Origin of the sequence: Streptomyces sp. B21-105 (genome assembly GCF_036898465.1) — a bacterium.
Lineage (GTDB): Bacteria > Actinomycetota > Actinomycetes > Streptomycetales > Streptomycetaceae > Streptomyces.
Window position 1 is genome coordinate 3,496,260 of the sequence record NZ_JARUMJ010000001.1, and the last position, 57,671, is coordinate 3,553,930.

The 57,671-nt window shown below is 70.2% G+C and carries 47 protein-coding genes and 3 pseudogenes (2 of these 50 cut by a window edge); 19 read left to right on the top strand and 31 right to left on the bottom strand.

The features are described 5' to 3' along the window. Positions 1-1,318 carry the 3' portion of a sensor histidine kinase gene (locus tag QA802_RS15705; RefSeq protein ID WP_334522667.1) on the top strand. 95 nt of this gene lie to the left of the window's left edge, so the window shows 1,318 of its 1,413 coding nt (coding positions 96-1,413); its start codon lies beyond the left edge, outside the window; it ends in the stop codon at positions 1,316-1,318. Continuing rightward, positions 1,315-2,001, top strand: a complete 687-nt coding sequence (locus QA802_RS15710) for a response regulator (RefSeq protein ID WP_319172006.1) — start codon at positions 1,315-1,317, stop codon at positions 1,999-2,001. The genes QA802_RS15705 and QA802_RS15710 overlap by 4 nt, the downstream gene beginning before the upstream one ends. 299 nt (positions 2,002-2,300) lie before the next feature. Here QA802_RS15710 and QA802_RS15715 read toward each other — a convergent pair whose 3' ends face one another. From QA802_RS15715 to QA802_RS15725, 3 genes are all read right to left on the bottom strand, one after another. After that, positions 2,301-3,590, bottom strand: coding sequence for a citrate synthase (locus tag QA802_RS15715; protein WP_319172005.1), 1,290 nt, complete (start codon positions 3,588-3,590; stop codon positions 2,301-2,303). Positions 3,591-3,853: 263 nt separating this feature from the next. Continuing rightward, on the bottom strand, positions 3,854-6,118 hold the full coding sequence (gene recD2 / locus QA802_RS15720) for an SF1B family DNA helicase RecD2 (RefSeq protein ID WP_319172004.1): 2,265 nt from the start codon (positions 6,116-6,118) through the stop codon (positions 3,854-3,856). Between the two features lie 98 nt (positions 6,119-6,216). Next, positions 6,217-6,540 (bottom strand): hypothetical protein, encoded by a 324-nt coding sequence (locus tag QA802_RS15725; RefSeq protein ID WP_319172003.1) that lies wholly within the window; start codon positions 6,538-6,540, stop codon positions 6,217-6,219. 135 nt (positions 6,541-6,675) lie between these two features. Here QA802_RS15725 and QA802_RS15730 point away from each other — a divergent pair, with 135 nt between their 5' ends. The 4 genes from QA802_RS15730 (at position 6,676) to QA802_RS15745 (ending at position 11,611) form a co-directional block, all read left to right on the top strand. Next, positions 6,676-8,613 (top strand): ABC transporter permease/substrate-binding protein, encoded by a 1,938-nt coding sequence (locus QA802_RS15730; RefSeq protein ID WP_334522673.1) that lies wholly within the window; start codon positions 6,676-6,678, stop codon positions 8,611-8,613. A 74-nt stretch (positions 8,614-8,687) separates the two neighbouring features. Further along, entirely contained in the window at positions 8,688-9,614 is a 927-nt protein-coding gene (gene rbsK, locus QA802_RS15735; protein WP_334522675.1) for a ribokinase, read from the top strand. Continuing rightward, positions 9,611-10,000 (top strand): D-ribose pyranase, encoded by a 390-nt coding sequence (gene rbsD / locus QA802_RS15740; protein WP_334522677.1) that lies wholly within the window; start codon positions 9,611-9,613, stop codon positions 9,998-10,000. Before rbsK ends, rbsD begins: the two co-directional genes overlap by 4 nt. Before the next feature lie 399 nt (positions 10,001-10,399). Beyond that, complete coding sequence (locus QA802_RS15745; RefSeq protein WP_319172000.1) at positions 10,400-11,611, top strand: esterase/lipase family protein; 1,212 nt, start codon at positions 10,400-10,402, stop codon at positions 11,609-11,611. Positions 11,612-11,655: 44 nt separating this feature from the next. Here QA802_RS15745 and QA802_RS15750 read toward each other — a convergent pair whose 3' ends face one another. Further along, complete coding sequence (locus QA802_RS15750) at positions 11,656-11,949, bottom strand: GntR family transcriptional regulator (protein ID WP_334522680.1); 294 nt, start codon at positions 11,947-11,949, stop codon at positions 11,656-11,658. Positions 11,950-12,111: 162 nt separating this feature from the next. Between QA802_RS15750 and QA802_RS15755 the strand changes: the two genes are divergently transcribed. Together QA802_RS15755 and QA802_RS15760 are read left to right on the top strand one after the other, a co-directional pair. Then, positions 12,112-12,414 (top strand): hypothetical protein, encoded by a 303-nt coding sequence (locus QA802_RS15755; RefSeq protein ID WP_334522682.1) that lies wholly within the window; start codon positions 12,112-12,114, stop codon positions 12,412-12,414. Next, entirely contained in the window at positions 12,411-12,677 is a 267-nt protein-coding gene (locus tag QA802_RS15760) for a hypothetical protein (RefSeq protein WP_334522684.1), read from the top strand. Before QA802_RS15755 ends, QA802_RS15760 begins: the two co-directional genes overlap by 4 nt. A gap of 19 nt (positions 12,678-12,696) precedes the next feature. Here QA802_RS15760 and QA802_RS15765 read toward each other — a convergent pair whose 3' ends face one another. The 5 genes from QA802_RS15765 to QA802_RS15785 all read right to left on the bottom strand — a co-directional run bounded on the left by QA802_RS15765 (position 12,697) and on the right by QA802_RS15785 (position 18,135). After that, positions 12,697-13,458: an HNH endonuclease gene (locus QA802_RS15765; protein WP_319171997.1), complete on the bottom strand. Its 762-nt coding sequence runs from the start codon at positions 13,456-13,458 to the stop codon at positions 12,697-12,699. Then, entirely contained in the window at positions 13,455-14,885 is a 1,431-nt protein-coding gene (locus tag QA802_RS15770) for an AAA family ATPase (RefSeq protein WP_334522686.1), read from the bottom strand. The genes QA802_RS15765 and QA802_RS15770 overlap by 4 nt, the downstream gene beginning before the upstream one ends. Positions 14,886-14,990: 105 nt before the next feature. After that, positions 14,991-15,791, bottom strand: a complete 801-nt coding sequence (locus QA802_RS15775) for a sugar phosphate isomerase/epimerase family protein (RefSeq protein ID WP_416071002.1) — start codon at positions 15,789-15,791, stop codon at positions 14,991-14,993. Positions 15,792-15,826: 35 nt separating this feature from the next. Next, the gene (locus QA802_RS15780) at positions 15,827-16,981 is read right to left on the bottom strand and encodes a dihydrodipicolinate synthase family protein (RefSeq protein WP_334522690.1); all 1,155 of its coding nucleotides are present in this window, start codon (positions 16,979-16,981) and stop codon (positions 15,827-15,829) included. Next, positions 16,978-18,135 (bottom strand): Gfo/Idh/MocA family protein, encoded by a 1,158-nt coding sequence (locus QA802_RS15785; RefSeq protein WP_306952183.1) that lies wholly within the window; start codon positions 18,133-18,135, stop codon positions 16,978-16,980. The genes QA802_RS15780 and QA802_RS15785 overlap by 4 nt, the downstream gene beginning before the upstream one ends. Before the next feature lie 157 nt (positions 18,136-18,292). Between QA802_RS15785 and QA802_RS15790 the strand changes: the two genes are divergently transcribed. Then, entirely contained in the window at positions 18,293-19,489 is a 1,197-nt protein-coding gene (locus QA802_RS15790) for a LacI family DNA-binding transcriptional regulator (RefSeq protein WP_443042280.1), read from the top strand. A gap of 307 nt (positions 19,490-19,796) precedes the next feature. Here the strand turns inward: QA802_RS15790 and QA802_RS15795 are convergent, their stop codons facing one another. Further along, positions 19,797-20,180 carry a hypothetical protein gene (locus QA802_RS15795; protein WP_334522695.1) on the bottom strand — a complete coding sequence of 128 codons (384 nt, stop codon included), beginning with the start codon at positions 20,178-20,180 and terminating at the stop codon, positions 19,797-19,799. A gap of 269 nt (positions 20,181-20,449) precedes the next feature. Between QA802_RS15795 and QA802_RS15800 the strand changes: the two genes are divergently transcribed. Further along, positions 20,450-21,250: a sugar phosphate isomerase/epimerase family protein gene (locus QA802_RS15800; RefSeq protein ID WP_334522697.1), complete on the top strand. Its 801-nt coding sequence runs from the start codon at positions 20,450-20,452 to the stop codon at positions 21,248-21,250. 73 nt (positions 21,251-21,323) lie between these two features. On the opposite strand, the gene QA802_RS15805 is transcribed toward QA802_RS15800, so the two are convergent. Together QA802_RS15805 and aroA are read right to left on the bottom strand one after the other, a co-directional pair. Continuing rightward, positions 21,324-21,956 carry a GNAT family N-acetyltransferase gene (locus tag QA802_RS15805; protein WP_319172109.1) on the bottom strand — a complete coding sequence of 211 codons (633 nt, stop codon included), beginning with the start codon at positions 21,954-21,956 and terminating at the stop codon, positions 21,324-21,326. Beyond that, entirely contained in the window at positions 21,953-23,224 is a 1,272-nt protein-coding gene (aroA, locus tag QA802_RS15810) for a 3-phosphoshikimate 1-carboxyvinyltransferase (RefSeq protein WP_334522701.1), read from the bottom strand. The genes QA802_RS15805 and aroA overlap by 4 nt, the downstream gene beginning before the upstream one ends. A 395-nt stretch (positions 23,225-23,619) precedes the next feature. On the opposite strand from aroA, the gene QA802_RS15815 reads away from it, so the two are divergent. After that, the gene (locus tag QA802_RS15815; protein ID WP_334522703.1) at positions 23,620-25,428 is read left to right on the top strand and encodes a glycoside hydrolase family 3 protein; all 1,809 of its coding nucleotides are present in this window, start codon (positions 23,620-23,622) and stop codon (positions 25,426-25,428) included. A gap of 14 nt (positions 25,429-25,442) precedes the next feature. Here the strand turns inward: QA802_RS15815 and QA802_RS15820 are convergent. The 5 genes and pseudogenes from QA802_RS15820 to QA802_RS15840 form a co-directional block, all read right to left on the bottom strand. Beyond that, positions 25,443-25,712: pseudogene (locus QA802_RS15820) on the bottom strand (zinc ribbon domain-containing protein); the annotation flags it as partial. 82 nt (positions 25,713-25,794) lie between these two features. Then, positions 25,795-27,210, bottom strand: a complete 1,416-nt coding sequence (locus tag QA802_RS15825; RefSeq protein WP_334522705.1) for a S28 family serine protease — start codon at positions 27,208-27,210, stop codon at positions 25,795-25,797. Between the two features lie 160 nt (positions 27,211-27,370). Next, the gene (locus QA802_RS15830; RefSeq protein WP_334522707.1) at positions 27,371-27,739 is read right to left on the bottom strand and encodes a hypothetical protein; all 369 of its coding nucleotides are present in this window, start codon (positions 27,737-27,739) and stop codon (positions 27,371-27,373) included. A gap of 269 nt (positions 27,740-28,008) precedes the next feature. Further along, positions 28,009-31,728, bottom strand: coding sequence for an ABC transporter ATP-binding protein (locus tag QA802_RS15835; RefSeq protein ID WP_334522709.1), 3,720 nt, complete (start codon positions 31,726-31,728; stop codon positions 28,009-28,011). A 253-nt stretch (positions 31,729-31,981) separates the two neighbouring features. Next, positions 31,982-32,836 carry a serine hydrolase gene (locus QA802_RS15840; protein WP_334522711.1) on the bottom strand — a complete coding sequence of 285 codons (855 nt, stop codon included), beginning with the start codon at positions 32,834-32,836 and terminating at the stop codon, positions 31,982-31,984. Between the two features lie 247 nt (positions 32,837-33,083). Between QA802_RS15840 and QA802_RS15845 the strand changes: the two genes are divergently transcribed. Both QA802_RS15845 and QA802_RS15850 read left to right on the top strand, forming a co-directional pair. Beyond that, positions 33,084-35,357, top strand: coding sequence for a mannosyltransferase YkcB-related protein (locus tag QA802_RS15845; RefSeq protein ID WP_443042122.1), 2,274 nt, complete (start codon positions 33,084-33,086; stop codon positions 35,355-35,357). Between the two features lie 210 nt (positions 35,358-35,567). Further along, on the top strand, positions 35,568-36,374 hold the full coding sequence (locus QA802_RS15850; protein ID WP_334522716.1) for an endonuclease I family protein: 807 nt from the start codon (positions 35,568-35,570) through the stop codon (positions 36,372-36,374). A 36-nt stretch (positions 36,375-36,410) separates the two neighbouring features. Here the strand turns inward: QA802_RS15850 and QA802_RS15855 are convergent. Next, positions 36,411-37,087, bottom strand: a pseudogene (locus tag QA802_RS15855) (DinB family protein). 167 nt (positions 37,088-37,254) lie between these two features. Here QA802_RS15855 and QA802_RS15860 point away from each other — a divergent pair. Continuing rightward, positions 37,255-37,506 carry a hypothetical protein gene (locus QA802_RS15860; RefSeq protein ID WP_334522719.1) on the top strand — a complete coding sequence of 84 codons (252 nt, stop codon included), beginning with the start codon at positions 37,255-37,257 and terminating at the stop codon, positions 37,504-37,506. Positions 37,507-37,510: 4 nt separating this feature from the next. Here QA802_RS15860 and QA802_RS15865 read toward each other — a convergent pair whose 3' ends face one another. Both QA802_RS15865 and QA802_RS15870 read right to left on the bottom strand, forming a co-directional pair. Next, entirely contained in the window at positions 37,511-37,876 is a 366-nt protein-coding gene (locus tag QA802_RS15865) for a hypothetical protein (RefSeq protein ID WP_334522722.1), read from the bottom strand. Continuing rightward, on the bottom strand, positions 37,873-38,226 hold the full coding sequence (locus tag QA802_RS15870) for a hypothetical protein (protein WP_334522725.1): 354 nt from the start codon (positions 38,224-38,226) through the stop codon (positions 37,873-37,875). The genes QA802_RS15865 and QA802_RS15870 overlap by 4 nt, the downstream gene beginning before the upstream one ends. Before the next feature lie 207 nt (positions 38,227-38,433). Between QA802_RS15870 and QA802_RS15875 the strand changes: the two genes are divergently transcribed. After that, entirely contained in the window at positions 38,434-39,783 is a 1,350-nt protein-coding gene (locus QA802_RS15875; protein WP_334522728.1) for a tetratricopeptide repeat protein, read from the top strand. Positions 39,784-39,856: 73 nt separating this feature from the next. Then, a complete protein-coding gene (locus tag QA802_RS15880; RefSeq protein ID WP_334522730.1) occupies positions 39,857-40,093 on the top strand; it encodes a hypothetical protein in 237 nt (78 codons plus the stop codon). A 1,319-nt stretch (positions 40,094-41,412) separates the two neighbouring features. Here QA802_RS15880 and QA802_RS15885 read toward each other — a convergent pair. Next, positions 41,413-43,056, bottom strand: a complete 1,644-nt coding sequence (locus QA802_RS15885) for a trypsin-like serine peptidase (RefSeq protein WP_334522732.1) — start codon at positions 43,054-43,056, stop codon at positions 41,413-41,415. Positions 43,057-44,036: 980 nt separating this feature from the next. Here QA802_RS15885 and QA802_RS15890 point away from each other — a divergent pair. Next, entirely contained in the window at positions 44,037-44,252 is a 216-nt protein-coding gene (locus tag QA802_RS15890; RefSeq protein ID WP_334522735.1) for a hypothetical protein, read from the top strand. Between the two features lie 162 nt (positions 44,253-44,414). On the opposite strand, the gene QA802_RS41900 is transcribed toward QA802_RS15890, so the two are convergent. Both QA802_RS41900 and QA802_RS41585 read right to left on the bottom strand, forming a co-directional pair. Further along, entirely contained in the window at positions 44,415-45,152 is a 738-nt protein-coding gene (locus QA802_RS41900; protein ID WP_334522737.1) for a transposase, read from the bottom strand. A 35-nt stretch (positions 45,153-45,187) separates the two neighbouring features. After that, positions 45,188-45,289, bottom strand: coding sequence for a group II intron maturase-specific domain-containing protein (locus tag QA802_RS41585; RefSeq protein ID WP_443042123.1), 102 nt, complete (start codon positions 45,287-45,289; stop codon positions 45,188-45,190). 173 nt (positions 45,290-45,462) lie between these two features. On the opposite strand from QA802_RS41585, the gene QA802_RS15900 reads away from it, so the two are divergent. Beyond that, complete coding sequence (locus QA802_RS15900; protein WP_334518335.1) at positions 45,463-46,659, top strand: ISAs1 family transposase; 1,197 nt, start codon at positions 45,463-45,465, stop codon at positions 46,657-46,659. Here QA802_RS15900 and QA802_RS15905 read toward each other — a convergent pair. The 5 genes and pseudogenes from QA802_RS15905 to speB all read right to left on the bottom strand — a co-directional run bounded on the left by QA802_RS15905 (position 46,628) and on the right by speB (position 52,964). Next, on the bottom strand, positions 46,628-47,191 hold the full coding sequence (locus QA802_RS15905; RefSeq protein ID WP_334522740.1) for a reverse transcriptase domain-containing protein: 564 nt from the start codon (positions 47,189-47,191) through the stop codon (positions 46,628-46,630). The two genes, QA802_RS15900 and QA802_RS15905, sit on opposite strands and share 32 nt — an antisense overlap. Positions 47,192-47,388: 197 nt before the next feature. Further along, positions 47,389-48,201, bottom strand: a pseudogene (locus QA802_RS15910) (IS1380 family transposase); the annotation flags it as partial. A gap of 79 nt (positions 48,202-48,280) precedes the next feature. Then, the gene (locus tag QA802_RS15915; protein ID WP_334522742.1) at positions 48,281-49,738 is read right to left on the bottom strand and encodes an IS4 family transposase; all 1,458 of its coding nucleotides are present in this window, start codon (positions 49,736-49,738) and stop codon (positions 48,281-48,283) included. 569 nt (positions 49,739-50,307) lie between these two features. Beyond that, positions 50,308-51,999 carry a thiamine pyrophosphate-binding protein gene (locus QA802_RS15920; protein ID WP_334522744.1) on the bottom strand — a complete coding sequence of 564 codons (1,692 nt, stop codon included), beginning with the start codon at positions 51,997-51,999 and terminating at the stop codon, positions 50,308-50,310. Further along, the gene (speB, locus tag QA802_RS15925) at positions 51,996-52,964 is read right to left on the bottom strand and encodes an agmatinase (protein WP_334522746.1); all 969 of its coding nucleotides are present in this window, start codon (positions 52,962-52,964) and stop codon (positions 51,996-51,998) included. Before speB ends, QA802_RS15920 begins: the two co-directional genes overlap by 4 nt. 284 nt (positions 52,965-53,248) lie before the next feature. On the opposite strand from speB, the gene QA802_RS15930 reads away from it, so the two are divergent. After that, complete coding sequence (locus tag QA802_RS15930) at positions 53,249-54,034, top strand: phosphatase (RefSeq protein WP_319168196.1); 786 nt, start codon at positions 53,249-53,251, stop codon at positions 54,032-54,034. Between the two features lie 43 nt (positions 54,035-54,077). On the opposite strand, the gene tesB is transcribed toward QA802_RS15930, so the two are convergent. The 3 genes from tesB to QA802_RS15945 all read right to left on the bottom strand — a co-directional run. Further along, positions 54,078-54,950, bottom strand: a complete 873-nt coding sequence (gene tesB, locus QA802_RS15935; protein ID WP_334522749.1) for an acyl-CoA thioesterase II — start codon at positions 54,948-54,950, stop codon at positions 54,078-54,080. Positions 54,951-55,013: 63 nt separating this feature from the next. Beyond that, entirely contained in the window at positions 55,014-56,171 is a 1,158-nt protein-coding gene (locus tag QA802_RS15940) for an acyl-CoA dehydrogenase family protein (protein ID WP_057574840.1), read from the bottom strand. A 225-nt stretch (positions 56,172-56,396) separates the two neighbouring features. Then, positions 56,397-57,671: the 3' portion of a B12-binding domain-containing radical SAM protein gene (locus tag QA802_RS15945; protein WP_334522752.1), read on the bottom strand. 438 nt of this gene lie beyond the right edge of the window; 1,275 of the gene's 1,713 nt are visible here — the last part of the coding sequence; its start codon lies beyond the right edge, outside the window — the gene reads right to left on this strand; it ends in the stop codon at positions 56,397-56,399.

The window sequence follows — 57,671 nt, forward strand, 5'->3', positions numbered from 1 at the left end:
GGTCCTCACCGCGGCCCTGGTGCCCGTGCGGGGCTCCCTGTCGCTGGCGAGCACCGTGCTGATCTACCTCACCGCGGTGGTCCTCGTGGCCGCCACCGGCGGCCTGCGCCTGGCACTGGCCACCGCCGTGGCCTCAGACGCGCTGGTCAACTTCTTCTTCGTCCCGCCCTTCCACACCCTGAGCGTCGAGAACCGCGACCTGGTCATCACCCTGGCCGTCTACGTGGCGGTCGCCACTACCGTCAGCGTCACGGTCGACCTGGCCGCCCGGCAGCGCGCCGCCGCCGCCCGCAGCGGCGTCGAGGCCGCCCTGCTGGCCCGCATCACCGAGGCCCCTCTGGATCAACGGCCGCTCAGCGTGGTGCTGGAGCACGTCCGGGACACCTTCGGCATGACCGGCGCCGCGCTGCTGGAACGCGACGCCGACGGCGAACACCCGGTCGCCGTCGCCGGCGACCCGCCGTCGGCTGATCCGACACTGTCCGCACCGGCCGGGGAGCGCCTGCGGCTGGTGGCGGACGGCCCGGCCGTCTTCGCCGCCGACCAGCGCTTCCTCACCCTGCTGGCCACCGCCGCCGCCCGCGCGCTGCAAGCCGAACGCCTGGCCGCCCAAGCCGCCCGCGCACGGGAGTTGACCGAGATCGACAAACTGCGCGCCGCCCTCCTGGCAGCCGTCGGCCATGACCTGCGCACCCCGCTCGCCGGCATCAAAGCGTGCGTGTCCAGCCTGCGCGAGCCCGACCTGGGCCTCACCGACGCCCAGCAAGCCGAACTCCTGGCCACCGTCGACGCCTCCGCCGACAAGATGAACGACCTGGTCGAAAACCTCCTCGCGCTCAGCCGCCTGCAAGTCGGCGCCCTCAGCGTCCACCCCCGCGCCACCGCCGTGGACGAGATCACAGCCGCCGCCCTCCTGCACACCCAGCCACCTCCCGGACGCGCCGTCGACGTCGACGTCCCCGACGACCTGCCGCCTGCCTGGGCTGATCCCGGCCTGCTGGAACGCGTCATCGCCAACCTGGTCGCCAACGCCCTCGACGCCGGACCACCCGGCCGACCCGTGCACGTGCACGCCCGCCAGGAAGGAAACGTGATTCGCCTGCAGATCACCGACCACGGCCCCGGTGTCCTCGCCGACCAGCGAGAACTCATGTTCACGCCCTTCCAGCGACTGAACGACCACACCACCCGTCACGGTCTCGGCCTGGGCCTGGCCATCGCCCGCGGCTTCACCGAAGCCATGAACGGCACGCTCACTCCCACCGACACCCCCGGCGGCGGCCTGACCATGACCCTCACCCTCCCCACAGCACCATGACCCGCATCCTCATCGTCGACGACGACCCCCACCTGCTGCGCGCCCTGACCATCGCCCTTACCGCCCGCGGCTACCGGACCAACGCCGCCCCCGACGCCACCACCGCCCTGCGGGCCGCCGCCTCCGCCGCCCCCGACCTGGCCGTCATCGACCTCGGCCTGCCCGACCTCGACGGCATCAACATCGTCGAAAGCCTCCGCGGCTGGTCCACCGCCCCGATCATCGTCCTGTCCGCCCGCCACGACGAGACCGCCAAGATCAACGCCCTGGACGCCGGCGCCGACGACTACGTCACCAAACCTTTCGGCATGGGCGAACTCCTCGCCCGGATCCGTGCCGCCCTACGCCGCGCCACCCCCGCCGACGAACAGCCCGTGATCACCACAGCGGCCTTCAGCGTCGACCTGGCCGCCAAGCGCGTCACCACCGCAGCCGGCGAGATCCGGCTCACCCCCACCGAATGGCACCTGCTGGAGATCCTCGTCCGCCACCCCGGGCTCCTGGTCACCCAACGCCAACTCCTCCATGAGGTCTGGGGGCCCCGCTACGAGAAGGAGACCAACTACCTGCGCGTGCACCTCGCCAACCTCCGCCGCAAACTCGAACCGGAGCCCTCCCGGCCCCGCTACCTCATCACCGAACCCGGCATCGGCTACCGCTTCACCCCCGAAGCCCCCGCCTGACTCCGCGATCGCCGCCCCCGGACGGCGGAACCTGAGGGTCGACTTCACCTCGTCGCGCGAGCGCCCGGACACCACCGCCGACGGGCGCCCGATCTTCCACGTCTTCGCCTCGCCGGTCGGGCTCATCCGCGAGCCGACCGTCTCCGGCACCCGCGAGGACCTGACCTCCGCCCGCACCCGCACCGCACCAGCACCCGGCAGCGTCTGCCTCCGGACATGCGACTGCCCGGGACGCTGGTCCCGGGCAGTCGGACGTCATGCGAAGGGCGTCTGGTACCGCCCGCTCATCGCCGGAGGCGCTAGCGCTGCTCGACGGGGACGAAGTCGCGCTCGACCACGCCGGTGTAGATCTGGCGCGGGCGGCCGATGCGGGAACCCGGCTCCTTGATCATCTCGTGCCACTGGGCGATCCAGCCCGGGAGGCGGCCGAGGGCGAAGAGGACCGTGAACATCTCGGTCGGGAAGCCCATGGCCCGGTAGATGAGGCCGGTGTAGAAGTCGACGTTGGGGTAGAGGTTGCGCGAGACGAAGTAGTCGTCGGAGAGCGCGTGCTCCTCCAGCTTCAGGGCGATGTCCAGCAGTTCGTCGGACTTGCCGAGGGCGGAGAGGACGTCGTGCGCGGCCGCCTTGATGATCTTCGCGCGCGGGTCGAAGGACTTGTACACCCGGTGGCCGAAGCCCATCAGGCGGACGCCGTCCTCCTTGTTCTTCACCTTGCGGATGAAGGAGTCGACGTCACCGCTGCCCGCCTGGATGCCCTCGAGCATCTCCAGCACGGACTGGTTGGCGCCGCCGTGCAGCGGGCCCCACAGGGCGGAGATACCGGCCGAGATCGACGCGAACATGTTGGCCTGGGACGAACCGACCAGGCGGACCGTGGACGTGGAGCAGTTCTGCTCGTGGTCCGCGTGCAGGATCAGCAGCTTGTCGAGCGCGGAGACGACGACCGGGTCGAGGTCGTACTCCTGGGCCGGCACGGAGAACGTCATGCGCAGGAAGTTCTCGACGTAGCCGAGGTCGTTGCGCGGGTAGACGAACGGGTGGCCGATCGACTTCTTGTAGGCGTACGCCGCGATCGTCGGAAGCTTGGCGAGCAGCCGGATCGTCGAGAGGTTGCGCTGCTTCTCGTCGAACGGGTTGTGGCTGTCCTGGTAGAACGTGGACAGCGCCGAGACCACCGACGACAGCATGGCCATCGGGTGCGCGTCGCGCGGGAAGCCGCGGTAGAAGTTCTTGACGTCCTCGTGCAGCAGGGTGTGCTGCGTGATGTCGCTCTGGAAGACGGAGAGCTCGTCCACGGTCGGCAGCTCGCCGTTGATCAGGAGGTAGGCGACCTCGAGGAAGGTCGACCGCTCGGCCAGCTGCTCGATCGGGTAGCCGCGGTACCGGAGGATGCCCTGCTCGCCGTCAAGGTAGGTGATGGCGGATTTATAGGCGGCGGTGTTGCCGTAGCCGCTGTCCAGGGTCACCAGACCGGTCTGGGCGCGGAGCTTCCCGATGTCGAAGCCCTTGTCGCCGACGGTGCTGTCGATCACCGGGTAGGTGTACTCGCCGTCGCCGTACCGCAGTACTACAGAGTTGTCGCTCACGTCATCCCTCACCGACGTTGTGCCTCTTCTTCGAGGTTGCCCTGACTGTCTCTACCATCCCCCATTTGGCGCACGAGAGTGCACTCGGGGTCGACCAATGGGCTCATCGACGGCACTCAGTGCCGCCAACCAGCTCATCCTGCCGCCTCGGTCACGGCCTGGGAAGTGCTCTGTGACCTTCGTGACTCATTTGATCGATCATTTTTTCGCCGCCCCCGCCGCCCCGCGCCGCCGCCGCGGATCGCTCGGGCGGCCGGCTCAGGTCACCGGCCCGCGAGCCGGAAGTCCAGGGCCGTGCAGCGGCGGCCCGCCGACACCGTGCGCACCGCCTGGCCGATCGCCTTGCGGGAGCCGACGAGGACGACCAGCTTCTTCGCGCGGGTGACGGCCGTGTACAGAAGATTCCGCTGCAGCATCATCCATGCTCCGGTGGTGACGGGGATCACCACCGCGGGATATTCACTTCCCTGGGAGCGGTGGATGGTCACCGCGTACGCGTGGGCCAGCTCGTCCAGCTCGTCGAACTCGTACGGGACCTCCTCGTCCTCGTCGGTCAGCACCGTGAGCCGCTGGTCGACCGGATCGAGCGAGGTCACCACGCCCACAGTGCCGTTGAAGACACCGTTCTTCCCCTTGTCGTAATTGTTGCGGATCTGGGTGACCTTGTCGCCGACGCGGAAGACCCGGCCGCCGAAGCGCTTCTCGGGCACGTCGGGGCGGCCGGGCGTGACCGCCTGCTGGAGAAGGCCGTTCAGGGCGCCGGCGCCGGCCGGCCCGCGATGCATGGGCGCCAGCACCTGCACGTCCCGGCGCGGATCCAGACCGAACTTGGCCGGGATGCGCCGGGCGGCCACGTCCACCGTGAGGCGGCCGGTCTCCTCGGTGTCGTCCTCGACGAAGAGGAAGAAGTCCTTCATGCCGTCGGTGACCGGGTGCTGTCCGGCGTTGATGCGGTGCGCGTTGGTCACCACGCCCGACTGCTGTGCCTGGCGGAACACGCGCGTGAGCCGCACCGCCGGAACCGGACTGCCGTCGGCCAGCAGATCGCGCAGGACCTCGCCCGCGCCGACGCTGGGCAGCTGGTCGACGTCCCCCACGAAGAGCAGGTGCGCGCCCGGCGGCACGGCCTTGACCAGCTTGTTGGCAAGGAGCAGGTCCAGCATCGACGCCTCGTCGACCACCACCAGGTCGGCGTCCAGCGGGCGTTCGCGGTCGTAGGCCGCGTCGCCGCCGGGCTTGAGCTCCAGCAGGCGGTGGACGGTGGACGCCTCCGCGCCGGTCAGCTCGGCGAGCCGCTTGGCGGCGCGGCCGGTGGGCGCCGCCAGTACGACCTTCGCCTTCCTCGCGCGGGCCAGCTCCACGATCGAGCGGACGGTGAACGACTTGCCGCAACCGGGGCCGCCGGTCAGCACGGCCACCTTCTCGGTCAACGCCAGCTTGACGGCGGCCTCCTGCTCGGGGGCGAGCTCCGCCCGCGTGCGGGACTTCAGCCAGGCCAGCGCCTTCTCCCAGGCCACGTCACGGAAGGCCGGCATCCGGTCCTCGTCGGTGCGCAGAAGGCGCAACAGCTGGGCGGAGAGGGAGAGTTCGGCCCGGTGGAAGGGGACCAGGTAGACGGCCGTGACGGGTTGTGCCGCTCCGCCGTCCGGCCCCGGGACCTTCTCCCGGACGACTCCGGGGTCCTCGCCCTCCTCGGGGGGCGCCGCGAGGCCGGCGAGGCACTCGATGACCAGGCCGGTGTCGACCTGGAGCAGCTTCACGGCGTCGGCGATCAGCCGCTCCTCGGGGAGGTAGCAGTGACCCTGGTCGGTGGCCTGGGACAGCGCGTACTGGAGGCCGGCCTTGACCCGCTCGGGGCTGTCGTGCGGGATGCCGACGGACTGGGCGATCTTGTCGGCGGTGAGGAAGCCGATGCCCCAGACGTCGGCGGCGAGCCGGTAGGGCTGGTTCTTCACGACGGAGATGGAGGCGTCGCCGTACTTCTTGTAGATGCGGACCGCGATGGAGGTGGACACCTCGACGGTCTGCAGGAAGAGCATGACCTCCTTGATCGCCTTCTGTTCCTCCCAGGCGTCGGCGATCTTCTTCGTACGCTTGGGGCCGAGCCCGGGGACCTCGACGAGCCGCTTCGGCTCCTCCTCGATGATCTTCAGGGTGTCCATGCCGAAGTGCTGGGTGATGCGGTCGGCGAAGACCGGCCCGATGCCCTTGATCAGGCCGGATCCCAGATAGCGGCGGATGCCCTGGATGGTGGCGGGCAGCACGGTCGTGTAGTTCTCGACGGTGAACTGCTTGCCGTACTGCGGATGGGAGCCCCAACGGCCCTCCATGCGCAGCGACTCGCCGACCTGGGCGCCGAGGAGCGCGCCGACGACCGTGAGGAGGTCGCCCGCGCCCCGGCCGGTGTCGACACGGGCGACCGTGTAGCCGTTCTCCTCGTTGGCGTACGTGATGCGCTCGAGCACGCCTTCCAGCGTGGCCGTCCGCCGCTCGCCCGCCGCCTGGGCGGCCCCCGTCTCTTGGGACATGAACCGACCGTACCGCCCGGCACCGACAACCCGGTCCGCCCGGAACCGGCAGCACGGCCCGGCGGGCGACGACAGTCCGGTCCGGCGGGCAGCCGGGGTCAGTCCCTGTCGACGATCACGCAGGTGCCGACCACATAACCGGTGACACCGCTCCTCGTGACCTTCACCCAGCGCTTGCTGACGATGCCGCACTTCTCGTACGAGGAGGTCCCGTAGTGCATCGTGCAGTCGGCCGGCGCGCTCTGGCCCTTGTTGAGCTGGGCGAGACCCGTGCCGCCAGTGCTCTTCGTGGCCCGGATGACGACGGTCTCGAGGGCCTTGGCGGTACAGCTCGCCGCGGACGCTGGAGTGGCGACGACGAACGAGGTCCCGACCAGGGCGGCCGCCCCCATGGACGCACCGAGTATCCGGACTGCGCGCATATTCGATTCTCCCCTCTCGATTGGCACGGGCATGCCACCCGTGACGACAGGGGCAGCCTAGGACAGGCCTCGTGCGCGTCGGCGTCCCTCCGGCGGCCGCACATCACGATCCGGTTGCGGGATGAGGCGGAGGGGTTGATTCCGCCTCATGGGCGGCGAAGGCGCGCGGCGGTCCGCCGTCTGCTCCTCGGCAACGGCGCGCTCACCGCGCTGATCGTCCTCGTCATCGCCATGTCGGCGCTGTCGGGCGACTTCCTGACCACCGACAACCTGCTCAACGTGGGCGTCCAGGCGGCCGTGACCGCCGTCCTCGCCTTCGGCGTGACCTTCGTGATCGTCGCGGCGGGCATCGACCTGTCGGTCGGCTCAGTGGCGGCGCTGTCGGCCACCGTGCTCGCCTGGAGCGCGACCCAGCACGGCGTGCGGGTGGTCCTGGCGGTGATGCTGGCCGTCGCCACGGGCATCGCGGCCGGTCTGGTGAACGGTTTCCTCATCGCGTACGGCAAACTGCCGCCGTTCATCGCGACGCTCGCGATGCTGTCCGTGGCGCGCGGACTGTCGCTGGTGATCTCCGAGGGCTCCCCGATCGCCTTCCCCGACTCGGTCTCGCACCTCGGCGACACGCTCGGCGGCTGGCTGCCGGCGCCGGTGCTCGTCATGATCGTGATGGGTCTGCTCGCCGCGTTCGTGCTCGGCCCCACGTACATCGGGCGCTCGATGTGCGCCATCGGCGGCAACGAGGAGGCGGCCCGGCTGTCGGGTCTGCGGGTGAAGAAGCAGAAGCTCGCGATCTACGCGCTGTCCGGGGTTTTCGCGGCCGTGGCGGGCGTCGTGCTGGCTGCCCGGCTGTCGTCGGCGCAGCCGCAGGCCGCCGACGGCTACGAGCTGGACGCGATCGCCGCGGTCGTCATCGGCGGCGCCTCCCTCGCCGGCGGCACGGGCAAGGCGTCGGGCACCCTGATCGGCGCGCTGATCCTCGCGGTGCTGCGCAACGGCCTGAACCTGCTGTCGGTCTCCGCGTTCTGGCAGCAGGTCGTCATCGGCGTGGTCATCGCGCTGGCGGTGCTGCTGGACACCGTGCGCCGCAAGGCGGGGGCGACCCCGGTGACGGCCGGGTTCGGCTCGGGCGGCGGCAAGGGCAGGCAGGCGGCGACGTACGGACTCGCGGCGGTCGTGACCGTGGCGATCGTCGGCGCGACCTCGCTCCTGCACGGCGGCGGTTCGTCGACCGCGAACCCGCGGATCGGTCTGGCGCTGTCGACGCTGAACAACCCGTTCTTCGTGCAGATCCAGGCGGGCGCGAAGGCCGAGGCGAAGAAGCTGGGCGTGGACCTGACGGTCACCGACGCGCAGAACGACGCCTCGCAGCAGGCCAACCAGCTGCAGAACTTCACCAGTTCGGGCCTCGACTCGATCATCGTCAACCCGGTGGACTCGGACGCGGCGGGCAACTCGGTGAAGGCCGCCGACAAGGCGAAGATCCCGGTCATCGCGGTCGACCGGGGCGTCAACAAGGCCTCGGTGGACGCGCTCGTCGCCTCCGACAACGTGGCGGGGGGCGAGCTGGCCGCGAAGACGGTCGCCGAGAAGCTGGGCGGCACCGGCAAGATCGTGATCCTCCAGGGCCAGGCCGGCACGTCGGCGGCCCGGGAGCGGGCGGAGGGCTTCGCCAAGGGGCTGAAGGCCTACCCGGGCATCCAGGTGGTCGCCCAGCAGCCGGCCGACTTCGACCGCACCAAGGGACTCGACGTGATGCCGAACCTGCTCCAGGCCCACCCGGACGTGCAGGGCGTCATCGCCGCCAACGACGAGATGGCGCTCGGCGCGATCAAGGCGCTCGGCGCGAAGGCCGGCACGTCGATCCAGGTCGTCGGGTTCGACGGAACTCCGGACGGGCTGAAGGCCGTTGAACAGGGCACGCTGTACGCGTCCGTGGCGCAGCAGCCGTCGCAGCTGGGGAAGATCGCCGTGGACAACGCGGTGCGGGCGCTGCAGGGCAAGAAGGTCGAGGAGACGGTGAAGGTACCGGTGAAGGTGGTCACGAAGGAGAACGTGGCCGGGTTCAGCGGCTGACACCGAACACGAAGGCGGGCGGTCACCCTTCTCGGGACCGCCCGCCTCACGTCACGTTGCAGGGGAGTCACTTCATGTACGACTACGACCTTCTGGTCGTGGGGTCGGCCAACGCCGACCTGGTGATCGACGTCGAGCGGCGTCCGGAGGCCGGAGAGACGGTGCTCGGCGGCGACCTGGCGGTCCACCCCGGCGGCAAGGGCGCGAACCAGGCCGTCGCGGCGGCCCGTCTCGGCGCGCGTACGGCCCTGCTGGCGCGGGTCGGCGACGACGCGCACGGCCGGCTGCTGCTCGACTCGCAGCGGGCGGCCGGGGTCGACACGGCGGGCGTCCTGGTGGGCGGGGCGCCGACCGGCGTCGCGCTGATCACGGTGGACCCGTCGGGCGACAACAGCATCGTGGTGTCACCGGGCGCGAACGGCCGGCTGACGCCGGCGGACGTCCAGGACGCCGGCCGTCTCGTCCGGTCCTCCCGGGTGGTGTCGGCGCAGCTGGAGATCCCGCTGGAGACGGTCGTGGCGGTGGCGGCGAGCCTGGAGCCGGGCAGCCTCTTCGTGCTGAACCCTTCCCCGCCGCGTCCGCTGCCCGCCGTGCTGCTCGCGGCCTGCGACACGCTGATCGTCAACGAGCACGAGGCGAAGGTGCTCCTCGGCGACGCCGCCACCGGCGAGTCGCCCGAGGACTGGGCGCGGACCCTGCTCGCCAGGGGGCCGAAGTCCGTGGTCGTGACGCTGGGTTCGGAAGGCTCGCTGGTGGCGACCGCGGAGGGCGTCGCCCCGATCGCGTCCGTGAAGGTGGACGCCGTCGACACGACGGGGGCGGGTGACTCCTTCACCGCGGCGCTGGCGTGGAAGCTGGGCACGGGCGCGTCCCTGGCCGAGGCCGCGGCGTACGCGGCGCGGGTCGGGGCGGTCGCCGTGACCCGGCGTGGCGCGCAGGAGTCGTTCCCGACGGCGGACGAGGTCGAGGCGCTCGCTTCCGGGGACGGTGAGGTCCGGTGAAGAAGACCGGGATCCTCAACCGTCATCTCGCCGGTGCGCTGGCCGAGTTGGGGCACGGCGACGGGGTGCTGGTGTGCGACGTCGGCATGCCGATACCGGACGGCCCCCGGGTCGTCGACCTCGCCTTCCGGGCGGGGATTCCCTCGTTCGCGGAAGTGGTCGACGGGCTGCTCGACGAACTGGTCGTGGAGGGGGCGACGGCGGCGGAGGAGGTCCGCGAGGCGAACCCGGCGGCGGCCGGGCTGCTGGCGGACCGCTTCCGGGCACTGTCGTACGTCCCGCACGAGGAGCTGAAGGAGCTGTCGGCGGGGGCCCGGCTGATCGTCCGCACGGGCGAGGCCCGCCCGTACGCGAACGTGCTGCTCAGGTGCGGCGTCTTCTTCTGAGACCCGCCGAGGGGGCCCGCCGACGGGGGGCGCCGGTCGGCGCAAAAGCTTCGAGGGGGTCTGGTCCATCGACCAGGCCCCCTCGGCTTTTCCCCTCCGTACCAGAACCCCCGCGATCCCCCCGGATCCCCCTCCAGAAGCCCTGACGCCACGTATGACACGCGGAGTCGCGGAAGGGTTGCACGGCTTCCGGAAATTTCTGGCAGCCCTTCCGACGCCCACAGCGCGGTGCGAACGGCGGAGCGAACAGAACGGGCCAAAGGCACATGCCGGACGCATCAAACACCTCCCGGGCCCATTGCATCACTTGTAATGAACCGCGCTGGTCAAACGGGTGACACGGGCAAATCGCCCTCCATGATGTGGTCGTTCACCGCCCCTCCCGCAAGGAGTACGACCATGTCGGAGACAGCCGAGCCCAACGTCGGCGCCTTCACCCTCGGTGCCGCCGTCACCGCCGAACCCGCCCGCCCCGTCGAGGTGCCTGACCACGAGGACTGGACCCTGCCGAACGGCTTCGCCTGGATCTTCCGGGGCGAGGGCAACGACACCCCCGGCAATCTCGTCCGCCCCGTGATCATGGCCGACGGATTCAAGCTCGGTCGCAGCGAGCTCGACAAGCTGTACCAGGGGCTGGAGGGCGGCCATCCCTTCATCAGCGAACTGCGCCGCCGCGGCAGGGACGTGATCCTGCTCGGGTTCGAGGAACGCAGCGCGTCGATCCTGGACAACGCGGAAGCCGCCGTCGCCGCCGTCATGCAGGCCAACGCCCAGAAGCAGGGCGACGCCCCCCTGGTCGTCGGCGGGTTCAGCATGGGCGGCATCGTCACCCGTTACGCGCTGGCCAAGCTGGAGAGGCAGCGGGTGCATCACCAGACCGCGCTGTACTTCTCCTACGACAGCCCGCACCGCGGCGCGTCCATCCCCATCGGCGTGCAGGCGTTCTCGTACTTCATCCCGTTCGCCAACGACTTCGCGAAGCAGATGGACAGCCCGGCGGCCCGTCAGATGCTGTGGCGCCACTACGACAAGGACACCGGGAAAATCGGCGTCGCCCCGGAGCGCACCGAGTTCCTGGCGGCGCTGGACCGGGTGGGCGGTTGGCCTCGGATCCCCCGCACGATCGCCATCGCCAACGGACGCGGCGACGGGATCGGCCTGCCGGACGTCGCGCCCGGTGACATCGCGCTGCGGATCGACCGGATCTACCCGGGCACCACCTTCTACACGCAGGCCCAGGGCGACGACGTGACGGTCGCCTACCTGAACCGGCGCTTCCCCAAGGCCGACGACACCATCACCACCGACGGCTTCCCGGAGCTGGACGGCGCGCCCGGCGGCACCCTGCACACGTACAAGATCCTCGCCGACGCGATGGAGAAGCTCGGCGGCACGGTGGACCTGCGGCACGAGGAGGTGTGCTTCGTGCCGTCGGTGAGCGCGGTCGCCATCCGCGACATCGAGACGCAGGCCGACCTGTACGCGAAGGTCGACGAACTGTCCCCGGACGAGAGCGAGTTGGACGACTTCGTCTGTTCGTCGACGACCACGCCGCACACCGGGATCACCGAGGAGCTGTGCACCTGGCTGCTGGACCGCCTGCCCGACTGACGCGCCGCGTCACGCCCAGGCGTCAACAGGGGCCGCCCATCCGCTCACACCTGGCGGAGGGTGGCCCCTTCGCCACTCTCGGGAGCGGGCGGCAGGGGGTCGGAGACGAACCATCCGCGTTGTGGAACGGCGTACACCCAGCTTTCGTCCGCCAGCAGGCCGAGACCTCGCCGCACGGTGGTCCGCGCGATGCCGTACTTCTGCACAAGCTGAGCCTCGCTCGGCAGCATCCGCCCGGGCTGCCAGTCGCCGCGTTGGATCTGCGCCCGCAGAATCTCGGCCAGCTGTCGGTACGGGGTCAGTGGCGCTCCGTGGTCGATCTCAGCGTCGGGGTTCATGAAGTCGACGCTAGGCAACGGGAGTGCTACTCACACTTTGGGATACGTCTCGCTACGAATCGATACAAGGCGATACGATGAGGCCCGCCCAACGAGAACGCCCCGGCGGGAAGGGTGAGAGCTTCCGTGCCGGGGCTGAGCCGACTACAGAGGAGTCGACCTGTGCGCAGCCTACTGGCCGCCATCCTGAGCCTTTTCCTGCCGCCGCGCGGAGCGCGCCGCCGCCTCGCACCCGACCCGTTCCCGGCGGTCTCCGCGCAGCAACCCGCTCACGCCCGTCGTACGCGGCCGCGCCCCGGGGACGTGATCCTCGCCGACGGCCTGCCCCTGGTCAGGCCGTACCTCGCCGTCTGGGAACGCGAACGCGACGCCCTGGACCGCGGGCGCCTCCAGCGGGAACGGCGGCGCCCGGCGGTCCTCGCCACCCTTGGACAGGACTACGTCCCGGCGGAGGCCGCCGCGTGAGCGCGCGACGGTTCCGCAGCCTCGGCGTCGACCCCGCCACGGGCAAGGAGTCGTTCGTGGTCGCGCGTTCCGGCGGCGTGCTGGAGGAACTGGCCGACGCGCACGCGCTGAAGGCCTCCGCCGTCCTGGTGGCGGTCGTCGGGGCCGTTTTGGAGGCCGGCAGGTCGTCCGACGCCGAACTCGCCGCGTTCGTGCCGTCGCTGCACGCGGCGCTCGAAGAATGCGTCGGCATCATGGCGGCGGACAGGGAGCGCTCGGCATAGCGTGCTCGGCGTAGCGCCGTCAGTAGCTGAGGCCCCTGAAATGCAGGAACGCGGACCGCAGTTCGGCGTCGAGGAGGAGGTCGAGGATCTCCTCCTCCCCCGCGAACAGGGCGTCGGCCGCCGGATGGCCGGACTGATGGAACATGGCGACCAGCACGTCGATGAGGGGACGGTTCCAGGTGACCCGGACGATTTCCGTCGCCTTGTCACGCTGTCCCCTGTCCATGGCTATGCGCCACAGCTCGATGGAGTGCCTGGCCGTCGCGTAGGCGTCCCTGCGGCCTTCCACCAGGACTGCTCTCGTGTTCAGGCCGAACACCTCGATACAGGCCTGCCCCCGGTCGGTCAGCCCCCGGTACGTTCCGAGCGGGAGCACCAGCCGTAGGTGGTCCAACGGGTCCTCGGCCGACGGGTCGACGAGCAGCGGGCTGCCGTCGGCCGCGGTGGGGAAGAGGTTCCGCTTCTGGTTGCTGTTGCAGAACGAGCAGGCGAGCAGATGGTTGAGCCAGTCGAAGGTACGCAGCGGAGCGAGGCTCTTCGGCTCGAAGTGGTCGATGTCGGTGCCCTGGCTGTCACCGCAGTACATGCAGCGTTCGCGGCCGGGCGCCATCTCCGCGAGCCCGGCGACGAGTGCGGGGCGGACCTGCCGGCGGTTCGCCCAGAGTTCCCTCGCCCGGTCCTTGCGTTCCTTCTCCGTGGCCCGCTGCCGGATTTCGGCGGTGTAGTCCGCCAGTCGTTCCGTCGTGGCCGCGGGCAGGAGGGCACGGCGCAGACGGATCACTCCGCGTCGTCTTTCGCGCCCTCGGCGTCCTTCGCCCCCTCGGCGATCTCCTCCGCCAGGCGGTGGAGGTGGGCCGACACCTCGTCCACGCGGGCCGACGGCGAACTCGCGAGCCGTGCCTTCAGCTCCTTGTAGCGCGCCAGCGACTCGCCGGACGTGGTCCCGTCGTAGATCCGTGCCTCCAGGTCCACGAACTCGGCCCTGGCCCGTTCGGCGCGCTCCGAGTACGGGGTGTCCAGGCCGAACAGGTCCGAGAGGACCGCGTCGTCGCCGCTGCCGTACACCACCCGGTCGTACAGGTCCTGGCCGATGACCTCGGGTGGGAGCGCCTCGTCCACGCCGGGCAGTCTGATCAGACCGCCGGGATCCGCGGCCTGGCAGATGTACGGGCTGTGGGTGGTGACGATGAACTGGATGCGGGGGAAGTGGGAGGTCAGCCACGGGCCGATACGGCGCTGCCAGGAGACGTGCAGATGGGCGTCGATCTCGTCGATGATGACGACACCCGGCGTCATCAGACGCATCGACCCGTCGTCGACCTCCGTGAGGCCCGACTCCCACAGGTCGGCGCCGAACGCGTCGTGCAACTGCTTGAGGACGTCGACGACCAGAGCGGCCACGGTACGGAATCCGTCGCTCATCTCCCGCATCGGGAAGCGGCTGCCCTGCCGCTCCACCCATAGGCCGTCGGAGTCGACGTCGACGATCCGGTAGCCGTCCGGCAGCAGTCCGTCGCCGAGGAGTGCCAGCGCGAACCGCTTCAACCTGGCGGCGCCCGGGCGGCGTTCCAGCGCGCGCAGATGCTGCTCGATCAGCCAGGCGACGCCTTCGGCGAGCGAGGCGTCCTCGTGGAAGAGGCTCGCGTGCCTGGCCACGGGCCCGGACGTCAGCATCAGCCGCTGCACCTCGCCCGAACCGCCGGCCATCCGCCGGAACGGCCCGTAGGCCGCACTGAACCAGCCCGCGGGGTTGTCCGCCCACGGCCCGCGACGGGCGATGCTGGTCTGTGCCTTGGTGTACCTGATCTCCTGCAGACCAGGAAGGACGCCTCTGCGGACGGGGACCCGGCCGGCCATCCCGTCCCGGGGCGTGGTCCAGCGGAGTCCGGCGGGGACCGCGCCGGCAGGGGGGCGGCCCTGCGAGAACCGGTCGTGGTTCGCGTCCCGGACGATCTCGACTTTGACCTCCCCCGCGGTGCTGTGCTCGGTCACCCAGTTCTCGAAGCCCGGCACCAGACCCCGTGCCACCGCGGGACCGCTGAGCGCCAGCGCCATGGCCCGCAGCAGCGTCGTCTTGCCCGACCCGTTGCGACCGGCGAGCACCGTCCACCCGGCGTGACTGCCGTCGGGGCGGGTCAGGACGAGGTCGACCTCGCGGGGGCCGTGGAAGGATTTGATGTCCTTCACGAGGATCCGGCTGACGTACATGGGCGGCGGCGTCCGTTCGTCGGGGTGTCGCGCCCGATCCTACGACCGTGGCCTGCCCGTTCGTATCAGGAGCGGGCAGGCCACCGGAGCGTCACGCTGCCTGCCTCAGGCTGCCGTGTGGGACACGAAGCGTTGCGCGGTCTCGGCGAGGACTTCCCGCCCGTCCCTCGCCCACAGGCCGTCGTTGAACAGCTCGACCTCGATCGCGCCCGTGTAGCCGGCCGCCTCCACGTACCCCTGCCACTCGCGCATGTCGATCGCGCCGTCGCCGATCTGGCCGCGGCCGGTCAGGACGCCCTCGGGGAGCGGGGTCGTCCAGTCGGCGAGCTGGAAGGTGTGGATGCGGCCGCCCGCGCCCGCCCGGGCGATCTGGGCGGGAGCCTGGTCGTCCCACCAGATGTGGTACGTGTCGACGGTGACGCCGACCTGGTGGGCCGGGAAGCGTTCGGCCAGGTCGAGGGCCTGGGCGAGGGTGGAGACCACGCAGCGGTCGGCGGCGTACATGGGGTGCAGCGGCTCGATGGCGAGTTTCACCCCGTGTTCCTCGGCGTAGGGGCCGAGGACGGCGAGGGCGTCGGCGATGCGTTCGCGGGCGCCGTGCAGGTCCTTGGAGCCGGCGGGCAGGCCGCCGGAGACCAGGACCAGCACCTCGGTGCCGAGGGCCGCCGCCTCGTCGACCGCCCGGCGGTTGTCGGCGAGGGCCGCCGCCCGCGCGTCCGGGTCGATCGCCGTGAGGAAGCCGCCGCGGCACAGGGTCGTCACCGTCAGGCCGGCGTCGTGGACCAGCTTGGCGCTCGCCTCCACGCCGTAAGTCTGCACGGGCTCGCGCCACAGGCCGACGTTCGTCACGCCCAGGTCACCGCAGGCGGCAACCAGCTCGGGCAGCGACAGCTGCTTCACCGTCATCTGGTTGATGGAGAAGCGGGTCAGATCCGGGCTGCTCACTGGGTCACTCCGTACAGGGCGAGCACGTTCTTCATCCGCTCCTCGGCCAGCTTCGGATCCGGGAACAGGCCGAGGCCGTCGGCGAGTTCGTAGGCGCGGGCGAAGTGCGGGAGGGAGCGGGCCGACTGCAGTCCGCCGACCATCGTGAAGTGCGACTGGTGGCCTGCCAGCCAGGCCAGAAACACCACGCCCGTCTTGTAGAAACGGGTGGGCGTCTGGAAGAGGTGGCGGGAGAGCTCGACCGTCGGATCCAGCAACGAGCGGAAACCCGTTACGTTCCCCGTGTCGAGGACGCGGACCGCCTCCGCCGCCAGCGGGCCCAGCGGGTCGAAGATGCCGAGGAGGGCGTGGCTGAAGCCCTGCTCGTCGCCCGCGATCAGCTCCGGGTAGTTGAAGTCGTCGCCGGTGTAGCAGCGCACGCCCTGCGGCAGCCGGCGCCGGATGTCGATCTCGCGCCCGGCGTCCAGCAGCGAGACCTTGATGCCCTCGACCTTGTCGGGGTGGACGGCGATGACCTCGAGGAAGGTGTCCGTGGCCGCGTCCAGGTCGGACGAGCCCCAGTAACCGTCCAGCGCCGGATCGAACATCGGGCCCAGCCAGTGCAGGATCACCGGCTCGGCGGACTGGCGCAGCAGGTGGCCGTAGACGTCCAGGTAGTCCTCGGGGCCGGTCGCCGCCGCGGCCAGGGCGCGCGACGCCATCAGGATGGAGCGTGCGCCGGAGGCCTCGACGAGGGCGAGCTGCTCCTCGTAGGCCGCGCGGACCTCGGCGAGCGTCCCGCCGGCGGTGAGCTGGTCGGTGCCGACGCCGCAGGCGATGCGGCCGCCGACGGCCTTGGCCTCGGCGGCGGAGCGGCGGATCAGCTCGGCCGCGCCCGCCCAGTCCAGGCCCATGCCGCGCTGGGCGGTGTCCATCGCCTCGGCGACGCCGAGCCCGTGCGACCACAGGTGGCGGCGGAAGGCGAGGGTGGCGTCCCAGTCGACGGCGGCGGGCGAGTCCGGCGACACGTCCGCGAACGGGTCGGCGACGACGTGCGCCGCCGAGTACACCGTGCGGGAGGTGAAGGGCGCGCCGGTGGTGAGGGCGAGCGGCTCGGTGCGGGGTTCGTAGGTCCGCAGGCCGCCGTTCGCGTCGGGCAGCTGGAGGGTCACAGCGTGACCTCCGGGACCTCGAGGCGGCGGCCCTCGGCGGAGGACTTCAGGCCGAGCTCGGCGAGCTGGACGCCTCGGGCGCCGGCCAGCAGGTCCCAGTGGTAGGGAGCGTCGGCGTAGACGTGCTTGAGGAACAGCTCCCACTGGGCCTTGAAGCCGTTGTCGAACTCGCCGTTGTCGGGCACCTCCTGCCACTGGTCGCGGAAGACCTCGGTGGCGGGGATGTCGGGGTTCCAGACCGGCTTGGGGGTCGCGGAGCGGTGCTGGACGCGGCAGTTGCGCAGTCCGGCGACGGCCGAGCCCTCGGTGCCGTCGACCTGGAACTCGACGAGCTCGTCGCGGTTGACGCGGACGGTCCAGGAGGAGTTGATCTGCGCGATGGCCCCGCCCTCGAGCTCGAAGACGCCGTAGGCGGCGTCGTCGGCGGTGGCGTCGTAGGGCTTGTCCTGCTCGTCCCAGCGCTGCGGGATGTGGGTGGCGGTGAGCGCCTGGACGGACTTCACCCGGCCGAACAGCTCGTGCAGGACGTACTCCCAGTGCGGGAACATGTCGACGACGATGCCGCCGCCGTCCTCCGCGCGGTAGTTCCAGGACGGGCGCTGGGCGGCCTGCCAGTCGCCCTCGAAGACCCAGTAGCCGAACTCGCCGCGCACGGAGAGGATCCGGCCGAAGAAGCCGCCGTCGATGAGGCGCTTGAGCTTGAGCAGGCCCGGCAGGAACAGCTTGTCCTGGACGACGCCGTGCTTGACGCCCGCGGCGGTGGCCAGCCGGGCCAGCTCCAGGGCGCCGTCGAGGCCGGTGGCGGTGGGCTTCTCGGTGTAGATGTGCTTGCCGGCGGCGACGGCCTTGCGGATCGCCTCCTCGCGGGCGGAGGTGACCTGGGCGTCGAAGTAGATCTCGACGGTCGGGTCGGCGAGGACCGCGTCGAGGTCGGTGGAGACGTTCCGCGGGTCCAGTCCGTGCTGTTCCGCGAGCGCCTTCAGGGCATGCTCCCGACGACCGAGAAGGACCGGTTCCGGCCACAGCACGGTGCCGTCGCCGAGGTCGAGGCCGCCCTGTTCGCGGAGGGCGAGGATGGAGCGGACCAGGTGCTGGCGGTAACCCATGCGCCCGGTCACGCCGTTCATGGCGATACGCACCGTCTTGCGTGTCACGTCGATCCCTTCGTAGGCGTCGTGCGCAGCGTGCCTGCGCGTTCCGTACGCGGTTGTGCGCGCCGCGTACGCCTCACTCCTGATCAGCGGTACAGCAAGCGCTTTCTATACAGGAAGAAGCTAGCCTCTGACCGGTGGTCCGGACAAGACCGTGTCCATCCCGAGTTGTTCGAGGGGGCGAACAACAGGGGTCCCGGGCCGTAAGGTCTGCTCGACACGCCCGGAACCGCGCTCACCATGGTGCGGTCCACCAGGGCGGATGCGGATGACGACGTACGACGAGATGCGTGACCGGAGGACTGACGAGATGACGGTGACCCTGGCGGACGTGGCGGCCCGCGCGCAGGTCTCGCCCGCGACGGTGTCGCGCGTGCTGAACGGAAACTACCCCGTAGCCGCTTCCACGCGGGAACGGGTGCTGCGGGCGGTCGACGAGCTGGACTACGTGCTGAACGGACCGGCGAGCGCGCTGGCGGCGGCGACCTCCGACCTCGTGGGCATCCTGGTGAACGACATCGCGGACCCCTTCTTCGGGATCATGGCGAGCGCGATCCAGTCGGAGATCGGGGGGCCGGGCGGCCGGGCCGGAGGCGAACGGCTCGCGGTGGTCTGCAACACCGGGGGCTCGCCCGAGCGGGAGCTGACCTATCTGACGCTGCTTCAGCGGCAGCGGGCCGCGGCCGTCGTGCTGACCGGCGGGGCCATGGAGAACGAGCCGCACGCGGCCGCCGTCGCGGCCAAGCTGCGCAAGCTGGGCGAGGCGGGCACCCGCGTGGTGCTGTGCGGGCGTCCGCCGGCCCCGGACACCGCGGCGATCGCGCTGACCTTCGACAACCGCGGAGGCGGGCGGGAACTGACCGAGCACCTCCTCGGCCTCGGACACCGCCGGCTCGGCTACATCGCCGGACCCGAGGAGCGCACCACCACCCGGCACCGGCTGGAGGGCCACCGGGCGGCGCTGGCCGCGGCCGGCATCGAGGAGGACCCGCGCTGGACCGTGCACGGGCCCTACGACCGGCGGGCGGGCTACGAGGCGACGCTGGAGCTGCTGCGCCGGGACCCGTCCCTGACGGCGGTGGTGGCGGCCAACGACTCCGTCGCCCTCGGTGCCTGCGCCGCCCTGCGCGACTCGGGCCTGCGCATCCCTGACGACGTCTCGGTGGCCGGCTTCGACGACCTGCCCTTCAGCGTCGACGCGGTGCCCTCCCTGACGACCGTACGGCTGCCGCTGGCCGAGGCGGGAGCTCGGGCGGGCCGCATCGCGATGGGCCGCGAGGAGCCCCCGCCGGGCGGAATCGCCGTGGTGCGGGGCGAGTTGATGGTGCGGGGGTCCACGGGGGTGCCGCGAGACTGACGCCGCCACCGCGTACGCCTCCGGCGCCGTGTACACCTCGGCCGCCGCGCACGCCGCCGCGTACGCCGCCGCCTACCGCCGCGAATGCCGCCGCCTCACGAGCGGGCCGAGCCCGTGGAGGCCATACGGAACGGCGGCCCCGTCGGGGCAACGGGCATCGGAGCCCGAGGGCTGAGCGGGACGCCGCCGAGGCGGTGAGCGTCGGGCGCTGGCCGGCCGCCCGGCGTGCGTCGGGCACGGGGCGGCCGCCGATCTCGGGCAGGGGCCGGGTGTCCGGTGGGTGACTGCGTCGTCGGTTTCGGAGGGTTTACGCGACCGCGAAACCGTCCGGCACGGCCACGCCCTGGTCGTTGGCGGCGACGACCACGTTCTGGACCACACCCGAGCTGTGGTTCGTCTGCGACAGCAGGTCGAAGATCGTGGAACCGGTCGCCGCGACTAGGCACCCGGCGACCGCGCCGGCGTATGCCGCGGCCGTCACGGCGGCCGCTTCCGCGGCGATCCCACCGAGTCCGGTGAATCCGGCCGCCTCCAGGGCTGCCAGCGTGATCTCCATGCCTCCTGCGGCCTCCGCCGCGTGGTGGACCTCTTCGAGGAACTCGAGGACCTCCCCGCCGGACTCCAGGGCCTGCGCGGGCGTCGGCAGTCCGGAGCTGTGCATGCAGAACGTGAACTCCCCGTCGAAGCTCATGGTCTCTCCCTCTTTTCGCTGTCCGGCCCCGGCCGGACGGCGTCGCTCTGTCGCGGCGCGTGGGTCGCATGGGTGTGGCCACACAAGGGTGCGGCAAGACAGACAAGGTGGATGAATCCTGGCGTTCTTCGCCGAAGGCAGTACGCGCGAGCAACCCGGCTCACTCGCTCATGGCTGCGATCTCAGGATCGCGCGGCCCGCAGCACCCCGCAAATCAGCGATCTCCGGTCCCACTGGACCCGCGTCGCCGCCCGGGTGAGAGTGGGGGTATGAAGTTCGCCTTCTCCACTCTCGGTGTTCCCGGTCTGCCCCTTCCCCAGGTGCTGCGGCTCGCGGTCGCGCACGGCTATCACGGCGTGGAGTTGCGCGCCCATCCCGAGGAGCCGGTCCATCCGGGTCTGAGTCCCAACGAACGGACCGAAGCCGCCGCCGCGTTCAAGGCGGCCGGCGTCGAGGTGCTGGGGCTCGCCGGGTACGCGCGCGTCGCAGCGCCGGGCAGCGACGAGCCCGTCATCGAGGAGATCCGCGCCCTCGCCGGTCTCGCCCGCGATCTCGGGGCGCCCTTCGTCCGCGTCTTCCCCGGCGGCGCGGACGGGCAGTCCCCCGACGAGGCCGACGCCGTCGCCGCCCGGCGGCTCGCCGTCGCCGCCGAGTTCGCCGCCGACCTCGGCGTACGCGTCCTGCTGGAGACCCACGACTCCCATCGCACCGGCGCGGACGCCACCCGCGTCCTCGGCCTCGTCGGGCACCGGCAGGTCGGCGCGCTGTGGGACGTGATGCACACCTGGCTGGGCGGCGAGCAGCCGCAGGAGACGTACGCGGCGCTCGCCCCGTACCTCGGCTATGTGCAGGTCAAGGACATCGCGTCGGCCGACGACACCACGCCGCTGGCGCTCGGCGCCGGAGTGCTGCCGCTCGCCGAGTGCGTGGAGGTGCTGGCGCGCCACGAGTGGGACGGGTGGCTGTGCTGGGAGTACGAGAAGCGCTGGTACGAGGCCGCCCAGCCGCTGGAGGGCCTCCTGGACGCCGGACGCGCACACCTGGGACAGCTGTTGAACGACTCGGCGTGAGGCCTGGTGGGGGCCGGAGGGGGCAGGCCCTCTCCGGGCCGGGCGGAGCGCCGTGCCGCGTCCGTCGCCGTGCTCACCCTGCCGTCGGCAGGAACCGCGCCACCCGCTGCGCCAGCCGCCGCTCGCAGTCCTGCCATTCGTCGGCCGTGACGGCGAACATCGCGGAGTCGCGCAGGAGGCCGTCCTCGCCCGGCGCCCAGGAGCGGGACCAGTTGCGCAGGACGCCCTCGAAGCGGGCGCCGACGCTCGCGATGGCGGCGCGGGAGCGGCTGTTGCGGGCGTCCGTCTTCAGGTCCACCCGGGAGACGCCCCACTGTTCGAAGGCGTGTCGGAAGAGGAGCAGTTTGGCCTCGGCGTTGACGCCCGTGCCCTGGGCGGAGCCGGCCAGCCAGGTGTAACCGACTTCCACGGCGTCGAGTTGCTCGTCGGTCCGCCAGGAACGCGGCTCCAGGTACGCGGTCGCGCCGACCACTCGGCCGGAGGCGAGGGATATCTGCGCGTAGGGCGCGAGCCGGCCGGTCGCCGCGCGGGCGAGCTGGGCGTCGACGTAGTCGCCCATCTCGTCCGCGCGCGGGACCCAGGTGAAGGCGTACGTTTTCCGGTTCTCCTCGGCCGCCGCCGCAAGTCCGGCCGCGTGCCGGTGTTCCAGCGGCTCCAGACGCACCAGCGCGCCCTCGAGAACCGGTCCCTCCAGTGTCGCGGTCACCCGTCGGCGTCCTTCCGCAGTGCCTTCGCCAGCTCCCCGAACGCCTCGTGGAAGCCGGGGAAAGTCTTGCGGACGCAGCCCGGGTCGTCGAACGAGATTCCGGGGACGCGCAGCCCGGTCACGGCGAAGGACATGACGATGCGGTGGTCGCCGTAGGTCTTGATGTCGGCGCCCGTGGGAGCGCCGCCCGCGCGGGGGCCGTCCGTGTCGGGGCGGATCTCGATCCAGTCGGGGCCGGTGGCCACCTCGACGCCGAGCCGCCGCAGGTTCTCCGCGCAGGCCTCCAGCCGGTCGCACTCCTTCACGCGGGTGTTCGCCACGTCCTCGATGCGCACCGGGCCGGTGGCGAAGGGGGCGAGCGCGGCGAGGGTCGGCATGGTGTCGGAGATGTCCCGCATGTTGACGGTGACGCCCCGCAGTTCGCCGGTCCCGGCCACGGTGGTGCGGTCCGCGCCGACGTCGACGCGGGCGCCCATCCGCCGCAGCACCTCAACGAACCCGAGGTCGCCCTGGAGCGCGCCAGCGCCGAGGCCCGGCACGCTCACCTCGCCGCCGGTCAGCGCGGCCGCCGCGAAGAAGTAGCTCGCGGTGGAGGCGTCCGGCTCGATCGCGTAGTTCGTCGCGCGGTAGCCGCCGGGCGGGACGACGTACGTGTTCCCCTCCCGTCCGACCTCCACGCCGAAGGCCCGCATCATCGCGATCGTGATCTCGACGTACGGGACCGAGACCAGGTCGGTGACGGTGACGCGCAGGCCGGTGCGGGTCAGCGGGCCGAGCAGGAGGAGCGCGGTGAGGTACTGGGAGGACTGGCCGGCGTCCAGCACGACTTCGCCGCCCTCGACGCCGGCCGCCCGCACGGTCAGCGGGTGGTGGCCCTCCGCCTCCTCGTGCCGCAGGTCCACGCCCAGGTCGCGCAGGGCGCGGGTGAGCGGGAGGAGCGGGCGGCGGCGCATCTGCGGGGAGGCGTCGAAGCGGTAGACGCCGTGGCCGGCGGCGGCGAGGGCGGGCAGGAAGCGGGCCGTGGTCGCGCCGTCCCGGCAGAAGACGTCGGCCTCGGCGAGCGCCGGACCCTGCGGCCGGCCGTCGATCTGCCAGGCGTCGGGCGTCCGGCCGACGCGGTAGCCGAGCCGCGTCAGGCCCTCGGCGAACCCCTCGGTGTCGTCGGAGCGGAGCGGGCGCTGGAGGGTGGTGACGCCGTCGGCGGCCGCCGCCAGGAACAGGGCGCGGGCGGTGATGGACTTGGAACCGGGGATGTCGACGAGGACCATGCCCCTCATGATCCCGCGCCGCGCGGCCGCGGTGCCGGTACGTCCACGGGATGGACGAGTGTCGAGACGACGCCCTGCGGGTGAACGGCCGGGTCGCCCTGCGGGTGAACGGCCGGGTCGGCGGCGTCGTCGGGGGACGGGCCCGCACCCACGGGGGACGGCCCACGGGCCCGCGCCGACGGGGTGGGAGGCCGGGCGCGCCCCCTCCCCCACGGCGCACCGCCGGCCGACGCGAGCACTGCCCGGTCGCAGCGCACCCGCACGCCGACACGACTCGGCCTCAGCGCACCGGCACGTCGGCGCGCCCCCTTCCAATACGCCGACGGAGGCGTCCGCGCGGGTAGCGTGCGGCACCGGTGCCCCGCCCCGTCACTCCCCCACCGGAAGGAGCGCCGATGCCCTCCCGACGCACCGTTCTCGCCGCCACCGCCGGCGTCACCGCCGCACTCGCCGTCGGCGGCCCCGCGCACGCGGACGAGCGCCGGCCGCGCGCCCTCCTCTCCCGTATGACGGTGGAGGAGAAGGTCGGCCAGGTCTTCGTCTCGCGGGTGCACGGCCACTCGGCGACCGCACCCGACGCGGCCGACGCCGACGCCAACCTCGCCGACTTCGGCGTCCGCACCGGGGCCGAGCTGCTCGCCCGCTACCGGCTCGGCGGCGTCATCTACTTCGCGTGGGCGCACAACACCCGTGCCCCGCGGCAGATCGCGGACCTCTCCGACGGGCTCCAGCGGGCCTCGCTGCGGCAGCCGCGCGGTCTGCCGGTGCTGATCTCCACCGACCAGGAGCACGGCGTGGTCTGCCGGGTGGGCCGGCCGGCCACGCTGTTCCCCGGCGCGATGGCGATCGGCGCGGGCGGCTCCCGCGACGACGCCCGCACCCTCGGCCGGATCGCGGGACGCGAACTGCGGGCGATGGGCGTCCGGCAGAACTACTCCCCCGTCGCCGACGTCAACGTCGACCCGGCCAACCCGGTGATCGGCGTCCGCTCCTTCGGCACCGACCCGGACGCGGTGGCCGCGCTGGTCGCGGCGGAGATCGAGGGCTACCGGGCAGCGGGGGTGGCGGCGACCGCCAAGCACTTCCCCGGGCACGGGGACACCGCCGTGGACAGCCACACCGGCTTCCCCGTCATCACCCACACCCGGCAGGAGTGGGGGGCGCTGGACGCGGCGCCGTTCCGGGCGGCGGTCGCGGCCGGCGTCGACTCCGTGATGACCGCGCACATCGTGGTGCCCTCGCTGGACGCCTCCGGCGACCCGGCCACCCTGTCCCGGCCCGTCGTCACCGGGCTGCTGCGCGAGGAGCTGGGCTACGACGGCGTCGTGGTCACCGACGCCCTGGACATGGCGGGCGTGCGCACGAAGTACGGCGACGACCGGGTGCCGGTGCTCGCCCTCAAGGCGGGCGTCGACCAGCTGCTCAACCCGCCCAGGCTGGACGTCGCCTGGAACGCCGTCCTTAGGGCCGTCCGGGACGGGGAGCTCACCGTGCGGCGGCTCGACGAGGCGGTGCTGCGCATCCTGAGGCTGAAGGAACGGCTGGGCCTGTTCGACGATCCGTACACCGCCCCGGACGCAGTCGCCCGGACCGTCGGCGCCCCGGAGCACCTCACGGCGGCCGACCTGCTCGCCGAGCGCACGACGACGCTTATCGTCAACGAGGGCGACGAGGGCGACGAGGGCCGCACGGGGGGCGTGCTCCCGCTGTCGCCCCGCACCCACCCCTCGCTGCTGGTCGTCGGCGCCGATCCCGCCTCGCCCACCGGCACCACGGGTCCGCCCACCGGCGTCCTGGCCGCCGCCCTCGCCGCACAGGGCTTCCGCACGACGACGCTGCCCACCGGCACGGACCCCTCCGCCGAGACGATCGCGCAGGCGGTCGCGGCGGCGGACGGCGTGGCCGCCGTGGTGGTCGCGACCTACAACGTCACGGCGGACAGCGCGCAGAAGACGCTGGTCGAGCGGTTGTCGGCGACCGGTCGGCCGGTGATCGCGGTGGCGGTCCGCAACCCCTACGACGTGGCACACCTGCCGTCCGTCACGGCGTGCCTGGCGACGTACTGCTGGACCGACGTCGAACTGCGGGCCGCCGCACGCGTCATCACCGGAACGGTCCGGCCACAGGGGAAGCTGCCCGCGCCCGTGCAGCGCGCGGACGACCCGGCGCGCGTGCTGTACCCGATCGGGCACGGCCTGACGTAGTCAACGACCCGGGACTAAAGTCCCGGGCTTGCACAGCGGGCGCCACTGGCTGTGGTGCTGCGTTTGCGTCCGGTCCCGCCCTCGGGTGTCGGGGGTGGGTCTGGGGCGGTTGACTGCGCCCCGCGTCGCCACAACTCTTCCGCGCGAGCGCGGATGTTGCGGGAGCCGTTGCGGTCTGCATGATCAACGAATCCGCAGGACCGGCACGCGAACCAGGCCTGCGAGACCCGGTTCGCTCTGTCGATGTGGCCGCATTCGGCGCAGGTGCGGGAGGTGTACGCCGGCTGTGGACGCCTGCGTCCGGCGTCCACGGCCTCGCTCCTCAGCTCCTCAGCTTCTCAGCTCCTCAGCTCCTCAGGGGTGCGCTCACGGGCGCAGTGCGGGCTCTCGTTCCACGTCGCGCACGTCCAGCTTCGCGTCGAACTTCGCGAGCGGCCTGGCCTGGGACACCGCCGGCGCCGGGACGCCCGCCCAGTCCAGGATGCGGGCCGTGGCCAGCGCTTTCTGGTCCGCGACCAGGCCGGCCACGTTCGCGCCGTGGTTCAGGCCGGGGGCGGTGAAGACGTAGCTGTCCTTCGCGCCCTTGCCGAGCCGGAACCGCTCCGAGCCCCACGGGTCGTTCTGGCCGTAGACGAAGAGCATGTGGCGGGCGTTGTGCCGCACCCACGTGTCGACGTCCCGCATCGCCCCCGGCTGGAACCGCATCGGGATGTCGCGGGGCACGAAGTTGCGCGGCGGCTGGTAGCCGTAGCGGATGTACCGCTTCTCGATGTGCGGGAAGCGGATGGTGGGGGCGCCGAGCTGGGTGCCCGCCTGGTAGTAGTACGGCGTGTACGTGGCGAGGCCCTGGTCGGCGTACGCGGAGAAGCCGGAGACGGCGTCGACCGAGCTCCAGATCTCGTCGTCGGTCGCGTTGGCCGCGTCCGCCGGGATCGACCCGCAGTCGGAGAGCAGGCTGTACTGCCAGAAGCCCCACACGTAGTCGAGGACGACGGCCTCGTAGGCGCGGTCCAGGCTGCCGACGGTGGTGAAGGTGTAGCCGTTCTCCGCCGCGTCCGCCGCGTACCTGCGCTCCAGGGGCTCCCGACGCACCAGCGCCTCGCGCTGGACGGCGTTCAGCCGGTCGCGGCACTCCTTGGTGCCGACGGAGGCGAAGAAGCGGTCGTAGGCCGAGTCCTCGTCGTTGACGACGTCGTTGGGGGCGACGTAGGCGACCACGCCGTCCATGTCCCGCGGGTAGAAGCGCTCGTAGTAGGTCGCCGTCATGCCGCCCTTGGAGCCGCCCGTGGAGATCCAGTTCTCCGGGTAGATCTTCTTCAGCGCGGCGAAGACGCGGTGCTGGTCGCTGGCGGCCTGCCAGACGTCCAGCTTGGACCAGTCGGCGGGGGCCGGACGGGACGGGGTGAAGTAGCGGTACTCCAGGGAGACCTGGTTGCCGTCCACGATCTGGGTGGGCTCGCGGCGGCCGGGGCTGGTGGAGACGTTGTAGCCGCCGGTGTAGAACACCGTCGGGCGGCTGACGTCCTTGTGCAGCACCGTGATGCGCTGCTGGAAGGTGCCCTTGGAGGGGTGCCGGTGGTCCACCGGCTGGGTGAAGTTCAGGACGAAGAAGCGATATCCCGGGTACGGCTTCTCTTCGATCAGGCTGATGCCCGGGACCGCGAGCAGCCGGTCCTTGATGTCGGTGGCCTCCGGCGTGGGGGCGGCGGTCGCCGCTCCCGCCGTGCTCAGCGTGCCTATGAGCACCGTGAGCGCGAGCAGCCATCTGAGCGCCTTGCGCATGCGCGTGCACCCTCCTTGTGAGACAGATGTGCGTCGCCGGAAGCTATCGGAGCAACACGAGTCACACCAGAGGGAGTTGACGCATCAGGACTGCGGCGGGGCCGGCGCGCGGATCAGCGGGGCGGCGAGCAGACCGAGGTCCGGCCGGCCGGCGCACGGGTCAGCACAGGAACCAGCCCGACCGGTACGAGCCGCTGCCCACCGCTGCCGTCACCCGCACGCGCCGGTGGCCGGCGTGCGTCTTGGCGACCGGTGAACTGCGTCTGTCCATGCGCGACTTGTGCACGGCGACCAGTCCGCGCGCCTGGATGCTCACCGAGACCAGCCGATTGACGCCGGGCCGCTTCTGGACGGTGACGGCGCAGACCACGCCGCCGTCCCGGTAGAGCAGCACGGAGCCGGTCGAGAAGGACAGGGTGCGCACCTTGCGGCCGGTGCAGGACGACCCGGCGGGGGCCGCCTGGGCGCTGCCCGGGACGGCGACCGCGAGCACCACGGCCGCGAGCAGCACGGCCAGCGCCGCGGTCATTCTTCTGACCGTCGTACTCGCCGTACTCGCCCTGCTTGCAGCGCTCCCCGCACTCGCCGCGCCTGTTGCGCTCCCCGTACTCGCCCTGCTCGCCCCGCTCGCCGTGCTCCGTGCGCGTTCCGCGCCTGTGCTCACGGTCCGGGCCCCCTCCCGTGTCCGCCGTGCGCGACAGCCGACCAGGTGCCGGGCCGGCCGTACGCGCGATCCCCGTACTGATGTACGGACGCCGGAGGTGTGCCGATGGTTGCACGACCGTCACCGGAACGCGCTCACCGGAACGCGCTGACCGGCTCCTCGGGCTCGGCCGCGCCGACGAAGGTCCGCCACAGCCGCGCGTAGCGTCCGTCCAGGGCGAGGAGCTCGTCGTGGGTGCCGTCCTCGACGACCCGGCCGTGGTCCATGACCACCACCCGGTCCGCGCGGGCGGCGGTGGTCAGCCGGTGGGCGACCACGAGCGTGGTGCGGCGGCCCGTCAGACGGTCGGTGGCCTGGTTGACCTGGGCCTCCGTCGCCAGGTCGAGGGCGGCCGTGGCCTCGTCGAGGAGCAGGACGTCCGGGTCGACGAGTTCGGCGCGGGCCAGCGCGATCAGCTGGCGCTGGCCGGCGGAGAGGTTGCGGCCGCGCTCGGCGACCTCGTGGAGGTAGCCGCCGTCGAGCGTGGCGATCATCTCGTGCGCGCCGACCGCCCGCGCCGCCGCCTCCACCTCGGCGTCGGAGGCGTCCGGCCGGCCGTAGGCGATCGCGTCGCGGACGGTGCCGGGGAACAGGTACGCCTCCTGCGGCACGACGCCCAGCCGGTGACGGTACGAGGTCAGGTCGAGGGAGCGCAGGTCCCGGCCGTCCACGGTGACCCGGCCGCCCGTCGGGTCGTAGAACCGGGCCACCAGCTTGACCAGGGTCGACTTGCCGGCGCCGGTCTCGCCGACGAACGCGACGGTCTGGCCGGCCGGGATGCGCAGGTCGATCCCGCTGAGGGCCTCCTCCTCCCTGCCGTAGCGGAAGCGGACGTCCTCGAAGGCGATCTCGCCGCTCAGCGAGCGCACCTCGTGCGGCCGGTCGGCGGACCGCGTGGACGTGGGCTCGCGGAGCAGTTCCTGGATGCGGCCCAGCGAGACGGTCGCCTGCTGGTAGCCGTCGAAGACCTGCGAGAGCTGCTGCACGGGGGCGAAGAACAGGTCGATGTAGAGCAGGTAGGCCACCAGCGCGCCAGTGGTGAGGGTCGCCGCGTCGATCCGTCCCGCGCCCGCGATCAGCACGGCCGCCGCCGCGACCGAGGACAGCAGCTGCACGAACGGGAAGTAGACCGAGATGAGCCACTGGCCCCGGATGCGCGCCTCGCGGTAGCTGTCGGAGCGCTCCGCGAACCGTGCCGCGCCGTCCCGCTCGCGGCGGAAGGCCTGCACGATCCGCAGCCCGGACACCGACTCCTGGAGGTCGGCGTTGACCGTCGACACCCGCTCGCGGGCCAGCTCGTACGCCTTCACGCTGGCCTTGCGGAAGAAGTAGGTGGCGATGATCAGCGGCGGTAGCGTCGCGAAGACGACCAGCGCCAGCTGCACGTCGATCACCAGCAGGGCGACCATGATGCCGAAGAAGGTGACGACGGAGACGAAGGCGGTGACCAGTCCGGTCTGCAGGAATGTGGACAGGGCGTCGACGTCCGTCGTCATCCTCGTCATGATCCGGCCGGTCAGCTCCCGCTCGTAGTAGTCGAGGCCGAGCCGCTGGAGCTGGGCGAAGATCTTCAGCCGGAGCGTGTAGAGGACGCGCTCGCCGGTGCGTCCCGTCATCCGGATCTCACCGGTCTGCGCGGCCCACTGCGCGCCCACCGCCAGCAGGGCGAGCAGAGAGGCCGCCCAGACGGCGCCCAGGGCCGCCTGTGACACGCCCTCGTCGATGCCGTGCCGGATCATCACCGGCAGCAGCAGGCCCATCCCGGCGTCGGTGGCGACCAGCGCGAGGCTGACGAGGAGCGGCGCGCCGAAGCCGTTCAGCAGCCTGCGCAGGCCGTACGACGCCTCCGGCCGGACCGCCTGCCGTTCGTCGACGTCGGGGGTGTCGGCGGCCGGGGGCAGCGCCTCGACCTGGGCGAGCAGCTCGGGGGTGGCGGGCGTGCCGGACAGCGCAGTGTCCTTCGGCTCGCGGTCGCCGGTCCACAGCCGGGGGGTGACCCCGCGCTCGGCGTCGAACTCGGCGTCCAGCTCGTCGCGGACGGAGGTGTCCTCGCCGGGGTCCGCGGGCTGGGCGTGGCCGGGCGAGACGCCGCCGAGCTCGTCGGGGTCGGTGAGCAGCCGGCGGTAGAGCGCGGAGCGTTCCTGCAGCTCCTCGTGGGTGCCGACGTCGGCGAGCCGACCGGCGTCGAGGACGGCGATGCGGTCGGCGAGGCCCAGGGTGGAGCGGCGGTGGGCGATCAGCAGCGTGGTGCGGCCCTGCATGACCTGCCCCAGCGCCTCGTGGATCTCGTGCTCGACGGCGGCGTCCACGGCGGAGGTGGCGTCGTCGAGGACCAGCAGGCGCGGGTCGGAGAGGATCGCGCGGGCGAGCGCGACGCGCTGGCGCTGGCCGCCGGAGAGGGTGAGGCCGTGCTCGCCGACCTTGGTGTCGTAGCCCGCGGGCAGCTCGGCGACGAACCGGTCGGCCTGGGCGGCGCGGGCGGCGGCCTCGATCTCCTCCTGGGTGGCGTCGGGGCGGCCGTAGGCGATGTTGGCGCGGATGGTGTCGGAGAAGAGGAAGGAGTCCTCGGGGACCAGGCCGATCGCGGCCCGCAGCGAGTCGAGGGTGAGCTCGCGCACGTCATGGCCGCCGATGAGGACCGCGCCCCGGGTGACGTCGTAGAAGCGGGGCAGCAGCAGCGAGACCGTGGATTTGCCGGAGCCGGAGGAGCCGACGACGGCGAGGGTCTCGCCGGGGCGGATCTCGAAGCTGAGGCCGTCGAGGACGGGACGCTCGGGGTCGTAGCCGAAGGAGACGTCGTCGAACTCGACGGTCGCCGGGGCGTCCGCGGGGAGCGCCTTGGCGCCGTCCTGCATCGACGGTTCGGTGTCGATGAGCTCCAGGACGCGCTCGGTGCCCGCGCGGGCCTGCTGGCCGACGGTGAGGACCACGGCCAGCATCCGGACCGGGCCGACGAGCTGGGCGAGGTAGGTGGAGAAGGCGACGAACGTGCCGAGGGTGATGTGGCCGCGCACGGCCAGCCAGCCGCCGAGCGCCAGCATCGCGACCTGGCCGAGGGCGGGCACGGCCTGCAGGGCGGGGGTGTAGGCGGCGTTCAGGCGGATCGTGCGCAGCCGCCCGGCGAAGAGCCGGCGGCCCACCTCGCGGAGCTTGCCGGTCTCCTGCTCCTCCTGCCCGAAGCCCTTCACCACGCGTACGCCGCTGACGGCGCCGTCGACCACGCCCGCCACGGCCGCCGCCTGGGCCTGTGCGTACCAGGTGGCGGGGTGGAGTTTGGTCCGGCTGCGCCCCGCGATGTACGCGAGGGCGGGCGCGACGGCGAGGGCGACCAGGGTGAGCGGGAGCGACAGCCACGCCATGATCACCAGGGAGATCAGGAAGAGCAGCAGGTTCCCGATGGTCATCGGGAGCATGAAGAGCAGGCCCTGGATCAGCTGGAGGTCGCTGGTCGCGCGGCCGACGACCTGGCCGGTGGACAGCTCGTCCTGGCGGCGGCCGTCGAGCCGGGTGATCGTCTCGAACATGTCGGTCCGCAGGTCGTGCTGGACGTCGAGGGCGAGACGGCCGCCGTAGTAGCGGCGGACGTAGGTGGAGGCGTAGACGAGGACGGCGGCGCCGAGGAGGGCGCCCGCCCAGGGGGCCATGTCACGGGAGTGGTCGCCGATGACGTCGTCGATGATCACCTTGGTGACCAGCGGGACCAGCGCCATGACGGCCATGCCGAGCAGCGAGGAGCCGAGGGCCAGGGCGAGGTCCGCAGGGTGGCGCCGGGCGTATCCCGCCAGCCGTCGTGCCCATCCCCGTTGCTCGCCCACGCCGGTGCCTCCGCTTCCTCGAATTCCTCGGACAGACCTGATCGCATCTGATCTACCGGAAGGCACCAACGTCCGGAGGTGCGGATTTCATCCCTCCGCGTGCCTGGCGCGTCCATCCTCTCCTCGGCCTCCCCTCGGCGCACGGGGCACGCCTGCGGAGACCACGAACGGTCACCGGCCCGTCACCGGGGCATTGCCGCGGTGACGGGCCGGTGCCCGACGGACGGGATCACGCACGCGGGCGCGCTCTCGCTCAGGAGGCGGCCAGGTCCTTGTGGACGACCTTGGCGACGCCCTGGATGGTTGCTATGCCGTAGTTCATGGTGCTGTTGCCGTGCGTGAGGACGGTCATCACGTAGTCGTGGCCGCCGCCCTTGAACGTGCCGACGCTGTGCACCCGCCAGCCCTGCGTGGCACGCGACAGCCAGCCGTTCTTGACGTGCCAGGACACGTTCGCGGGCCGGCCGTACGGGGTGCCCCAGCGCTGCGCCGAGACGACCTTGCCCATCAGGGTGGTGACGTAGGAGCGGGAGGCGTCGGTCAGCACCGTGTTGTGGGCGTGGATCAGTTTGAGCAGCTTCTGCTCGTCGGTGACGGTGATCTGGGTCAGTCCCCAGTAGTTGTTCGCGCCGGGCTTGGTCTGCGTCATCTTCGCGGCCGTCAGGAACTTCTTGATCTTCGTCACGCCGAGCTGCTTCCACAGGGTGGAGGTGGAGGCGTTGTCCGACTTGGTGATCATGGCGGTGGCGAGCGACTTCTCGCGGCTGGTCAGCGCGCGGCGGCTGTTCTGCGCGTCCCACAGCAGCGCGGACAGGACGGTCACCTTGACCACACTGGCCGAGTCGTAGGCGGTGGAGGCGCGCAGGGTGCAGGTGGTGTTCGTGGTGCGGTCGTAGAGACCGACGGCGATCGTGCCCTTGCGGCCCACCAGCGCGGCGGTGATGTCCTTCTTCAGCTTGGCGGCGAGAGCGGCCTTGCTGGACGTGCACGTGACGGTGGGCGTGGCGGCGGAGGCGGGCGCGGCGGTGGCCACGCCGGTGATGAGGACGGCGGCGCCGAGCGCCGTGGCGACCAGTCCCCTTCTGCGACTTGCGGTCCAGTGAGTCATGCGAGGTTGACCCACACACCTGACCGATAGTTGTACCCGTGTTCGAGCTACGGGAGTTCGTGACACGTTCGTCGCGAGGCGGAGACAAATCGCGCACCACGAGGGGGAGTTCGCGCCACGACGGAGGTGCTCTCACCGGTTTTCAGCCGCCCACAGCTGGTCCCGCAGCCGGTCCCACGGCCGGCCCCACAGCCGGTCCCCAGGTGGAGCACAGCCCTCGCTCATCGGCCGTGCGCATCGTGCAGTGGTGACATCTGCGACCGATCCCCTCCCCCGCCCGCCGGCGACTCCCGCGGGGTCCGCCCCCGGGTCCGCCGGGCCCCTCGCCGGAACCTCCGCCGGGTCCGCCCCCGTGTCCCCGGCGCCCCCTTCCCCTCCCCCGCCGGAGAAGGCGCCCCGCTGGTCGCTGCCCGCGCTGCTCGCGATCCTGGCCCTGGCGGGGGTGCTGTACGGCTGGAACCTGTCCGGCAACAGCCTCAACAGCTTCTACAGCGCCGCCGTCTACAGCGGCACGCAGAGCTGGAAGGCGTGGTTCTTCGGCTCGCTCGACGCCGGGAACTTCCTCACCGTCGACAAGCCGCCGTTCGCGCTCATGATCATGGGCCTGTCCTGCCGGGTTCTCGGCTTCGGCACCTGGCAGATGATGGTCCCGGAGATCGCGGCGGCGCTGGGCACGATCTGGATCCTGCACGCGTCCGTGAAGCGGGCGTTCGGGCATGTCGCGGCAGCTGTCGCGGCTCTGGTGCTGGCGCTGACGCCGATCACCGTCGCCATCAACCGCGACAACAACCCCGACACGATCCTCGTCCTGCTGATGGTGGCGGGCGCCGCGCTCGCCCTGCGCGCCACCCGTGACGACAGGCTGCTGCCGGTCATCGGCTCCGCGGTCTGCTTCGGCCTGGCCTTCAACACCAAGATGCTCCAGGGTTACATCGCCCTGCCCGCCGTCTTCGCCGTGTACCTGTACGCGTCGGGGCTCGGCTGGCGGAAGAAGGCCGTCAACCTGGCGCTGGCAGCCGTGGCGCTGGCCGTGTCGAGCTTCTGGTGGGCGACGGCGGTCTCTCTGGTGCCGGCCGACGACCGCCCCTACATCGGCGGTTCGACCGACGGCAGCGCCTGGGACCTGATCATGGGCTACAACGGCCTCGGCCGGGTCCTCGGCGGCGAGGGCAACGGCGGGGGCGGCGGAGGCGGGGGCGGCACCTTCGCCGGGACCGCGGGCGTCGGCCGGATGTTCAACGACGTCCTCGGCGGCCAGATCTCCTGGCTGATCCCGTTCGCGGGCGTGGCGCTCGTCGCCGGCCTGGTGCGGTGCGGCAAGGCCCCGCGCACCGACGCGACCCGTGCAGCGCTGGTGATGTGGGGCGGCTGGCTCGTGCTGCACTACCTGACCTTCGCGCTGGCCGAGGGCACCATGCACCCCTACTACACGACCGCGCTCGCCCCGGGCATCGCCGCGCTGTGCGGGGGCGGCGGCGTCCTGCTGTGGCGTGCCTTCCGGGGCGGCGACGCCCGCTGGTCGTGGGTGCTGCCGGCGGGACTCGCGGTCACCGGCGTCTGGGCGATCGTGCTGCTGCGGCGGGCCACCGGCTGGAACACCTGGCTCTGGCCGGCGGTGGGCGTGGTCATGGTCCTCGCGCTCGTGGGCCTGCTCGTCCTGCGGTCCGCGAACTCGGGTACGAGGTTCCGGCTGCTCGGCGTGTCCGTCGCGGCGGCGCTCGTGGCGGCCCTCGCGGGTCCGACGGCGTACGCGGCCTCGCCGGCCTTCGGCTCCTCCGGCGGCATGATGGGCGGCACCAACCCGACGGCGGGCCCCTCCACCGGCGGCGGCACGGGCGGTCCCGGCGGAGGCCGGGGCGGCTTCGGCGGGGGCGGCGGCAACAGCGGCGGCGGCCCCGGCGGCCAACCACCGGGAACGGGCGGCACCCAGCAGAACGGAACGCAACAGGGCGGCCAGGCCGGCGGGGAGGCCCCCGGCGGCGGCAACGGCCGGATCACGCCGGGCGGCGGCACCGGCGAACTCCCGCAGGGCGGCGACGCGAGCGGCGCACCGGGCGGGCAGGACGGCCCCGGCGGAGGCGGCGTGGGCGGAGGCGGCGGCATGGGCGGCGCCGACAGCGGGCTGGTCTCGTACCTGGAGAAGAACCAGGACGGCGCCACCTGGCTGATCGCGGTGTCCAACTCGCAGAGCGCGGGGCAGCTGATCCTCAGCACCGGCAAGCCCGTCATCTCGATGTTCGGCTTCACCGGCTCCGACAACGCGATGACGCTGACCCGGCTCAAGGAACTGGTGAAGAAGGGCGAGCTGCACTACATCCAGCTCGGCGGCGGTGGCGGTCCGGGCGGCGGCAACAACAGCCTGCTGGCCGAGATCACCACGTGGGTGCAGAAGAACGGCACGGCGGTGCAGGCGAGCGAGTACGGCGCGACGTCGACCTCCGAGGCCGGTTCCGAGGCCGACACATCCACCACGTCCACCGCATCCACCGTCTACCGGCTGGACGCCTCCGACGTGAGTTGAACTGAACCGAACTGACACGCACATCCCCGACGGCCTCCGACTCCCGGCTCGAGTCGGAGGCCGTTTACGCACGTCAACTCGCGTAGACAAAGGACAGTTTGCCGGTTCTCGTCATCTGAAAGACATGTCAGATTCATTGCCATGGCCGCATGTGCATGTCACTCTCCCGATTGCCGCCTTCAATCAACCCGCGTAGATCGGACACCCCACATGCTGGCGACACGCATACGCCGATGGAAGTCGGTGGCGCTTGCCACCACTGCCGTCCTGGTCGGCATCACCGCCCCCACGCTCACCGCGACCCCCGCCGCGGCGACCACGACGGCCTACGACTCGACGTACTACAAGAACGCGGTCGGCAAGACGGGCGCGAGCCTGAAGTCCTCCCTGCACACGATCATCAGCGCCAACGTCTCGAAGATCTCGTACTCCGCGGTCTGGAACGCCCTGAAGGTCACCGACCAGGACCCGAACAACAGCAGCAACGTGATCCTGCTGTACAGCGGCGTCTCACGGAGCAAGTCCCTCAACGGCGGGGACCTCGGCGACTGGAACCGCGAGCACACCTGGGCCAAGTCGCACGGCGACTTCGGCGAGGTGACCGGCCCCGGCACCGACCTGCACCACCTGCGCCCCGCGGACGTCCAGGTCAACAGCATCCGCGGCAACAAGGACTTCGACAACGGCGGCAGCACCGTCTCGGGCGGCGGCGGCAGCCTCACCGACTCCGACTCCTTCGAGCCGCGTGACGCCGACAAGGGCGACGTGGCCCGCATGATCCTCTACATGGCGGTCCGCTACGACGGCGGCGACGGCTTCGCCGACCTGGAGCCCAACGAGAAGGTCAACAACGGCAGCAACCCGTACATCGGCAAGCTCTCCGTGCTCAAGCAGTGGAACGACGAGGACCCGCCGAGCGCCTTCGAGGAGAAGCGCAACCAGACCATCTACGACACCTACCAGCACAACCGCAACCCGTTCATCGACCACCCGGAATGGGTCGAGGCGATCTGGTAGTCCGCCGCGGGGGCGGGCCGGGGCGTTCGGCGCGCCCTACTCCCCGCCCGCGCCGCGCGGAGCCCCGTACCAGCGCCACCGGGTGAGACGTGCGCGTCCCGGCAGCTCCCCCCGGCCGGTGGCCCACAGCAGAGTGGGCCACGGGTCGGTGTCCGCGGGGGCGTCGGGGAAGAGGCGGGCCAGCACCCGGCCACACAGACCGGCGTCCGGCTCCCACCGCACTCCCAGCCCCCCGGCGACGTCGTGCAGGTGCACCAGCGTCTCGACGACGCCCATGGCGGCGAAGCCCTCGGGGTCGGAGGCCCGAAGACGTGGTGCGAGCGGACCGTCGCCGGGGTCGTGCGCACCATCGCCGCCAGCATCGCCCCGCAGGCCTCCAGCACCTGTGCGAGGCCCGCCGCCCCGGCCGCCCGGTCGGCGAAGACGACGTTCGCGGGACCGGCGGGATTCCGACGGCTCCAGACGAACGGCACCTCGGCGTCCGACGACGGTTCCTCGGGCCCCAGTTGGGCGGCATAGGCGAAGAGATCGTCGGCGAGGTGCTCGACGGTCTCCCAGCAACTCCATTCCAGGGAACCGGCCCTGACGTCCCAGCCGGCCTCCCGCGCGCCCCGGATCACGTCCGTCGCCCGCCGCACGGCCTCCCGCACGTCGTCGGCGGTGACGGGACCGGGATCGGGACCGGTGGCGGACGAGGGGTTCGCATCAGGCATGGCGGGACCGTACCAACGATCAACATGTCCCGCCCGGCACGGGCCCACCCGGTCAGCAGTCCGCGTACCTTCTCGGCGGTCCGGTGGTGCTGATGCCGGGCGACGGCCTTCCCCGTCCGCACGGCCCCGCCATCCGCCCCCGACTCGACGGCCATCGGGATCACGCAGTGCCGTACGACGTTGAACAGGGCAGCCGGCCGCAGCACCACGCCGAGGAGCTTCTGCTGCTCCCCGAGCGGCGCGGGCGCGACCAGGTCGGCACCGTCCACAAGCAGCCCGGCGGTCCGCAACTCCCGCCGCAGCGTGCCTTCTCCATCCGGTTCGACACCGCGCCACGGGTGGAAGCGCTCGGGCTCGGAGGTGACGGCACCCAGGTCCGTCTCGCCGGTCGCGGCGACGAGCAGCTGCGGCGAGGGTAGCGGGTCAGACGCCGGGGTCCTCTTCCAGGACGGCGTCGGGGGCCTCGTCGTCGCGGGGCACAGGGATGCGTGCTCCCCTGCTCCGGGCGATGCGATGCACGTCGTGAAGTGATTCGGTCAATCGGGCCGCGAGGTAGCGGAGTTGGGGTGCGGTGGCCTTGCCGTCGCCCAGGAGATCGACGGCGTGACCGAGAAGGTCGTCGGCCATGCCGAGCTGCACGGCTTCGACGTCGTCGGCGAGGCGCGCGAGACGGCCGGTGCCGGAGTGGTCGGTGACGAGGTAGCAGGGCTTGCCGTCGAGGTTGGCCCAGGGGAGGAGACGGGGCCGGCTGACCGAGGGGACGGTCGCGTCGTGGCTGATGTAAATCATGCGGCGGCCACCTCGGCCCCCCGGCTGCGGCGCGAGCCGACATCGACACCGTGGATGCGTCGGGGCCCCACGTCGATGCCGTGCACGGCGAGCCACAGGGTCCGACGGCGAGCACGCTGCCGCCTGGCCTGCCCACGCTGCTCGTGGGCAAGGAGATAGGGGCGGACGAGCCGGGAGTCCTCGCCGCAGAGGGGGGTTGTGTGGGGGGAGGGGCGGTGGCAGGGTGCGACGGGCGAGGCAGGTACGGCGGCATGCAGTTCCCCTGCGCCGACGGAGAGCCGGTGCCGCCCGGAGGCGGGCCAGAGCAGCCGCAGCAGCGGCGCGATGAAGTGAGCGATATGGTGCAACACGTTCTCAACTCCAGAGTTGTTGAGGGCCATGCCCCCGGGCCGTCGCAAGCGGTCGCGGGGGTCCTTGCTTTCGGCCGAGATCACTTCGAGCCTGTGCAAGATGTAACCGCTCGGACACCCTCCGCAGGTACCGTTGGAAACCGGTGGGACCGTGAACACCGTGAACGACGTCGTTGAACACCACGCAAGCCGTCGGGAGTTGAGGACATGGCACGGAAGCGCACCCCCAACCGCGCCCTGGACAACCTGCTTGACCAGGCACGATGGACCAGGACCCAGCTCGCGCAGCAGGTAAACCGCCTCGGCCCTCAGGCAGGACTCGCCCTTACGTACGACCGCACCGCAGTAGCGCACTGGATTGCAGGAGTCCAGCCAAAACCCCAGGTCAGGGCGCTGATCGTCGAGGCTCTCTCGGCGCGGCTGGGACGACCCGTCACCCACGCGGAAGCCGGCCTGAAGCCCGCACCGTCACTCATGGGGTCCCAAAACGCTGACACTGTCGAGGAGTTGATCGACCTCGGAAGGGCAACCATGGATCCGTCCCGCCGCAGCGTGCTGGCTGCCACGGTCTTCTCTGCCGCACTGTCGGTTCCGGCGTTCGCCCTCCCCGCGCGAGCGGCTGATGAATCGGTGACCCCCGGCAAGAAGACCGTTCGTATCGGCTCCTCACAGGTGCAGTCGATCCGCACGATGACTGATCGGATCGCAGACATCCTCGACGAACTCGGTGCCGGGCACGCGATGCCCATGGCGTCCGCGTTCCTCGTCAACACCGTCGGCCCATGGCTCCGGGCACAGGCCACGGAACCCGTACGCAGGGACATGCTGGCCGCCGCGTCCGACCTCACGTACCTGACCGGCTGGATGGCCATGTACGAGAAGGCCCACGGCCTCGGACAGCGCTACTACGTCCAGGCCCTCGGCCTGGCCCGCGAGGCGGAAGACCACGTCACCTACTGCAGGACCCTGCGCGGCATGTCACTCCAGGCCTCCAACCTGGGCTACGGCCCCAAGGCTTTGGAACTCGCGGACTCCGCAGCAGAAGCAGCCCCCTCCGCAGGCCCGCGTCTCGTGGCGTTTCTACGCGGCCAGCAGGCCCACTCCGCGGCCATGGTGGGCCTGACGCAACAAGCCCACGCCCGTCTGAAGGAGGCGGAGGCCGCGCTGTCGAAAGCTGACAACCGCAGGGATGCGATCGGCGGCTACGACCAGACCGCCTACCTCTTCCATGTCTCCCACGTCCTCTACGAGGAGAAGGATTTCACGGGCTCGATCAAAGCCCTGAAACAGTCGATCCGCCTGCAGCCGAAGCAGGAACGCCAGGGCCGCGTACACGCCTACGCGCTTCTTGCGCAACGCCAGCTGCGTGTCGGTCACCTGGACGCGGCCTGCGAGAGCTGGTCACGATTCCTGGACGAGTACGAACACGTCTCATCCAACCGTGGCGACGACCACTTCCGCACGATGAGCACGGAACTGCGTCGGCACCCGACCGCCCAGCCTGTGCGTGAACTGGCGCGCCGAGCGCAGCATGTCGCCGCAGCCAAGGCGGCCTGAAGCTCGCAGCCCCCGAGAGGGATGGCCCATTTCGCAGCCAAGAACAAAGGACACGGAGAGATGAAGTGTACAAATGACCGAAGAACACAGCTCTGCAACTTCCTCGAAATTCCTCGACACGGTCCTTGCCGCCGACCGGTTCCTGAACACGCCCCGAGGCATCATGCTCATATCTTTCCTGGTCATTATGACAGGCTTCGTTTTTCCCCAGAAGAGTCTGATTATCGGTGCCGTGATCATGGCCTGCTGGATTGCCGTCGGTCTCACAGGCAAGCGCCATGAGAAGAATCGCTCTCGAAACTCGCGCTGACGGGACGAGAAAAGGTCCACGAGAACGAGCACCGAGACAGGCGAGCACCTGTTTGCGAGCCCCTGGACGCAGCCGATCAGCCGTTAACTAGGACGTCGCGGAACTGGCTGATCAGCTTGTGTGCATTGTCCGCTGGTCCTGCTGGCCGTACAACAGCCGGCAGCCCCCACCCCCAGGAGCACCGCTGGCCACAGGCATGGATTTCTGATGGAACCAGCCCAGACACCCGACGCCCGGCCACCTGGGCATCTCGCTGGCCGTTGACAATCCGCACGGCCTTCGTACTGAACGTGTGTGACTCTCGGTCAAAGCACATGTTCAGACGAAAACCGTTTTAGTGTACGGCGGTTACCGAGCCAAGTGATCAGTTCCTGACATCATTCGACGCCGGACGTCGCGTAGCAGTTCAGGTGCTTCATTTCCTCAGCTCAGCCTGCTCGTTGTCCTGCCAAGACGCCTCAACCGCGAAACGAGAATTCAACGCGGACAGAAGCCACCACAGCATTTCGGTTGACGGCGCAGGACGCAGACGAGGTCCTCCCCCAGTACCACCACTCACCCTTGACCTCCCACCTGAGGCCGCCACCGTCTCGGCTCATGCAGGTGACGACTGCGCGGTGTCTTCTGACGGCACTGGGGAGGTAGCGCGGGCAATTGACGTTTCCGGTCTGGCCGCTCGTCCACACCCTGCAGCCTGCGCTGGATGCCGACGCTGTGGTAATTGCCACAGAGGTTGCTTCAGCCGATGTTGCTGCGAACATTCCCGATGCTAACGCTACTCCGGTGAAACTAGCGACGACGGCTGTCCTGAGAGAACGCATATTTCCTCGCTTTCATCCTCGGATTTCATGGAAGGGGCCCTGTAACCCCTCGGTCGACGCAACGGTGACGCTTAAGAAAACACAGAAGGACGGGATGTGCCACGACATACTGCGGCTCAGCGTTGCCTCGGCACTAAGGCACAGCTACCCTCTCCGGCGGCTGATCGTATGGACGTATGTATCCTTGACTGTTCCACATGTGGCGATGGAGGTATTGCCTCGGTGTACAGGGCCTTCGCTCACCCAAGTCCGGCCGTCACTTGCCAGACAGTTCACCATGGCTTTGTGACGTATAATTGCCGACCATCCACCGGAGCAGAGTGCATTTCCGGAGTTCCTCCCGCCGGCCGGGCAGGCGGATTTCGTGTACGTGTGGAAATTGCCGGCGGCGGGAGATTTGCTGGCGACGATAGCCATCCCTGCAGAGGATCCCAGGGTGAGGTATTTCTTCATTTCTCCAGTGGAACGAATGCGCTGATGAAGCGCCGTCGTGAATGTCTAGGGAGCAACCAATTGATTCTCCCTGCCGATCCCGGAGGCGTTTCCGTCGACGTGCAGGCTCAGCTCACCGTCGGACCAGCGCACGATGGTGTCGTCCGGCCAGGGATTGTCCGAATAGTCACCACCACTGACGATCATGGCGTGGGTCCACAGCTTGTTCGCGGGCTTCCAGTTGTGCTCGGTGCCAAGCCCGTTGCCGGAGAAATCGCCGTAGCAAGTGACCTCGCCGTCCGACCAGCGAACTACCAAATCCCAGACATCCCCATGGGAGTAGTCGCCGGAGCCCAGCTCCACAGCGTGCGTCCACGTCTCATTGCGCCCGTGCACCTTAATCTCTTTGCCGAGCTTGTCGCCCGTATTCTGGTAGACGGTCAGTTCACCGTCCGACCAGCGGACCACGAGATCGTCTTGCCACTGATTTCCACCGAAGCGGCCTGCCGTGAGGGAAACCGCATACTGGCCCCACGTGGCGTTCTTGGCGACGAGCTGCTTCTCGCCATGGAATCCCTTTTCGTCCACTGAGGGGTACAGCGTCACCTCTCCGTCGGACCAGCGCACGATGAGATCCGAGCCGTTGTCCCCGGTAAAGTCACCGGCGACCACCTGCTTGGCATGGTCGGCCCACAGGTCGTTGGGTTTCTGTAGAGTGAACTCGCGGTCGAAGTAGTTAAGGTTCTTATCCGCTCCGCGGTAAAGCGATAGTTCGCCGTCCGTCCACATGACGACCATGTCCATGCGGTCGTCCTCGACGGCCCCGTTGAGAGTGAAATAGCCGGACTGGATGTCCTTGGCGTGCTTCCACATGGAAGCCGCAGGGAGCACGATGGGTGCGGGTATCCGGCCAGCGACGGCTGCGTCGTAGATCCGCTTGATCTCGTCGCCGAAATAGGACGAGTATGATGTGTCGGCGCTGGTGCCGCCGGTCTTCCAGCCGCCGGTCACACCGATGAGCTTCGGGGACTCGGAGCCGGCGGTAATGAACGGCCCGCCGGACGTCCCGGAGACATAGCCGTCGCAGTTAACCTCGGTGAAGGTGCCGCCCTTCACTTCGCCATCGTTTCCCGTGGTGAACTTCTTGGCCGGTGTCACGCAGTCCAGGGGGTCCTGCTTCGACGCGAAGCCCGGATAGCCGATGACGCGGGTCTTGGGGTGGTCGAAGCCGGTGTTGATGCCAAGTTCGATGGCTCCGACGACATCCTGGACGAGCTTTCCGTCGGACCGGGCGCCGGTCTTCAGGATGGCGAAGTCCAAGTTGGTGTACGCCTTGTCCCCGCCTTTCCTCATATAGCGCGGGTCCGCGTAGATCTGTCCCTTCTGGATCGGGTAGACACCGTGGGGCTTTGGGTTCCTTTTGCTGTGCTGAGGAACGAAGGCGAGCGCCTGCTGCTGGTCATTGCCATCGAAGCAGTGTGCGGCCGTGGCCACCAGGTTCTTGCCGGGAGACCTCACCACCGTGCCGCCGCAGAACCGGTAGAACAGCTCACCATTCTCATCCGTTTCGGCCCAAAAGAAGGTGCCGACTTCCTTGATCCCCTCGAACGGGTGCGAGGGGGAGAACGGACGCGGTCCCTGCTCGCGCACACTGGCTGGTGGCGTCGTCTCGCGCGCCTCCTGCTCTTCGACCGGGATGGCCTGGGCCATGCGCTCCTCGGACCAGAACGCATCCAGTCCACCGGCACCTGCCGAGGTCAGTCGTGTCGTGGGAGCGGGCGGCTCAGTGGGTGCGGGCGGCACCGTGGGGTCACTGGACCGGACCGGGTGACCCGGTGGCGTGGTGGTCGAGCCTGGCGGTGCTGTCAGGGTGGGGGGAGCCAACGTGGTGGCGGACGGGGTCGGAACCGCCGATGGCGAACCGGTGATGTCGTCCGACGTCACCACAGGACTCGGGACGGTACCCGAGGGCGCGGCCGACACAGTGGCGGCATGGGCGGGTATTGGGCCAGCGAGAATCACGATGGCGCCGAGCGCTATCGTCGGCAAGGTACGTAATCGCATGAAACGGGCTTCCCCCAGTAGTGGACATGCGAGCGAGTCCGGTGGTCAGCCGGACAAAGATCCGCTCGTGGTCAGGGCTAGACCGTAACCAGGAGATTGCCGAGTTCACGAGCCCTTTCGACGTTTTGGCCGCATCTCGGTGGAACGGATGGGCGCTGGGTTCCATCTCTCCACTTGGAGACAAAGGCGAGTAGGGGAGAGCAATGAGGACAACAGTACGTACCGCGCTTGTCATGACCGTAGGGGTGCTCTGTATCCCCCTGGCGGGGTGCGCTCGCTCAGAAGCCCCCAAGGGTTCGGCCTTACCGAGTAAGACAGATGCGGCCTACGCGGTGGCCTACGGTGCGGGGCATAGAACAGGGAAGGCCATCTACGACTCGCAGGGTAAAGGAGCGGCTGTACGTGAAACCGTTTGGGGTGGCTGCACACGACGGGCCCTCGACGCCAAAGCCACCGAAGCCGAGGCTGACCGGGGCGCCTGGGTGCAAGGCTGCCTGGACGGCGTTGCCAACAGGCCTGCCAGTCCCCCAACCGCCGCAATCACCAGCCGCACCGAGGACGCGGACTTGATGCGGGCGTTCCGCTCTTGGGCGGATGCCAACGGCAGGAGGGAGTTAGCTCAGCATGTGTCCAAACTGATCGTGGCACAACTAACGAGGACGGACTACGACCTCGAGTTGAGCACCGAATACGACGCAGCCAGCCGCGAGCAGGCCAACGAACTCGCACGAAGCTTCGTCACCTGGTGGGATGGCGACCACGGCAAGGGCGAAGACGGCGTCGCCCGCAACGTCCTGGTCCTCGGTGGCGACGGAAAGATGCTGCTGACTCAGAGAATCTAGCCTCGATCTTGCATGACGGTCCGCCGACGGAGTCGGTGGGCCGTTTCATTTTCGGTGGCTGGTGAAGGGCAGGCCAGTGGCCCGGGTGTCGCCTCGGGTGGGCGCCGGGTTCCACTGCTCCGGACTGAGCTGTTTTTCTCGTAGGGGCGGGAAAGTTGCTGTTCAATCGGGGTCCGGCAGGAGGGCGAGCCGTTCGAGGGCGCCTGTGATCTCGCTGGTCCAGGGCCAGTGACGGGCGAGGCGGAGGATGCGGCGTCGGCCGGTGGTGACGAGTTGTGCGGCTGCGGAGAGCAGGCGGAATCTCAGGTGGCGGGGTTCCCAGAGCCGGGTCGTGCCGGTGAGGGCGAGCATGGGCATCCAGGCCAGCAGGTCGAGGGCGATCTGGACGATCTCCAGCCAGATCTTGTTCTGGGCTGTTGTGTGGAGGGGCAGGTTGCGCAGGCCGGTGGCCCGGGCGGCTCGGATGCGGTCCTCGGCCCGGGCCCGCAGTCGGTGACGGAGTTCGAGGGCGGCGAGCGGCCGGTGGGGGGTGTTGGTCGCGAAGCAGGTGATCCGCATGCCGTCCGCGTCCGTGATCCTCAACTGGGCCCCGGGGTGGTTGAGTCGACCCGCAGCGCGGTGCCGGTGTCGCCACCGGTCCGTCTCTGCGGGCCGCTCGCCGAACCCGGCGTGCGCGTTTCCACGCACCGGGCTCTCCACGGTCTCTGCCGTCAGGCGTGGTTGGCCAGGGTCCAGGGATTTGGGATCTTGTTGCCGCGGTACCGGTATCGCTCGGTTGGCACCCGGCCGAGGTTGAACAGTTCGACCCCGTCTGATGAAGGCATCCGCCACCGGCCTGTGTGGTCGGTGAGGTGCCTTCGAAGATCGGTCCAGCTCCAGTGGTGCAGCCGCATCCACCACCGGGCAACCCGCCGCCAGACGAAAATGGCGAGGGTTTACATGGTGCTCTTGGCGACTGCGTATCTGAAGTAGTTGGACCAGCCGCGCATGATCCGGTTGAGCCGTCTCAGCACGTCCCTGGGTGGCTGTTGCGACAACCTGGGTGTCAGCAGGGCTCCGTCAAGTTCCGTGATTGCGTGGAGGGTTGGCGATCAGGCCGGTAGGGGCGGATACCAGAGCAGGCACGGGGGTTCGTGATCATTGTGGTGTCGAAGCCAGATGATCACGAGGACGTCCCGTGCCTGCTGTTGCATCTTCCCCTATCCCTGCCGTGCTGGAGAAGCTGGGGCCGCTGGATGCGGACCGGATCGCTGACCTGCGTCCCTACCTCGAATCGGTTCCGGATCCGCGCTCACGCCGGGGCCGGTGGTACTCGCTGACGGCGATCTTGCTGGTGTGCGCCTGCGCGGCCGTCTGCGGCGCGAAGAGCATCGACGAACTCGCCGAGTTCGGCGAGCGGGCCACGAACTCGCTGCTGGCGTCCCTCGGGGTACGCCGTCACCTGCTCGGCTGGCGGCGCAGCCCCAAACCGGTCACTCTCGGACGCGTCCTTCAGGCACTTGACGGCGACGCCCTGGACCAGGCCGTTGGCGCCTACCTGGCCGACCGGCACCGCATCACCGCGTCCGCGGACGTGCCCGAGGCCCGAGCGCGGCAGGTCATCGCCGTGGACGGCAAGGCCCTCAAGGGCTCAGCCCGCCTGGACACGCCGCGCCGTCACCTGCTCTCGGCGGTCACCCACGACCGCGTCGCCACGATCGCCCAGGTCGAAGTCGGTGCGAAGACCAACGAAGTGCGCCACTTCAAGCCCCTGCTGGCACCACTCGACCTCGCCGACACCGTCGTCACCTTCGATGCCCTCCATTCGGTGAAGGCCAACATCACCTGGCTGGTCGAGACGAAGAAGGCCCACTACATCGCCGTCATCAAGACCAACCAGCCCACCGCCTACGCCCAGCTCGCCGCCCTGCCCTGGACATCGATCAAGGTCCAGCACACCGCCTCCGCCACCGCCCACGGCCGCCGCGAGTCCCGCTCGATCAAGACCTGCGCCATCGCCGACAACCTCGGCGGCATCGCTTTCCCCCACGCCCACCTCGCCATCCGGGTCCACCGCCGCCGCAAGCCCACCGGCCGGCCCGAAACCCGCGAGAACGTCTACGCGGTCACCAGCCTCGCCGCCCATCAAACCCGCCCCGCCGACCTCGCCGCCGCCATTCGCGAGCACTGGGGAATCGAAAATTCCTCCCACTACATCCGAGATGTCACGTTCGCTGAGGACGCCTCGACTATTCACGCCGGAACCGCACCCCGCGCCATGGCCACCATCCGCAACCTCGCCATCGGCACCCTGAAGATCCTCGGAGCCGACAACATCGCCAAGACCACCCGAGCCCTCCGCCACGAACCAGAACGAGCACTCGCCATCCTGGGCATCACCAACAACCCGGACACTCACGGAACTTGATCAAGCCCTGGGGTGTCAGGGCACGAATCTTGTCCTTCAAGGACCGGATGGGCCGGTCGGCGATGAAGGTGTAGACGTACCACTTGTCCGTACCTCGCTTGCGTTTCCACTGGAGGCGGAACCCAAGGAAGTCGAACCCTTCGCTCATGTGCACGACGCGGGTCTTGGATTCGGAGAACCGAAGTCCCAGCGGCGCGAGCACATCAGCGATTTCCTCGCGCAGGGCTTTCGCATCGTCACAGCTGCCGAACACGAGCACGACGAAATCGTCCGCGTAGCGGACGATCCGCCAGTTCGGCAGTCCCCTCCGGCGGCGGAGGGCGCGACTTACGGGGCTGCCCATGGCCCCGCCTGGCCGCCACGGCCCGTGAGCGTGCTCATCGAGCGCGCTCAGGGCGATGTTGGCCAGCAGTGGGGACCGGACGCCTCCTTGCGGCGTGCCAGTCGGGTTGTCCTCGAAGTGGCCGGTTTCGGTCATTACCCCGGTCTTGAGGAACGCCTTGACCAGCAGCAGCACATGCTTGTCCTTCACCCGAGTCCGCACCCGGTCCAGCCTTCTCGAAACCGCTGCCGTCCTTCCCCATGCGCCGGGCTTTCCCCGGCTCGGAGTACCACGACGGCTCCGCCCCATCCCAGCCCGGTCAGCGGTCGGTGCGCTCAGCCACCCCTCCGGGCTGGCGGCCCGGCCGGGTGGCAAGGCCCGGATGGTTCCCTTGTTCACTGTGATTCACTCGACGGAGGCGGAGCCCGACTCTGCCCCTGGATCGCGTCGGTGACCGTCATGCCGACCGAGTAGGACAGCCATCGACCTCGTTTCGCGAGCCAGGTCACGAAGTCGTGGGTGCCGCCGGCGGAGTCCGTGCGGATCAGCGTCTGCCGTCCTTGCCGGTACTTCTTCGGGATCTGAGCGAGGGCGACTTGGGCGGTGGCGATGTGGTCGGCAGCGGTGTTCGAGCCTGCGTTCCCCGGTCGTAGGAGGGCGGCGACCGGTTCTCCGGTTCCGCCCGGGCCGTGGTCGACGAAGGCCGTCAGGGGGTGATGGCCGTAGGTCTTCTTCCAGGTCGCGGCCGCGTTCTCTTTGTCGGAGTGCGCGGTCACGAGGACGCCGTCGAGATCGACGATGACCTGGCCGTCTGCGTCCGGGGCGTTCTCGTCGGCCAACGACCAGACCCGGTTGCGGACTTCGGAGCGTGCGGACCGGATGGCCCGCAGGGCTTTCTCGCCGGAGGCGGCGAGGATGTCGATCAGACGGGAGACGGTCGGGTCGGAGGCGACCGGCCCGAAGACGGCTCACACCGCAGCATCGCGACGTCCGCGAGGCAGTCCCCGCCCAGTGCGACCGCCAGGGCGACGTCCAGGAAGGCCTTGCCGGGATCGTGGACGGCCCGCGGCTTGCGCCACGGAGCCAGAGCCAGGGATATGTTGGTCAAGACCGGTCTTGCGGACCGTTTCGACGAGCAGGACCGACCCGGCCTGGGAGACAACCTGACGGCCGTCGTCCTGGACACGGACACGAGGGTAGGACCCGATAGAGTGCTTCACCTGGGAAGTGCCTCCGGCGGTGGCAGGAACAAGGACCTCGACAATCCTCATTCTTGCTGGTCAGAGCAATGCCGGTGATTTAGGGTGTTTCCGCAGGTGAGGATAGGTGTCCTGGGTTCCCCGTGACTTTGAGTGAGTAGCTGACGCGGCTGGGAGGGCGGGGCTCGTCCCGGCGTTTGGCTTCGAAGGTGTTCCTCGGTGGTTTCTTCAGTCGTTGGCAGCGGCGGTCGCGGCGTGGGGGAAGGAGGTCGTTGAGGAGTTCCTGGACGACTTCGAGTCGGGCGGTGCACAGGATCTGCGGGTTCGCTGCGGTCTGTCCGGCGGTTGTGAGCCGGGCGAGCTGCACCATCGTGGTGAAGGAGATCCGGTCGGGATCGACCTCGCCCTGTTCGGCTGCGTGGACTTTGAGCGCGGACAGTGCCTGGTAGACGGTGAGGAGTGCGTAGACCTCCTGGCAGATGAGCTCGGGGGTCTTGGAGCGCAGGATGAAGCCGGCGCCTCGTAGCCGGTTTTTGAGTTCCGCGAAGCCGTTCTCGATCTCCCAGCGCTGGTGGTAGAGCTGGGCCAACTGCCGTGCGGGCGCCTGCCGGTGGTCGAGCAGGCTGGTCGCCAGGCGGAACTTCTCGGTTAGGGCCGGCCTGTCCTGGGACCGGACGGTGACGGTGTAGTCGATGATGCGCACGAGGTGTCCTTGAGGCAGCCCTGTCGGGGTGCGGCCGTGGAAGCGGGCGTTGCCCAGGCGCTGGCCCTCGGCGGGGGTGGGCATGACGGACACGTACGAGCCGTCGGGCAGCACCCACAGCGGTGGCAGGACGAGGTTCTTCTTGATCCGCCATGCGAGGTGGCAGCCGGTCGCCTCGACCAGGCCCCACAACTCGTGGCCGGCGAAGTTGCGGTCGGCCAGCAGCAGCATGCCCGGCCGCAGGGAGGCAAGCAGGCGTCGGGCGAGCTTGTGCTCGCTGAATCTGGCGATCGAGTCGAAGGCCGCGTCGATGATGGCGTGGGTGCCGCACTCGATCAGAGACATCAGTCTGACCTGCGGGTTTCCGCTCTTGTTGGTGCCGTCGCGGCCGGTGAATCCGAACGCGGCAGCGTTCCCGGCGGTGTCCGGTACGTCCAGCGCGGTGCCGTCCCAGGCGACCAGCCGCAGGCCGAAGGCGAACGCTCCTGGGGTCGCGGGTGTCGCCTGGGCGCCGCACCGGCGTTCGAAGAGCGCCTGGAACGGCTTGTCGCCCAGGCGCTGGCGGGCTCTGGTGAGGGCCGAACTGGTGGGCAGGCGCTGGACGAGGCCGCCCGGCAGGTGCCGCAGTTTCTCGGTCAGGGTCCGCAGGACCACCCGGTATCCCGGCGGCCCGGTGCTGTCGGAGCTGCTGAACAGGCAGAGAGCCAGGACGAAGTAGACCACCGCGCGGGCCGGCAGGAGCCTGCGGCGGCGCTCGGCCCTTCCGGTCAACTCCAGTACCTCGTCGACCACTTCGGGGGTGATCTCCTCAGTGAGTACGCCGAGTCGGATCCGGTCGCCGAACTGCGGCTCCAACCGTCTTCGGGGACTTCGAGGGGACACTGGCCGGGGCGTCGACATGACGATTGAGGCAGCAGCGATGGCAGACTGAGCGCCCAACGGGGCTCCCTTGCAGACAGTCGGATCTTGGTCGATCTCCTGTCCTACCGGGAGCCCCGTTGCCATGTCCCGAGATCATCTGGCGCATCATCAGATCGGGGCGAATCCCCTCATGCATCCCATGGGTCTACCCGCCCAAAACCGCCAGCAGCACAGCGTCCCACCTGCACCGATGCACTAAATCACCGGCATTGCTGGTCAGAGGCACTTTCTGCTTTCCTGACCGCCTGCCGGACAGCCCACTTCGTGAAAGCGCGAGGTTAATTTGACACACCCGACCCGGCCTGTCCGTCGCCGGGCGCGACGAAGGACAGCTCCTGCTCGTCTCGCAGGGACCGTACGTTCGCGACGCGGAACCTCAGCAGCATGCTGTCCTCCATTCCCGGCCCAGAGTAGTGGTCACGACTGACATCGGCCCGGACGGAGACTGCTACGACCTCACGGAACACATGCCGTGAGGTCGACGCGCACGCCCGACCGGGTGATCAGTCCGATCCCAGGTGCGTCGGCGCGAACATGCGCAGCACGACCGGGAGGACGACGACCGACGGGCCGGGCTCGGACAGGGCCTTTGCCAGGTCGGTCGCCAGGGTGGCCGGGGACGTCCGCACGCCCGGCACGCCGAAGGACTCCGCCAGTGCCGCGTAGTCCGGGTGGGCCGGCTCGGTGCCGGTGGCCGCGCCGAAGGAGTCCGTCATGTACTCCCGCGGGATGCCGTAGCCGCCGTCGTCGACGATCAGCCAGGTGACGTTCAGGTCGTGCTGGCGGGCCGTGGCCAGCTCGGCGACCGAGTACAGGGCCCCGCCGTCGCCCGACACGGCGAGCACCGGGCGGGTCGGGTCGGCCACCGCCGCGCCCAGCGCCGCCGGGAAGGCGTAGCCGAGGCCGCCGGCGCCCTGCGCGGAGTGCAGGCGGTTGGGGCCCTTGGCGTCGAACGCTGACCAGGCCCAGTAGGCGAGGATCGTCATGTCCCAGAAGGACGGGGAGTCGGCCGGCAACGCCCTGCGCACCGACGCCAGCACCTCCTGCTCCAGGGTGAGGTCCTGGGCGGCGATGCGGTCGGCGACCTTCGCGAGCAGGTCCCGTACCCGGCCGGGCGCGGTCTCGTCCTGCCGGGTCTGCACCGTCTCCAGGAGCGCCTGCAACGCGAGGCGGGCGTCCGCGTGGATGCCCAGCGCCGGGTGGTTGGACTCCAGTTTGCCGAGGTCGGCCTCGATCTGGACGACGCGGCCGCGGGGCTTGAACGTGTGGTAGTTGGAGGAGAGTTCGCCGAGGCCCGAGCCGATCACCAGCAGGACGTCCGCGTCCTCCAGGAAGTCCGTGGTGTGGCGGTCCTCCAGCCATGACTGGAGGGAGAGGCGGTGCGTCCAGGGGAACGCGCCCTTGCCGCCGGGGGTGGTGACGACGGGGGCGTCGAGCCGCTCCGCCAGCTGCTTCAGCTTGCCCGACGCGTCCGCCCGGACCACTCCCCCTCCGGCGATGATCGCCGGGCGCTCCGCGCGCGACAGCAGGTCGGCTGCCACGGCGGTCAGTTCGGGGCGCGGCGGCAGTTCGTCGGGGAACGCGTCGCCGCCCGTCACCACCGGGATCGACGTCGGCGCCTGCAGCACGTCCTGCGGGATCTCCACCCACACCGGGCCGTGCGGGACCGTCAGCGCCGACTTCCAGGCCGCCTCGATCGCCGACGGGATCTGCGACGCGGTGCGGGCCTGGTGGACGGACTTCACGACACCCCTGAACGAGGCCGCCTGGTCCGGGAGTTCGTGCAGATAGCCGCGCCGGCCGCCGCCCAGTCCGGCCGTCGGGACCTGGCTGCTGATCGCCAGGACGGGGGCGGAGGCCGCCGCCGCCTCGTGGAGCGCGGGGAGGGAGGTGAGCGCGCCGGGGCCCGTCGACAGCAGCAGCGGGGCCGCCTCGCCGGTGATACGGCCGTACCCGTCCGCCGCAAAGCCCGCGTTGTTCTCCATCCGCAGGCCGACATAGCGCAGCGAGGAGCGGCGCAGGGCGTCGAAGACGGCGAGCGTGTGCCGGCCGGGCAGGCCGAACACCGTCGTCGCGCCGAGCCCGGCCAGGGTCTCCACGACGAGGTCTCCGCCGGTGCGGCCGGGCGGAGGGTTCAGTGCCGCCTCCGTCTGCGCGGCCGTCGGGCGGAGCACCAGGTCGTGGTCGTGAGTCACTTCGCGCGAGCCTCGGCAATCTGTCGGGACATGATCGTGGTGAGTTCGTACGCCGTGTGGGACGCGGCCACCGACGTGATCTCCGCGTGATCGTACGCGGGGGCCACCTCGACGACGTCCGCCGAGACCAGGTTGCAGGAGGCCAGGCCGCGCAGGATCTCCAGGAGCTCGCGGGAGGTCATGCCGCCGGCCTCCGGGGTGCCGGTGCCGGGGGCGTGCGCCGGGTCGAGGCAGTCGATGTCGATGGAGATGTAGAGCGGGCGGTCGCCGATGCGCTGCCGCAGCTGGTCGGCGACCTCATCGGCGCCGCGCCGGTAGACGTCCGCCGAGGTGACGATGCCGAAGCCCATCTTCTCGTCGTCGGTGAGGTCCTGCTTGCCGTAGAGCGGGCCCCGGGTGCCGACGTGGGACAGCGCCTCGGTGTCCAGGATGCCCTCCTCCACCGCCCGGCGGAACGGGGTGCCGTGCGTGTACTCCGCGCCGAAGTAGGTGTCCCAGGTGTCGAGGTGCGCGTCGAAGTGGAGCAGGGCCACGGGGCCGTGCTTCCTCGCCACCGAGCGCAGCAGCGGGAGCGCGATGGTGTGGTCGCCGCCCAGGGTCATCAGGCGGGCGCCGGTGCCCAGCAGGTCGTCGGCGGCCGCCTCGATCGTCTCCACGGCCTCATGGATGTCGAAGGGGTTCGCGGCGATGTCGCCGGCGTCCGCGACCTGGGCGAGGGCGAAGGGGGAGGCGTCCTGCGCGGGGTTGTACGGGCGCAGCAGCCGGGACGCCTCACGGATCGCGTTGCCGCCGAAGCGGGCCCCCGGCCGGTACGAGACGCCCGAGTCGAACGGCACGCCCACGACGGCGACGTCGGCGCGGCCGACCTCGTCGAGGCGGGGCAGCCGGGCGAAGGTCGCGGGGCCGGCGTACCGCGGGATGCGGGACGAGTCGACGGGGCCGCGGGGCGTCTCGTTGCCGTTCATGGCCGAATGCTCTCTTTCTTACACTTCGTCGCGTATGCACTGCTTGTCGCCAAACCCTACGGGGACCGGACCTACGGGGACCGGGTCGGGGGCTCCCGTCAACCCTAGGCAGCCCTGCGACGGCTGCGAACTGTACGTTTCGTCCATCAGGGGGCCGTCGACCTTCCGGTATCGGCAAGGACGGGCCGGAATCGGCAAGGACCGGCACGGGGAGTGCGTGACGCGTGTCCCAGCGTCCGGAACAGCGGGGACGGCGCACAGCCGCCTGCCTCACAATGGAGACCATGCCGATATCCGCGACGCCCAGCCGCGTCGAACTCGTCGACCACCTCGTCAGAACCCGTATCGCCGGGGACGTCGCCACCCCGCGCGAGAACAACCTCTCGCACTACCGCCAACTCGCGAACGGCGTGCGCAACTTCTGGCTGGGCCTGGAACTCGGCGACCGCTGGACCGACGAGCAGGACGTGCTCGCGGTGATGGCGGAGCGGGTGGGCGTCAACGACGATCCCGAGCACCGCCACGGACAGGACACCATCGACCCCGAGCTGACGGTCGACGGCCTGAACCGGATGGCGGCCCGGCTGCGCAAGGCGGCCGAGGGACGGCAGCGGGTGCTGTTCGCCACCGGCCACCCGGGCGGCCTGCTGGACGTGCACCGCGCCACCGCCGCCGCCCTGCGCGCGGCGGGCTGCGAGATCGTCGTCATCCCGCCGGGTCTGCAGACCGACGAGGGGTACGTCTGGCAGGTCGCCGACGTGGCGGTGCTCGAGCACGGGGCGACGCTGTGGCACACGCATTCGGGCGAGCCGATGAAGGCGATCCTGACGGCGCTGGAGCGCGCGGGGCGCCCGCTGCCGGACCTGGTCGTCGCCGACCACGGCTGGGCGGGCTACGCCGGACAGCACGGCGTGGACTCCGTCGGCTACGCCGACTGCAACGACCCGGCGCTGTTCATCGGCGAGGCGGAGGGCGTCGTCCAGGTGGCGGTCCCCCTGGACGACCACGTCGTCAGCCCGCGCCACTACGACCCGATGGTCGCCTACCTGCTCGCGGAGGCGGGTCTGTAGGACGAGCGCCGGGGGATCACGGACGGAGGTTCAGGACAGGGGCTCAGTCTTCCCGGGGGACGCGGACCACGCCCTCCTGGATCACCGACACCGCGAGCCGGCCGTCCTGCGTGTAGATGCGGGCCTGGCCGAGGCCGCGGCCGCCGTGCGCGGACGGCGACTCCTGGTCGTACAGGAGCCATTCGTCGGCGCGGAACGGCCGGTGGAACCACATCGCGTGGTCCAGGGAAGCCCCCACCACGTCTCCCACGGCCCAGCCGCCGCGCCCGTGCGCGAGCAGGACCGAGTCGAGCAGGGTCATGTCGGAGACGTAGGTGGCGAGGACGACGTGCAGCAGCGGGTCGTCCGCGAGCTTGCCGTTGGTGCGGAACCACACCTGGGAGTGCGGTTCGCGCGGCTCGCCGAACTTGCCGTACGGCGGCTCTTCGACATAGCGCAGGTCGATGGCCTCGCGGGTCTCCAGGAACCGCTCGACGACCGCCGGCTCGAGGTGGTCGTAACCGCGCAGCCGCTCCTCGGAGGTGGGCAGAGTCACCGGGTCCGGCGAGGCCGGCATCGGCGCCTGGTGGTCGAGGCCCTCCTCGTACGCCTGGAAGGACGCCGACAGCGAGAAGATCGGCCGGCCGTGCTGGATGGCGACCACCCGGCGGGTGGTGAAGGAACGGCCGTCCCGGATGCGCTCGACGTCGTAGACGATGGGCGCGCCGGGGTCCCCCGCACGCAGGAAGTACGCGTGGAGGGAGTGGGCGGGCCGGTCCTGCGGGACCGTCCGCCCGGCGGCGACCAGCGCCTGGGCCGCCACCTGTCCGCCGAACACGCGCGGGACGACGGCGGACCGGGACCGGCCGCGGAAGATGTTCTCCTCGATCTGCTCCAGGTCGAGCAGATCGAGGAGATCCTGCAGTGCGTGGTTCATGGCGTCCAGTTTGTACCGGGCAGTAGCTGCCGGACCGGCGGCGAGGCGTGGCGGGCCGGGGCCTTACAGGCCCATGTCCTTGGCGATGATCGACTTCATGATCTCGCTGGTGCCGCCGTAGATGCGGTTGACGCGGTTGTCCGCGTACAGGCGGGCGATCGGGTACTCGTTCATGAAGCCGTAGCCGCCGTGCAGCTGGAGGCAGCGGTCGATGACGCGGTGCGCGACCTCGGTGCAGAACAGCTTGGCGCTGGCGGCCTCGGCCGGCGTCAGCTCGCCCGCGTCCAGCGCCTCCGTGGCGCGGTCGGCGACGGCCTCGGCCGCGTCCACCTCGGCCTGGCAGGCGGCCAGCTCGAACTTGGTGTTCTGGAAGTGCGCGACCGGCTTGCCGAAGACGGTGCGCTCCTGCACGTACTGCTTGGCGAACCGGACGGCGGCCTTGGCCTGCGCGTACGCGCCGTAGGCGATGCCCCAGCGCTCGGAGGCGAGGTTGTGGCCGAGGTAGTAGAAGCCCTTGTTCTCCTCGCCGAGGAGGTTCTCGACGGGCACCTTGACGTCGACGAACGCCAGCTCGGCGGTGTCGGAGGTCTTCAGGCCCAGCTTGTCCAGCTTGCGGCCGATGGAGTAGCCCTCGGACTTGGTGTCCACCACGAGGAGGGATATGCCGTGCCGGCGGTCGTCGGCGCTGGGCGCGTCGGTCCGGGCGCAGACGATCATCTGGTCGGCGTGGACGCCACCGGTGATGAAGGTCTTGGAGCCGTTGAGGACGTAGTGCGTGCCGTCCTCGCTCAGCTTGGCGGTGGTCTTCATGCCCGCGAGGTCGGAGCCGGTGCCCGGCTCGGTCATCGCGATCGCCCACATCTCCTCGCCGGAGACGAACTTGGGCAGGTAGCGCTTCTTCTGCTCGTCGGTGGCGAGCAGCTTGATGTACGGCAGACCGAGCAGCACGTGCACGCCGGAACCGCCGAACGTGATGCCCGCGCGGGCCGTCTCCTCGTACAGGACGGCCTCGAACTTGTACGAGTCGATGCCGGCGCCGCCGTACTCCTCGTCCACGCGGATGCCGAAGACGCCCAGTTCGGCGAGCTTGTAGTAGAAGTCGCGCGGCGCCTGGCCGGCTGCGAACCACTCGTCGTAGACCGGGACGACCTCGGCCTCGATGAAGGCGCGGAGAGTCTCCCGGAACGCCTCGTGGTCCTCGTTGAACACCGTACGGCGCACCGCCGCCACCCTTCTGTGCGCCTAAGCCGGCGCCGCTCTCGCGTACCTGGTCGCTCGCCGTAGGGGTCCTCAATTGGTGGTTGCGGTCACCGACGGCTAAGCGCTCGCTCAGAAGTCACCGTACCGGCGGGTAGCGAAGGCCGTCCAGACCCTTCGGGAACCGACGCCCGTAACGCTCGTCACGTAGGCGCAGGCGGGCGGCCTACCTGCCGGCGCGGACTGTGATCAAGCTTCAAGAGCTCTGTCGATCCGTTCCCTCTTCATCGCCTCGTCGCCTTCGCGGATCAGGGTTCCGAGGTCCAGGCTCCCCGAGGAGACCGCAGCAGCGGCGAAGCCCGATCCGAAGCGGTCCGAGAGGCTGAACCGGATCTCGTCGTTGAGCAAGGCTGTGAGAGCCAGGTCGGGTCGAGCGGCGTAGACCGCGTCGACGGCGGCCGCCGCGATACCGTTCGCCTTCTGCGCCAGATCCTCCCCGGCGAGACCGATGGTCACATTCTCGAAGTCCTCGGTCATACGGAGGTTGTGGGCCAAACGCCCCGCATTGTCGACGGCGAACGGCGAGCCCGTGACCGGTATGAAGCTGGATATGGTCGCCGACTGGACGGCTTTCTCATGGATGAGGTAGTCCACCGTCCGCTGTTCCGCGAGGTCGGACGATCCGGGGAATCCGAAAAGGGTGTAGGTGTACACGTGAATCCCCGCTGTGGCGCAGTTTCCGAAGATGTCCGCATAGTGTCGATGCTGGTTGATCCTCTTCCCAAGCGCGACGAGCGCAGCCTCGTCCGCCGACTCCAGACCGAAATAGGCCTGGCGGCACCGGGCTCGTCCGAGGCGACCCACGAAGTCGGCGTCCCGGAATCGGCGCTCCGCGATCGCGTAGATCTCGAAGGCGATATGGTGCGGTTCGATGAGCGGGAGGAGTTCGTCGAGAAGGTCCGGGGGCATGGCCTCGTCGACGAACCGGAAGTGCTTGATTCCATGTGCGGTGGACAGCGCAGCGATGTCCTCCGCCACACTGTGAGCGGAACGCTGCCGGGCTAGCGGGTCCCAGGACTCATGGATTGTGCAGAAACTGCACTTTCCCCAGTAGCATTTCCGGCTCGCGAGGACCGGCAGCATGGGAGTGAGGCTGAGGTAGCTCCTCACCGGATAATCGGTGAAGTCCGCTCCGCCCGTCTGCTCGATCGGCGTGACACTGCGGCTGGTGAACGGGTGGAGGATGGCTCCACGGCCAGGCCTGGTGGTCGTCCGGGAGACGACGCGATCCTCGTCGATAGGCAACGGCTCGCCGTTGTCCAGTGATTGGAGCAGGGACAGCAGCGGTATGTCGCCTTCCCGAATGACCAAGTGGTCCCAGAACTCATCCAGTTCAGCGGCGATCACCGGATGTATTCGGGCTAGCAGGGAACCGCCCCAGATGATGCGGGAGGCGGCACCATGGACGCGTCGGATGCACCATGCGAGTCGGAATGCGGGGAGGATCTGGTCCTCCACGCTGAG

What these genes read in the sequence shown, in the direction of transcription:
- QA802_RS15865 (WP_334522722.1), bottom strand. Translation starts at nt 37,876, where the DNA reads ATGATTTACATCAGCCACGACGCGACCGTCCCCTCGGTCAGCCGGCCC.
- QA802_RS15850 (WP_334522716.1), top strand. Translation starts at nt 35,568, where the DNA reads ATGCTGGCGACACGCATACGCCGATGGAAGTCGGTGGCGCTTGCCACC.
- QA802_RS15825 (WP_334522705.1), bottom strand. Translation starts at nt 27,210, where the DNA reads ATGCGCAAGGCGCTCAGATGGCTGCTCGCGCTCACGGTGCTCATAGGC.
- recD2 (WP_319172004.1), bottom strand. Translation starts at nt 6,118, where the DNA reads ATGTCCCAAGAGACGGGGGCCGCCCAGGCGGCGGGCGAGCGGCGGACG.
- QA802_RS15800 (WP_334522697.1), top strand. Translation starts at nt 20,450, where the DNA reads ATGAAGTTCGCCTTCTCCACTCTCGGTGTTCCCGGTCTGCCCCTTCCC.
- QA802_RS15930 (WP_319168196.1), top strand. Translation starts at nt 53,249, where the DNA reads ATGCCGATATCCGCGACGCCCAGCCGCGTCGAACTCGTCGACCACCTC.
- QA802_RS15830 (WP_334522707.1), bottom strand. Translation starts at nt 27,739, where the DNA reads ATGACCGCGGCGCTGGCCGTGCTGCTCGCGGCCGTGGTGCTCGCGGTC.
- rbsK (WP_334522675.1), top strand. Translation starts at nt 8,688, where the DNA reads ATGTACGACTACGACCTTCTGGTCGTGGGGTCGGCCAACGCCGACCTG.
- QA802_RS15775 (WP_416071002.1), bottom strand. Translation starts at nt 15,791, where the DNA reads ATGACGGTGAAGCAGCTGTCGCTGCCCGAGCTGGTTGCCGCCTGCGGT.
- QA802_RS15750 (WP_334522680.1), bottom strand. Translation starts at nt 11,949, where the DNA reads ATGAACCCCGACGCTGAGATCGACCACGGAGCGCCACTGACCCCGTAC.
- speB (WP_334522746.1), bottom strand. Translation starts at nt 52,964, where the DNA reads ATGAACGGCAACGAGACGCCCCGCGGCCCCGTCGACTCGTCCCGCATC.
- QA802_RS15885 (WP_334522732.1), bottom strand. Translation starts at nt 43,056, where the DNA reads ATGGCCCAGGCCATCCCGGTCGAAGAGCAGGAGGCGCGCGAGACGACG.
- QA802_RS15725 (WP_319172003.1), bottom strand. Translation starts at nt 6,540, where the DNA reads ATGCGCGCAGTCCGGATACTCGGTGCGTCCATGGGGGCGGCCGCCCTG.
- QA802_RS15770 (WP_334522686.1), bottom strand. Translation starts at nt 14,885, where the DNA reads ATGTACGTCAGCCGGATCCTCGTGAAGGACATCAAATCCTTCCACGGC.
- QA802_RS15815 (WP_334522703.1), top strand. Translation starts at nt 23,620, where the DNA reads ATGCCCTCCCGACGCACCGTTCTCGCCGCCACCGCCGGCGTCACCGCC.
- QA802_RS15875 (WP_334522728.1), top strand. Translation starts at nt 38,434, where the DNA reads ATGGCACGGAAGCGCACCCCCAACCGCGCCCTGGACAACCTGCTTGAC.
- aroA (WP_334522701.1), bottom strand. Translation starts at nt 23,224, where the DNA reads ATGGTCCTCGTCGACATCCCCGGTTCCAAGTCCATCACCGCCCGCGCC.
- QA802_RS15795 (WP_334522695.1), bottom strand. Translation starts at nt 20,180, where the DNA reads ATGAGCTTCGACGGGGAGTTCACGTTCTGCATGCACAGCTCCGGACTG.
- QA802_RS15840 (WP_334522711.1), bottom strand. Translation starts at nt 32,836, where the DNA reads ATGACTCACTGGACCGCAAGTCGCAGAAGGGGACTGGTCGCCACGGCG.
- QA802_RS15710 (WP_319172006.1), top strand. Translation starts at nt 1,315, where the DNA reads ATGACCCGCATCCTCATCGTCGACGACGACCCCCACCTGCTGCGCGCC.
- QA802_RS15745 (WP_319172000.1), top strand. Translation starts at nt 10,400, where the DNA reads ATGTCGGAGACAGCCGAGCCCAACGTCGGCGCCTTCACCCTCGGTGCC.
- QA802_RS15880 (WP_334522730.1), top strand. Translation starts at nt 39,857, where the DNA reads ATGACCGAAGAACACAGCTCTGCAACTTCCTCGAAATTCCTCGACACG.
- tesB (WP_334522749.1), bottom strand. Translation starts at nt 54,950, where the DNA reads ATGAACCACGCACTGCAGGATCTCCTCGATCTGCTCGACCTGGAGCAG.